Raw genomic sequence first — 57,671 nt, 5'->3', positions numbered from 1 at the left:
CGAATATGTTGTCGATCATTCCTTAGCTTCTGCGATGGGTATGATGAATCTCAATACTTTGAATTGGGATGAAGAAGCTTTAAACATCGCCGGCATATCACGGGATCAATTATCTTCAATCGTGCCGACAACGTCGATTTTTAAAAACTGTCAGCTAGAATTGGCGAAGCAGATGGGTATCGATTCTCAAACGCCGTTCGTTATTGGGGCTAGTGATGGCGTGTTATCTAACTTAGGTGTCAATGCGATTCAAAAAGGTGAAATCGCCGTTACGATTGGTACAAGTGGTGCGATTCGAACGATTATCGATAAGCCGCAAACGGACAAAAAGGGCAGAATTTTTTGCTACGCTTTAACCGAAAATCATTGGGTCATTGGCGGTCCTGTCAATAACGGCGGTGTTGTACTTCGCTGGATCCGAGATGAATTTGCAGCATCCGAGCTCGAAACGGCAAAACGATTAGGGATCGATCCTTATGAAATCCTGACGAAAATTGCTGAACGAGTGAGACCAGGCGCTGATGGTTTGTTATTCCACCCATTTCTTGCCGGTGAACGTGCACCATTATGGAACTCGGATGTCAGAGGTTCATTCTTCGGATTAACGCTTTCGCATAAGAAAGAGCATATGATCAGAGCGGCTTTGGAAGGGGTGATTTATAATCTATACACCGTGTTTTTGGCTTTAGTAGAATGCATGGATGAACCTGTGACCCGTATTCAAGCAACTGGAGGCTTCGCAAGATCGGAAATTTGGCGTCAAATGATGTCTGATATTTTCGATGCAAATGTAGTTGTTCCTGAGGTTTACGAAAGTTCATGTCTAGGTGCTTGTATTCTCGGTCTGTATGCTATTGGGAAAATCGATTCTTTTGATGCCGCTTCTCAAATGATCGGCAACACCTATACACATACACCAAATGAAGACGCGGTAAAAGAATATAGAGAATTATTGCCGATTTTCATCAGCCTATCGAGAAAATTAGAAGAAGATTATTCACGAATTGCTGCTTATCAACGAAACTTAAGCAAAAAATAGTACATTTAGGGGGATTATTATCATGCCATTATTTATAGTTGCTTGCGGAATTTTAGCGTTACTTTTATTAATCATGTATTTCAAATTAAATACATTTATTTCTTTAATCATCGTTTCATTTGGTGTTGCATTAGCACTTGGAATGCCGCTTGATAACATTGTAAAATCGATTGAAGCTGGATTAGGAGGTACCCTTGGTCATTTAGCTCTCATTTTTGGACTTGGTGCAATGCTAGGTAAGCTGATTGCTGACGCAGGCGGCGCACAGCGTATAGCCATAACTTTGATTGAAAAATTTGGCGAAAAGAAAATTCAGTGGGCGATTGTTGTCGCTTCATTCATTATCGGTATTGCTCTATTCTTTGAAGTAGGTCTAGTATTATTGATTCCAATCGTATTTGCCATTTCAAAACAATTACGAGTTTCTATTCTTTATCTCGGCATTCCAATGGTAGCAGCTCTATCCGTAACACACGGTTTCTTGCCTCCTCACCCGGGACCAACAGTAATCGCAGGAGAATTTGGCGCTAACATTGGTGAAGTTTTACTTTATGGTTTTATCATTGCTATCCCAACCGTTATTTTAGCAGGTCCCGTATTTACGAAGATTGCTAAAAAAATTGTTCCTGATTCATTTAACAAAACAGGTAATATCGCCTCTTTAGGTGAACAAAAAGAATTCAAACTAGAAGACACACCTTCGTTTGGTATCTCAGTATTTACAGCAATGCTTCCTGTTATCTTAATGTCGATTGCGACGATCATTACTTTAATTCAAGAGACAATGGGAATTGATGATAGTAAAGGATTTGAAATCATCCGTTTTATCGGTAATGCATCGACTGCAATGTTAATTTCTTTACTTGTAGCCGTTTATACAATGGGATTAGCAAGAAAGATTCCGATGAAAAACGTAATGGACTCTTGTACAACTGCTATTACACAAATCGGTATGATGCTTCTTATCATTGGGGGCGGCGGTGCTTTTAAACAAGTACTGATCGATGGCGGCGTAGGTAACTTCGTAGCAGAATTGTTTAAAGGAACTTCTTTCTCACCGATCTTGCTCGCATGGATTATCGCAGCCATTTTAAGAATCTCTCTAGGTTCTGCCACTGTTGCTGCCTTAACAACGTCAGGTCTAGTCATACCGTTGCTTGGTCAAACTGACGCAAACTTAGCTTTAGTCGTTCTTGCAACAGGTGCTGGAAGTTTAATAGCTTCACACGTTAATGATGCAGGTTTCTGGATGTTTAAAGAATACTTCGGTTTAAGCATGAAAGAAACATTCGCAACATGGACATTGCTTGAGACTATAATTTCCGTTGCTGGATTAGGATTTATCTTATTATTAAGTTTGTTCGTATAAAGGCTAAAAGCCCTGTAAGAATCTTCTTACAGGGCTTTATTATGTAATTTGATTCTCTTTTCTCTTTACAAAAAAACGATGCTGACGACGAGATTCGCCGCTTATCAGCCCTCAAAGTCAATTAAGAAGCAAGAAGGTCGAGAAAGAGAAGGTTCGAGGACACGGATCGTATTACACATACGTGAGTACCGCAGAACCGAATCTGACGACGAGATTCGCCGCTTATCAATTGACGTCATTGACGTAAAGGTAAAGCTTAGCATTCTCCGGTCTCCCCAACCGCGGTCCATTAAACCCTCGTCTAATCAACTCTTTCCTCATAAACATCATCAGCGCACCATGACTGACGATGAGTGCACTTTCACCACTTTCCTCTATCACTCGGTCAATAATCCTTGATACTCTCTTTTCTACATCTATTCTGCGTTCCAATTGCGATTTATGGTTAAAAAACCAGGCAGCTCTTACAAATAGGGGATAGAAAAGTACCGGCAGTTTTATATTGCGTTTGAAGAACGGATATACAGGAATCTCCCTGAGGTCATCTGTTTTGATGAGTTCTCCCGTAAAGATTTTTTCAGCCGTATATTCCGCTCTGCGAATCGTGCTCACATAACACTTTTGCCACTCAATATCTCCTAAATCTACTATTGATTCTTCAACATCGGATTCTTCATATTCTTTTAGCCATTGATCAAATTCTGAAGGGGTAATCCATTTTTGAGTCGGATAACCTCTTGTCACTTTAAAGTGACGCACTAAACCTATTTTCATTTTTTGACACTGCCATTTCATCTATTATTTTGTATAATTAACTTCATTTTCAGCTATTTCTTTTAGAGCTTTGGCTCGTTTTACAAGAAAACGGGTCATGTACTTCTTTAAAAACAACCAATCTGCTAAATTACCGAGAATGCCAAGAGGAGACTTGTAATCAAAATGATCCACCATTACTGTACCATCATTGCTCTCTTCAAATGTATGGGTATGTGTGAAAGAATGAAATGCTCCTTTCACCATCACATCCACAAAATGAAAGGGTCTTTCCATCTCAATTATTTTGGCGGTAAGCCGCTGTTTTATGCCAATGTGAACTGCTTCCCATGTAACCGAATCTCCCTTTTCCATCAATCCAGAAGTAATACCGGAAACCGCTCTTTCCTTTGTATGAGAAGTTGTTTGTGTATGTACTTCTACATTCCTTGCTAGATCAAAACACATTTCAATAGGTGCTTGTATACATTCTCGATGCTCAATCACTGGCATTGCATGAACCTCTTACTTTCTTTTAATTATGGTTGGTTTCGTAAACTTTGCTGCTAATGGAGGGTATGGCACTAAATCGTGCGTAATTCTTTACACTAAAGACTTTTTAAAATGTTCATCTTATCAACCGCTAAAAGGTATTCCATTCAAAACCGCTTCGTTGTTTCCAAAAATAAAAACATCCAAATGAATGGATGCTTTTTCCTTATATGACTATTCTACGTATAAAATGAAATCCCTTCACGCACCCGTTCTTCAAAAAAGCTATGAAAGTCCGACTGCGTTAAGTAATGACGAAGCTCTTCACTCGTGTTAAAAACATCTTTTACCTGCACAACTCCGAGTTGATTCTTCTCCTCAAACATGATGAGGCCGTAACCGATCGTTTTTTTGAAAATAATCGGTGTACCCGATGTCAGTACAGCTGAAAATTGTTCTTTATTTTCAATTGGAATGAGTGATTCTTCTTTATGAACTGGTCCTATAAACCACTGCTTTACTTTATCTTTGATGCTCATTTATTATCCACCCCACATAATGCATACTATGCGGGCAGCCTAAAATGTTACAGGTTTTTCTCTAGAATGATTTTAGGTTCACCTTTGCTGTCTGTGTAGGTACCGATAATATCAAAACCATGTTTTAGATTTAGTATCAGCATGCTTTTCCATTTATTTTTTGTCTTCGTTTGAATGATGTTAAAACCATTCGAACTGCACCATTTGTGCTGCATCTCCATCAGTTTACCTGCTATTCCGTTATTTCTGAAATCTGGATGGACACCGCCCAGCCAACTGTAATACTTACTAGGCTTTAGTTCGTACCCGGCTTTAAAACCAATCACTTGATCATCTGAAATAGCGATCCAAGCTCGAAAGTTTTTCATAACTGGAGGCTCAGTCATGCGATCTGAACCTTCAAATATACGCTTATACAACTCTAAAAGACCCTCATGCTCTAACACTTCTGTTCCTTCAAGCTGTTTAAATGTCAGCTGCATCCCATTCACCTATCCTTTAATAATAAAGCTCTGTTATTTGATAGTGTTGATTCCTTGAAAGTCAGAAAATCGACTCCCTTTCCACTTACGAACCGCCATGCCTCCTTGTCGTACCTCCTGAGGGGTCTCGTCAGCCCGTTTTTCTAGCCTGAGTGTCGCAGATTTTCTTTGTCATTTTAACTGCGATGTTTAACAGGGCCAATAATAAAAAAATGACACCCAGTTCGATAGGCGATTGGGCGCCAATTTAAAATAAGTTTATAGTTTTTTCCTTCTTAGACGTTTTACTTTTACGAATTGATTGGTGAACTGATCAAGTTCTTCATCCCGATAAATATAAAAAAAGCGATGATGGTGCCCGTCTTTCTTGTTGGAAAGGTCGCAATTCATATGTTCATCAAGTTCACTGCGCGTCAGCTCAACCGTATAAAGCTTGCCGTGATTCGGTATGTCTAGTTGGATTTCGTTTAAAAAATGGAGTTCTTTAAATAAATAAATAGAAGTATCAAGGAGAAATTCACAAATTAAATCTTCTGAACCAAAATAATGCTGAAAATGCTCGCGTGTAAACGCAGGATGGGGTACATAACGCTTGTAGGTAGAATAATCGCCGAAAAAAACCAGTTTTGCACGAGTGCTTTGAAGTTCATAATGCTTAACGAGGCCGCTGCCTTTCATTTTAGAAACCGCTGTCCGGAAACGGTAAGTATCCCGGGCGGCAAGCTGTTCGACCTTATTCTGTGGATGAGCTATCGGTGCATGTTGAGACTGGCAGTTGTCTTCTACTAGGTGTCCAATTCTAAATGTATTCTTCAAAAAAACAATCGAGAATGATTTCCTTCTCATAGTATGCGCCTCCAGCTTTCGCTTTTTTGCCTGATTTAAGTATACGATGAAACAATGGAAAAATCCAAGAGGGGAACATCCGACAAATTTCTAGCTGTTTGTCGTTTCCCTCTTAGACCGTTCTTCTTTTGTATAAATCACTTGCATCGGATTCCCTCCGACGAATGAACCCTCTGGTACATTTTTATGAACGAGTGTCCCCGCAGAGACAATCGCACCATCTCCAATGGTTACACCAGGCAGAATCGTAGAATTTGCGCCAATCATAACCTCATCACCAACGATTACGTCGCCTAGGCGGTATTCCTTGATCAAATATTCATGAGCAAGAATGGTAGTGTTGTAGCCAATCACGCAGTTCTTACCTACAGAAATACGCTCGGGGTACATAATATCCGGCATTACCATTAGAGCAAAAGCCGTGCCTTCCCCCACTTTCATATTTAAAATAGTGCGGTAAAGCCAGTTTTTCATCGGTAAAAAAGGGGTGTAGCGAGCAACTTGGATCGTTATAAAATTTTTCACGACTTTCCAAAAAGGGACCGTATCGTAAACTTGATATAACGAGTTCCTGCCTTTTACAGGATAACGCTCTGTATCACGCACTTATCTCTCTCCTAAAACATCCAGCAAATCCGTCATATGGTTTAGCATATAATCCGGATTAAACTGCTGCAGATAATCATTTCCCCGAATCGTCCAAGATACACCAGCCGTTTGTGTTCCTGCGTTCTGGCCGCCAAGAATATCATATTTACTGTCACCGACCATAATCGCTTCATCTGGTTTCGATTGCAGTAAAGCTAAAGCTTTTAAAATCGGTTCTGGATCTGGTTTTGCCTTTTCGACATCATCGAGCGTAACAACTGTTTTGAAGAACTTATCTAGACCAACGAGCTTTAATCCCATTTCAACAGTATTTCTCATTTTCGTTGTTACAATGCCCAATTTATAGCCTTTTTTATACAATTCTTCTACCGTTTCGAAAACTCCTTCAAACTCAGTAACAAGGTTATCGTGGTTAGAAATATTATGTTCACGGTAAGTCTGTATGAGTTCAGGTACACGATTGATGTCGATCTGTTCCATCGTTTCAACGAGCGGCATGCCCATAAACGGAAGGATTTGTTCTCGATTGTACTGCTCTGGAAAGTATTTATTTAAAGTGTGAAGAAAAGAGGCAATGATTAGTTCGTTTGTATTAATCAAAGTCCCATCTAAATCAAAGAGTATGGTGTTACGCTTCATGTTGTGCTTCCTCTCTTATTAAACTATTTTTCCGTTCCAACTGGTTCCAGACAAAGGCCACAAGCATCGTAAGAAAAATGGCTGTTACGAGCCGTATAACCAATAGCGGCAATACAGGTATACCGAGTGGAACGAAGATTAGTGTATCTTCAACGACAGCATGACAGCTGACAAGGAAAATAAAAGCTAAGTACAAATCCCTTTTTGAAACGCCATCTTCCTTCGCAGCCTGCAGCATCACACCCGCTCCGTATGCAAGGCCGATTGTCAGCCCAGCAGCCATCGTCATCGACGTATTGGGTTTCATACCTAACAGTTTCATTGCCGGTGCCATCCAATTTGAAAAGCGGTTCAGCCAGCCTGTATCTTTTAAGTATTGCATGATGATCATCAAAGGTATAACAATCAGTGCAATCTGTAAGATACCAAGTGCCGCTTTTTCAAGGGCAGCGAGTGTAATTTCACCCCAGCCGTTCGGTAATGCATCAGGCTTTGATATGAATCCATATTGCGCTTTTTCCGCTCCGCCATCCCACAATACATTGATCAAAAACGCAGCGATGAGCGCCAATCCAACACGGACAAGCAAAATCACCCATAATTTGATGCCGACACTTGCGGCCACACTGGATTCAATAAAAAGATTGTGTGAAAAAGACAGCATAACAGCAAGGATAAAAACGTCTTGAACCGAAAGTGAATCGAGGGTTAAAATACCCCCGATCCCCGCATAAAGATTAAGAAAATTACCGAGCACAAGCGGAATCGCTGCCTCACCAGGCAAGCCGATCCACTTCATCGCGGGTGAAATTGCAGTAATAATCCAATCCATAACAGGTGTATGACTAAGAATCGTAATGATCAGTGTCACTGGAAAGATGATTTTCCCGAGCGTCCAAGTGGTTTTCAATCCTGCTAGTGTTCCATTTTTTAACGTCTCCACTTTTCACGCGCCCCCTTTAGCTTTCTAAATATCGTTTTTCCGCTAACCCTGTCTTTCTTCTGTAGATCCAGATAATGATCGCACCTGCAATCCATACTAAGCTCATTACTTGAGCGATTCGGAGCGATGTATCCCAGACGATCAAGCTGTCTGTACGCATTCCTTCTACAAAGAAACGTCCGATCGAATACCAGATCAAATAACTTAAGAACAGTTCCCCTCTGTGCAGGTTGACTCTTCGTAAATACAATAAAATGCAAACACCTAGCAAACTCCAAAGAGATTCGTATAAAAACGTAGGATGATAGTAAGTACCATCGATATACATTTGGTTAATAATAAAATCCGGCAGATGCAGCGATTCAAGAAATCCTCTCGTTACAGCTCTGCCATGTGCTTCCTGATTCATAAAATTTCCCCAGCGGCCGATCGCCTGACCAAGCAAAATACTTGGAGCCGCTATATCAACGAGCTTCCAAAAAGAAATGCCTCTCTTTTTCGAAAAAATAAGAGCTGTTAAAAAGGATCCGATTAAAGCACCGTGAATCGCGATGCCGCCTTCCCAAACCGCTAAGATCTTACTCGGATGATCTTTATAAAAATCCCATTCAAACGCAACATAATAAAGTCTTGCACAAAGAATCGCGACAGGTACCGCAATCATGACTACATCCACAAAAGTATCTTTTTCCAAGCCTCTGCGTTCTGATTCTCGAATAGCAAGAAATAACCCCAGCAGGGCTCCTAAACCAATAATAATTCCATACCAGTAAATCGTCAGCGGTCCTAATTCCAACGCAACCCGATTTAAAGGCTGAATCGTTTGTTCCATGTTCTCCACTTCCTTTTATCTCTTAAAAGTCGTCTTCATCCCCAGCTTCAATTACGTTTGTCAGTCTTTCCGAGAAATCCTGTGCTGCGTTCATGCCCATTCGCTTCAAACGGAAGTTCATTGATGCCACTTCAATAATGACAGCTAAGTTTCGTCCAGGGCGGACTGGAATCGTAAGGATCGGAATTTCGGTATCGATGATCTTCGTCGTCTCTTCTTCCAAACCTAATCTGTCGTACACTTTTTTAGAATCCCAAATTTCCAGGTTCATAACGATTGAGATTTTTTTATAATTACGAATTGCTCCAGCTCCAAATAAGGTCATTACGTTGATGATACCTAAGCCTCTTATTTCAAGCAGATGCTGAATGAGTTCCGGTGCACTTCCGATTAATGTTTGTTCATCTTCCTGACGGATTTCTACAGAATCATCGGCTACAAGTCTGTGACCGCGCTTCACAAGCTCGAGTGCTGTTTCACTTTTACCAACACCTGAGTTACCGGTAATCAGAACGCCGATCCCATATATATCTACAAGCACACCATGCTTTGCGGTTGTGGGTGCTAGCCTGCTTTCCAAAAAGTTTGTTATACGGCTGGAAAGACGAGTCGTCGTTACTTTCGATCGCATGATTGGAACGCCTGATTTATGAGAAGCTTTTAACAGCTCTTTTGGCACTTCAATATCCCGCGAAATAATAATGCCGGGCGTTTCATCCGTACATAGCTGTTCAAATCTCTCCATGCGCGTTTCTTCGTCCATTTCTGATGTAAAGGTTAGTTCTGTTTTTCCCAGTAGCTGAAGACGTTCAGCGGGATAGTAAGTAAAATAGCCTGCCATTTCTAAGCCTGGACGTGAAATATCACTTGTCCGAATCGTGCGGTGAATTCCTTCTTCTCCGCTTACGAGCTCAAGTTGAAATTTATCGATTAATTCATAAATATGTACCTTCGCCATAGGGTCCTCCTTGCCATTTTCCAATGCTTATATTGTATCACTTCACCTCCTTATTCTCCAAAAGTGTGAAATATTTTTTAATAATCATACTCCGATACAAACACTTGGACAGGAATGGCATTAAATGAAGTTGTTTTTTCAAACTTCATTCCTAACTTTTCTGCTACTTTTATCGATCTCGTATTACGTTCTTGGATGAGGCAAATCACTCTATGAAAACCAAGTGTATTTATCGCATATTGGTGAAAATAGGCTGCCGCCTCTGACGCATAGCCTTTGCCCCAGTGATTCTTTGAAAGCCAATACCCAATCTCATATTCTTTCTTGCCATCTATTATTTGGGTTACGATCCCCGCGTGGCCGATCGGCTGATTCGTTTCTTTTAAGGTAATCAGGAACAACCCGCGACCATCCTTATAACCTGGAAGAAGCCAGTCGTTAAAGCTTTTGCGAGCTTCTTCAATCGTACGAGTGGTTCCTTTTCCAATATATTGAACCACATCTTTGTCCGCCCATAGTGAGGCAAAGAAAGGAAAATCATCATTCGTATACGGATTAAATACTAATCTTGTCGTTTCCAAATCCCCTTACCCCTTTCTTTAAAAAAACTTGCCTTTCGCCAAACCTTCATTATGGGTACAAGTTATACTTCTTTTAAGTGCTAAAAAAGACCGTTCATAAAAATATCAAACGGTCTTTCTCTATGTTGAATTATTTTGCTTTTATTAAAATTTTATCATGAAGCGAGAGTCTTTGGCTTGGTTTCGTTAAACAATTGTTTAGTAGAATTGTACCTTCTTTAATTTTTTGTGAGATGGCTGAACGGCTAACACCTTCAATTTGTTCGGAAAGTGCCCGGTCTAAACGAAAATGGCCATCCACTTCTGAGATTGTAATTTCTATCAAACCATGAATAATGTGGCCCAATACTATCTTTTTATTTTCCGGTACTGTCTCAAATTCAGTTGGGACAATTGATGCTGGGTCGACATGTTCTGAAAATGATTTATAAATACCCCGTTTTTTATTCCAGGAATGGTTCTTCGGACATTTATAGATAGCAAATTGGTAAATATTTTTACCGTTCGCATTATGTCTTCTGTTTGTTGTATCTGTAAAAGTGACTACTTTCCCGCACATCTTACATTGTTTATCTACCGTATTTGCTTCTTCTTTATGACGAAGCACTAATGAATATTGTTGAGTTTGCATAGTTTCTTCACCTCGAAATTTGATAAGTGAAGAAATACAACTTCTATTTGAATGTCTTGCAGTCCCCAAATTTGTTAATTTAAAAGCGAGTAGATTAAGGTAGCAAAGTTTCTAGGAACGACGAGCATAGCTTGCACGAAAACTGCGAGTTACAACGAGTAATCGAAGGAGCAAGCATATTTCGATTAGTACCACAGAAACAAAGCTGACGACGAGATCGACGCTTATCAATATACAAAACAAAAAAAGCTCCCCCGCTAATAAGGAGAGCTTTGAACGCGCATCGTTATAAAACTAACGGACTGCAGTTCGCTGTATTTCCTCTGTAATGGGATGTAGACAGACTTCTCCCGTGGTCAAAAACATTGTGTTTTTTAACGGTTAAGAAGCGATCCAGTTGTTTTCCATTACAGATTATATGTTGGCATACAGGTCACGAAGTTCCTTTCTTTCAAACAGATGCTTTTATTTTATCAAATCATTCGATTTATTACCATAATTTTCTGAAAAAAATTGTATTTTTTTAGGTCATTTTCGTATGAACCTTAATCAACCACTTCTAAGAGCAAAAACGGTTTCGAACACAGCAAAAAAATAGGATGACTCTTTTCGAGACATCCTACTTTTTCATTGTTTATTTGTAGATCACGATTGCTCCGACAGAATTGTCTTTTGCTTGTCCGTTAACACGAACTTTTAATCCGTAATTCCCAGTATTACGTCCAGCATCAGGCATGAACGGATTTGCGAATGACTTACTGTCATCAAACAGAGGTACCCCTGGCTGACTAGCAAGGTTAAGCGTTTGAACACCTGGATAATCAAGGCTCAAAGCTGAAGTTGGATTTAGACCAAACGCAGCATCTGCAATGTGGTAGCGAGAGCTTGCTTCTACACCAGTACTCCATTTCAGGTCATTAATGTGAGCATCAACTACACCAACGAATCCTTCACCAGGGTGAACACCAGTCCAGTTATCTGTATATGTTGGATCAACATACCAAATTACTAATCCACTATCATAGCTCATTAATGAAGCGCCACGACGGATGTTCTTTAGACCCATATCTACGCCAGCATGGTTTCTCCATTCAAGAAGGTAGTAATGGTCACTGTATTTGTTCCCATCAGATTTTGAAAACCCATCTAATGTGAAAGTACCGTTATCTGCTTCTCCTCCATCTTCAAGAAGAGTTGAGCCGTCAGCAGTTACTTTAACATTGTCTACATAAAATCCTTGTTCACTTGTGCCCCAGTCAGTAATGTAACGGAACTTCAGTTGAACTTTTTGTCCAGCGTATTCAGTAAGATCAAACTCTTGTGCAGTCCATCCCTTTGAATCACCAGTAAAACCAGGAAGGTTAGGAGCAATTGTAGGATACGCACCTGAAACAGGATTAGAGTTAGTGTTTGCATTACCTAGAGACTTCCAAGCTGCACCATTATCTGTTGATACTTGGACAAACGCATAATCCCAATCTTTTTCAATCTTATACCAAGAATCAAAATTTAACTTAGCTGAAGTTTTTCCAGTAAGGTCTACTGTAGTTACCATATTTGTATCAATTTCATCCTGTTGTCCGCCCCAGTATTCATAAGAACCAGTAGCCGGAGTATTAACAGGTGTAGCCTTTTGTGGAAGATTTACTTGAATGGCTTGGTTGTTTTGGCCATTTGGTGAGTTAGCCTGATCAAGTAAGAATTGCGTTCCTTTTGTAGACACATCTTTCCATTCTACAGCAGTTGGAGTTGTCCAGTTTCCGCCGATCGTAGACTGATAGAACGATTTTGCCAAAGGAGAGAATCCAGTTGGTTCCGTTCCCGGGATTTTCCCAGCCCATGAACCACCTGACATAATAGACCAGTACCCTACTGGCTCTCCAGTTCCAGAGTAAATCGTGTCATATTCATCCGGATAGCCAAGATCATGTCCGTACTCGTGAGCGAAAACTCCTGTTGCTCCATCTTCAGGCATCATTGTGTAATCATAGAAACCAGGCTTGCCAATTGGGTTTTGGATTGAATTGTCATAACCATCAAGGTCAACAAATTTTGCAGAACGATGAGACCAAACAGCTTTGTCTCCAAGCGAACCACCGCCAGCTTCTTGACCCATACCTGAGTGAATAATCATCAAGTGATCTACTAGACCATCTGGCTCGAGTACATTTCCATCACCATCAAAATCATGCGGATCCTCTGAATCATAGTTTTCAACTGGTACGCCAGCTGCTAAAGCTGCTTTGTAAGTATCTACAACTAGCTGCTTAGACCCGCCTGGTGTTACATTGTCATGACCGCCTGAGGCATTATCTGATCCATAGTAAGCTGCTGTTCCAGGAACTTTCAACCATCCGTATGCTTTTCCTTGAACAGAATATGTACCGCCTGATTGCTGTTCATAGAATTGCTTCATCGAAACGAAGTTTTCACCGTTCGGTCCTTTTACTCCGTTCTCTCCAAAAATCATATCTTCATAGTGTGATAGCGGATAATCCTTATAGTAGTTATCTGTTTCATTAGGCTTGAGGTTGTTATGAGCAAAATCAGAATACTCAACAGCAAGAACTAGAACATTATCTTTTCTAACTTTACCTGTATATTTCGTTTCATCTACAGGGTCTGGTTGTTTTTTATAATGACCGTTCTTTTTACCATTACCATTTAATAGACCATTATTAAACTCTTTAAATTCACGCTGTTTTTCGGCATTTGAAGCCTTTACTTTCGCAGCGAGAGGATCGTTCTCCCTTACTCCGCTTTCTTTTCCCTTAAGCTCTAAATACTGTTGGAGTGCTGCTTCTTTTTGCTTTGCGGAAGCATCCTTCGAAATCACTCCTTGTCTAATGAGTGATTCTATTAATTTATCCTCATTAACAATTGCCGCGTCTAATGCTGAATGTGTGTGACTAGGTTTTCCTTTAACAACCTCATCCATTGCATTTTGTGCCTTAACATTCATTGTTCCTGCGAACAAAGATGATGAGGCTAGTCCAATCGTTAAACCTGTAGCAAGCAAACTCTTTCCCCAAACCTTTTTCTTCTTCCCCAAAACAATCCCTCCTAGTTGTAAAACTATGAATATTCAGAATTTATCGCTTTTAAAATGTACCATATTAGGAAAAAACTGAAACTAGCCTTAAGTACTATACGGGAACAGTTTCTACTAGGTATTTATACTTATTTTTAATATAAAAACGGTTCTTTTCACATAAAAAAGCACCTCATCATTTTGAGGTGCCCCTAAATACTATTTTCTTTTTCTTCGTTTCTTAAGTGGTTCATATATAAAGTTAGTCAGAAACATGTTCAATAATGAAATAATGATGGACGCGAGTAAAGCCATGCCGAAACTGTCTATATTGAACGAGTTTCCCATCAGTTCTGCAGTCAAAGATAAGAGGGCTGCGTTTATGACGATCAGGAATAGCCCTAAAGAAACAATTGTAACGGGCAATGTAAGGATAATCAGCAGCGGTTTTAGGAATACATTAAACAGGGACAAAAGGACACTCGCTAATAATGCAGCTCCGATGTTTTCAATATGAAAACTGTCAAAATATCCGGCCACGACCATTAATGCAATTGTATTGATGAGCAAAGATATGATCCAGTTTCTCATTAAAATTCGCATTCCTCAGGCATGACTGCCATAGCGATAAAATAGACGAGAACTACCGGGAATACGACAGTAAAAATGGCGATTGCCACCGTTGCAAGCCGTATTAATGTTGGATCAACATTCATGTATTCAGCAATACCGCCACATACTCCAGCTATTTTTGCGTCACTTGACCGTTTTAGTTTTTTCATGATGACATTTCACCTCTATTTCGCTTTTAACACCGTGACCGATCCTGTTTTTGCCTCAGCTTCAAGTTTAAATAATGGACAATTTGAGCCTTTATTCGTTGTAAAGGAGAGGTACTTTCTTGTTACTTCCTTCTTTTCCTCTCTTACTTCCACTTTATCCAAGTCACAAACAAACCCGCCGACGATCGTTTTCAATACAGCTTCCAACTCAAGCGTTTCAGGAAATTCTGTTTCTATTTTCCCCGTCACTGTCTTAAATGATGCATACCCCTCAACGGCTGAAGCAAAACGGCAATAGATTGAGCCATTGATCGTTTCAGACCTGACTTGAGCAGCGTCTACTGTTAATCGTACAGGTCCATTCATTGTTTCAGCTTCCACGTCTTTGAACTTACAATCCTGCAGTGTCAGTGAACCATTTGCTGCACTGGCTTTTATCGTTTCACCCGAGCAGTGATTCGCAGCGATCGCACCTACAGTTGTCTTCAACGCGAGATTTTTCGCATGACAATTACTGATTTTCACTGGACCATTAAATGTTGTTACTTTTATATCTTCATACGATTCTTTTGGTATTGAAATAACCGCATTCACCTTTTGATGCTTGTTTCTTGAATAAAAGCGCATCTTTGTTGCATCACAATCGTAAAACGTTTCATTCCTGAATTTCGTTTTCGCAGATGACCCTTCTGCAACTTTATAAACAAGTGCATCACATTCCACCTGAACATCTTTTCGATCCCATGGAATGATGGTTACTGATCCGTTATAAACCTCAATGTCCATTTCCTGAAACATAACATGGCTATCTTGAAATACATAGTGTACAGGTTCGGACGGCCCAAAATTCAAATCAAAATCAACCGTTTTTATCCGTTTAACAACACGATCAAAAAACTTGGCTACTTTATATCCCGAAGACGGTAACTTTACTGCTGTTGCACCATGCACTGCTTTCTTTTTTAAACTTAATGAGTTCATCGCAAGTTTTTTCTTATCGTTTAGTGCATATAGCAATTTTTCGGCTTCTTCCGCAGAAATTTTCCCTTCATTCAGCATGTTTAAAATCATCTTTCGTTCTTCCATGCATTGACGCCTCCTTTTAGATTCCCTAACCGGCGCCGGCTGATTCTAAGATGACTGAGTTTCTTCTCCGGTATTACTTGTACAAAGTTTTTATGAGATTACTACTTTTATTCCTTTAACAATATTCCAGATCGTCACAATTAATGTCAATAACCCAAAAGTCAATCCGCAAATAATAATCGCTGTTAAATTGTATTGTGATTCAAAAACAATAATAATTCCCAGTGGTACAGCTATTACGGGCATTAAATGGGATATAAAAGATTTTTGTGCGTGTTCCGTCACATCATCCTCATCAACAACAAAATAAATAATGATAGGAAAGAGAAACGGAGCAAAAAATAAACTGAAATAACAAAGTGCTGATAATACTTTTTTTGTACTTTGGTTCATAAAACAAACCTCCTGCTGATGGGTACACCAAATAATTTATAGCAAAAGGCATGTGCCTTTTTACTTCGACTTTTTATACAAACTTCCTTTTCCTCTATATCGATTCGACATAACTTCTAAAATTCCGTATGATAATGACAAAATCACCCTAAGGAGCTTACCATTTTGAAAAATGCAAAGACTTTAAAAATATTATTCATATTCATTACTGTTCTCATGACTGCTAGTATTATATTTGGCGTGATTACGGAAAATGCCAAGGATTATAATATAACAGACCGCTTGCTGGCTGGTTTATTTACAACAGGCATGGTGATTTTGTTTAATTACCTGATCTATAAGATCATTTCTAAGATATGGAAATGAATTCCCTCATTTATTTTAAACGAATTTTGAAGATTTGAGGAGAATTTGTTTGAATTTCGTACTTTAAAGGAAAAGATAGATATATACAATAAACAGATTGAGGTGAATCTAAATGACCGATAAAAACAAGAAACAAAAAGGGAAAATGGACAATCCTGAACAGTATGATACAGATAAAGAAAGTCTGTTTGATAAATTTGAAAGTGAACGTAATGTAGATCCCATACCAATGGAGGATTTAAAACAAGAAAAACGAGAAGAAAAAGATAAAAAAGGAACGAAGGATTCTTCATCCAGTGAAAAAAAGTATAAAAAATAGGAAAAACAGTGCTTCTCATAGAGGGGCACTGTTTTATTGTGTGTAGTTATCTTTCTAATATTTCAGATAGGTAAAGGTAAATCGGATATCAGCTAATCCTCTCATTGGATAATTCGCAACAAAGTATAGAAAATTCCCAAAAGAAGAGATCAAACCATTCATCATGATTTGACCTTTTTTATCAGATTAAGTTATTTTGCGAGTTTTTCTTTTTCTTTCACTTTACCGGTCATCCGTTTTTTATCACGTTTTAAAATCGGTGCCAGATAACGGCCTGTATGAGATTCTTCGACTTCTGCCAGCTCTTCTGGTGTGCCTGTCCCAACGATTGTACCACCTTTGTTTCCGCCTTCAGGTCCGAGATCAATAAGATGATCACACTGCTTGATAACATCCAGATTGTGCTCAATAACGAGAACTGAATCTCCGTTGTCTACAAGACGCTGCAGCACGACGAGCAACCGTGAAATGTCATCCACATGAAGTCCTGTTGTTGGTTCGTCGAGGATATAAATCGTCTTACCGGTAGAACGCTTATGAAGCTGCGAAGCCAATTTCACACGCTGCGCTTCACCGCCGGATAATGTCGTGGCTGACTGTCCCAGTTTAATGTAGCCTAACCCAACGTCTAAAATGGTTTGCAGTTTGCGATTAATCTTAGGAATATTCGCGAAAAATTCTACTGAATCTTCGACTGTCATGTTCAAAATGTCGGCAATGTTCATTCCTTTGTACTTCACTTCCAGCGTTTCACGGTTATACCTTTTACCATGACAAATTTCACACGGTACATAAACATCCGGTAAAAAGTGCATTTCGATTTTAATAATCCCGTCACCACGGCAAGCTTCACATCTTCCGCCTTTTACGTTGAACGAGAAACGTCCTTTTTTATAACCGCGAACCTTTGCCTCATTTGTGGCAGCAAAAACATCACGAATATCATCAAAAACGCCTGTATACGTAGCTGGATTGGATCTCGGTGTACGTCCGATCGGTGATTGGTCAATATCGATAACTTTGTCGATGTGCTCAAGACCCTTTATTTCTTTATGAGTTCCTGGCTTATCTTTCGCGCGATGGAGTTTCTGTGCAAGTGCTTTATGCAAGATCTCGTTTACAAGCGTACTTTTTCCGGATCCTGAAACCCCTGTTACTCCCGTAAATAATCCGAGCGGAATCTTCACAGAAACATTTTTCAGATTGTTTTCTGTGGCACCTTTCACTTCTATAAAACGGCCATCAGGTTTACGGCGCTTTTTAGGAAGAGGAATGAATTTCTTGCCTGACAAATACTGGCCTGTAAGAGATTCAGGATCTTCCATAATTTCCTGAGGTGTACCTTTTGAGGTAATCACACCGCCATGTGCACCTGCTCCTGGCCCAATATCAATAATATAATCTGCCGCTAGCATCGTGTCTTCGTCATGTTCAACGACGATCAGCGTGTTCCCAAGGGAACGCATTTCTTCGAGCGTGCGGATCAAACGGTCATTGTCACGCTGGTGAAGCCCGATTGAAGGCTCATCCAGAATATATAGGACTCCCATCAATCTTGAACCGACTTGAGTGGCTAATCGTATACGCTGGGCTTCCCCGCCGGATAGTGTTCCTGCCGCCCTGCTCAATGTAAGATAATCTAATCCAACATTAATCAAGAATCCAGATCGGTCCACGATTTCACGGAGGATCAGCTTAGCGATTGCACGTTCTTTGTTCGTTAAATCAAGATTGTCGAAAAATTCTTTCGCCTCAGTAATAGACATAGCCGTTGTTTGCCCGATATGTTTTCCATTAATGAGTACAGCAAGAGCTTCTTTCTTTAAACGGTGACCCTTACATGTCGGACATGGCTTTTGTGCCATATATCCTTCCATCTGTTCACGGATGTAATCAGAACTCGTCTCGCGGTAACGGCGCTGAATGTTAGCAAGTACGCCTTCAAACTGAATTTCGTTTTTGCGCACTTGACCAAAATCGTTTTTGTAGCGGAAAGTTATAAATTCTTTTCCACTGCCGTTTAAAATCTTATCCATCTGATCTTTTGGCAAGTCTTTTACAGGTGTGTCCATATCGATGCCAAAGTGATTACAAATGCTTTTTAGAAGCTGAGGATAATACTGAGAACTGATTGGTTCCCAAGGTGCAATTGCATTTTCATTAAGTGATAGGCTCCAATCAGGAATGACAAGTTCCGGATCGACTTCCAGTTTCACTCCTAAGCCATCACACGACTGACAGGCACCAAATGGGCTGTTAAACGAAAACAAACGCGGTTCGAGTTCTCCGATCGAAAAACCGCAATAAGGACAAGCATGATTTTGAGAGAATAAGAGTTCTTCTTCCCCCATAACATCAACGATAACACTACCGCTTCCTAGACTGAGAGCAGCCTCCAGGGAATCTGCTAAACGTGTTGCGATCCCTTCTTTTACAACAATCCGGTCGATGACGATTTCAATTGAATGCTTTTTATTTTTTTCAAGCTTAATTTCTTCGGAAACCTCTTGCATTTCCCCATTAATCCGCACGCGAACATAACCCTGTTTTTTAATATCCTCCAGGGTTTTAACATGTTCCCCTTTGCGTCCTGAAACAACAGGTGCCAAAATTTGAAGCTTTGTTCGCTCCGGATATTCCAAAATACGATCTACCATTTGTTCAATCGTCTGGGACGTAATTTCTACGTTATGAACCGGACAAACTGGTCGTCCGACACGCGCAAATAAAAGACGAAGATAATCATAGATTTCTGTAACCGTTCCTACTGTTGAACGAGGGTTACGGCTCGTTGTTTTCTGATCGATTGAAATCGCCGGTGAAAGTCCCTCTATGGAATCAACATCCGGCTTATCCATCTGTCCTAAAAATTGGCGCGCATAAGCAGAAAGTGATTCTACGTAACGGCGCTGGCCTTCAGCATAAATCGTGTCAAAAGCCAATGAAGATTTTCCAGAACCTGATAAGCCAGTTAAAACAACCAGCTTATCTCGTGGAATCGTAATATCTATATTTTTTAAATTATGGGCTCTTGCACCCTTAACAACTATGTTTTGATTGGTAGCCAACTACAATCATCCTTCCGCTTTTAACTCAAGTATGAGGTCACGAAGCTCAGCTGCACGCTCGAACTGAAGGTTCTTTGCGGCATCTTTCATTTCCTTTTCCATTCTTTCGATAAAGGCTTCGCGATCCTTTTTGCTCATCTTTTGCTTAGGAGCTTTTGTGCCGGTGTATGATTCTGTATCTTCAGCTGCTTGAGTGGCACGAATGAGATCACGAACCTCTTTCTTAATTGTTTGAGGTGTAATGCCGTGTTCTTCATTATGTTTCATCTGTTTTTCTCTTCTTCGCTGCGTTTCATCTATTGCAATCTGCATGGATTTCGTAATTTTATCTCCATACATAATAACGTGCCCGTTTGAGTTACGTGCTGCCCGGCCGATCGTCTGAATCAATGACCGTTCAGAGCGAAGGAATCCTTCTTTATCAGCATCTAAAATTGCTACGAGAGAAACTTCCGGAATATCTAAACCTTCTCTTAGAAGGTTGATTCCGACTAGGACATCAAACACTCCCAGACGTAAATCCCTGATGATCTGGATCCGCTCCAGTGTTTTAATCTCTGAGTGCAGGTAACGGACTTTTATACCAAGTTCTACAAAATAATCGGTAAGATCTTCAGACATCTTTTTCGTTAATGTTGTAACGAGCACTCTTTCATTTTTTGCGACTCTCTCATTGATCTCACCAAGCAGGTCATCGATTTGCCCTTTAATCGGACGCACTTCTAGTGTAGGGTCCAGCAGGCCTGTTGGACGAATAATCTGCTCAACAGGATCAGGCGCATGCTCCAGCTCATAAGGACCCGGCGTTGCAGAAACATAGATGTGCTGAAACTTGTATTTTTCAAATTCTTCAAACGTTAATGGACGGTTATCCTTTGCAGAAGGCAGACGGAAGCCGTGCTCCACAAGAACGCTCTTTCTCGCCTGATCTCCGTTATACATCCCTCTGATCTGAGGTAACGTTACGTGAGACTCATCTATTACAATCAGCGAGTCCTCAGGAAAATAATCGAGCAGTGTATAAGGTGTTGATCCTGGCGGTCTAAGTGTCAGATGAACGGAGTAGTTTTCAATGCCTGAACAAAATCCCATTTCAGCCATCATTTCAAGATCATAGCGTGTTCTCTGTTCCAATCGTTGTGCTTCTAACAGCTTACCTGCGTCGTTTAATTCTTTAAGTCGTTCTACGAGTTCCGCTTCGATTCGTTTGATTGCAAGCTTCATTTTCTCTTCACGGGTTACGAAGTGGGAAGCAGGGAAAATAGCAACGTGACTTCGCTCGCCGATTATTTCACCTGTGAGTGCATCTACTTCTGTAATCCGGTCAATTTCATCACCAAAAAACTCTACCCTTAAACAGCGTTCATCGCGTGAAGCCGGGAAGATTTCCACCACATCACCGCGAACACGAAACGTACCCCGCGTAAAATTAATATCATTCCGGTTGTACTGTATGTCTACTAAATCGCGAAGAAGCTGATCACGGTCTTTTTCCATTCCTTCTCGCAAAGAAATTACCATGTCACGATATTCCTCAGGAGAACCTAGACCATAAATGCATGACACACTGGCAACGATAATAACGTCTTTCCGTTCAAAAAGTGACGACGTAGCAGAGTGGCGAAGTTTATCAATTTCGTCATTGATGCTTGCGTCTTTCTCGATGTAAGTATCAGAATGTGCAATGTATGCTTCCGGCTGGTAGTAATCATAATAAGAAACAAAATATTCAACAGCGTTGTTAGGAAAAAATTCTTTAAGTTCACTATAAAGCTGTCCGGCTAGTGTCTTGTTATGAGCAATAACGAGTGTAGGTTTATTTACTTCCTGTATAACGTTAGATACGGTAAACGTCTTCCCTGTCCCTGTTGCACCAAGCAAGGTCATACTTCGTTTACCTTCATTAATATTGTTTACTAGATGGGTTATCGCAGCTGGCTGGTCGCCCTGCGGCTGATAATCCGATTTGATTTGAAACGAATGACTTTCACTCACAAAACCGAACCTCCGTTCCTAATTTCTGGCTACTCAAATTATAGCACAGCACCTTATCAAAAACCTAATAATTACGAACAAATATTCGCAGAAGTTTCTGGAAAGATTTTAAAGTGGTATACTTGAATTTAGGCGCTCTCGGGAAATAAATTGTATGGGGTCTGACCCCATTTCCCGCTTGCATACCAACGGTTGGGGATAAATTGTAGCAGGTGTGTCCCCAAAAAGGAGTAACTTTTAAATGGATTTTATTTATATATTACTAGGGTTGTGCATCGGTATTTTCTCCGGATTCTTCGGGATTGGGGGAGGCTTTATTTTAACTCCTGTACTCATCTTATTTGGAGTCCCTCCATTGTCTGCAATCGGAACAAGCTTAATGTATTCAATTGGAACGAGTGTATCTGGAGTAGCAGCCCATTTGCGTTTTAAAAATATAATTTGGAAAATCGCAATGATCTTAGGATTTTCAGGGGTTGTTGCCACACAGGTAGCACATCCTCTTGTTGTCTGGCTCGATAAAAACGGATATGACGATACGGTCATCCCTGTCTTTTATATATTGCTTCTTGGATACTTTGCTCTTTCCCTGCTTTATAAACAATCAAAACAAAAAACGAATATTAAAAGGGATGGTTATTTGTTTTCCTGGCCAAACGCGATATTTATCGGGTTCACTGGAGGATTCATATCAACTACACTAGGTGTTGGCGGAGGGTTCGTTATGGTACCTCTTCTTATTTCTATGATGAACTTACATTCACGAAAAGCTGTAGGTACAAGCTTGGTAAGCGTGTTTCTAATCGTAACAGCAGGATTCATCACTTATGCATCATCTACACAGTTAGAGTACAAGCTTGGGATTCTTTTAATATTAGGCGCTTTAGTAGGTACACAGCTAGGGGCAAAACTGACAACGATTTATTCAAACGAACACATTCAAAAATATTTAGGAGCCCTTTATATTACAATTTTGAGCTCAGTCATCCTAAAGCTTTTTAACTTCGATAAGACAGGACTTATCGTGATCGGTGTTTATGTATTTTCGATGTTAATTATTTTCTTAAAAGAAATGATCACACATACAAAAAGAAAGACGTCGACCTCTTAAGGACGGCGTCTTTCTTATCTTGATCTTACTTTCTTCTTTTGTTTATCTTACTTTTTTCTTTTGCATATTGTGGATCTTCAAACCTATAAAAAAACCAGCCGCTGTTGATAAACATGCAATGATCTGCAGAGTCACTGGTTGATGCAATCCATCAAATCCAAATAATAAAATCAGTATCGTAATCCCTAAAGGCAAGTATTTTGTAAATAAAACGCGATTAAAAAACAACATAAAAAAAAGTGGCAGCAGTGCCGCAAGAACATATTCCATCATGAAACAAATTGACCCCTCTCATCAAACCATGAAAAAAACAAAATCGTAAACGATCATATATACCTTTATAAATTTAACAAAACTACCTATATTAAAACAAGGAAATTGTGACGGGAAATAAATTGTTTGGGGTCAGACCCCATTTCCCGCTGAAACTTTATGTTTCGAAGAACGTACAGTAGGATATTGGGTACTAACTGCGAATATCCTATCCATAAATGTATAAAGGAGATGGTTTATATGTTGAAGAAATTAATTAAATCTTTATTAGGTCATAGCAGCCATAAAAAATACAGCAGTTCAGGCTACAAACATAAAAAAAGCTATCACAAGTACAGCAGCAGTGATTATGGCAAAAAACACTATGGTGGTCACGGTCATAAACATTATAAGAAAAAACACAAAAGCAGTTTTTTTAGCAGCTGACACCATTGATGTTCACAGAATTTCGAAAGACTCTTCAACGTTTATGGTATGACCGACCATTAAAGCCTGGTCATACCCTAGAGCATCGCTATACTATACTGGAAGTTCTCGGTATGGGGAGTTACGGTATCACGTATTTGGCTTCAGATCAGAAAACAAACACAAAAGTTGTTTTAAAACAGCTCCGAACGACGAAAGCCAGAACAGCCAGTGGTCTGAGATCTTTTAAACGGGAATCTATCATTTTAGAAACCTTGCAGCATCCCCGGGTCCCTCGACTATTGGATGTTTTCGAAAATGAGAACAATCATTTTATTGTGATGGAGTGGATTCAGGGGAAAACATTTGAGGATCTTATTTTTCGCAAAGATCATAAGTACTCAGAAAAAGACACCATCCGGATCTTGGTGGAGCTCTTAACAATTGTAGAAACTTTTCATGAGAAAGGGATTATTCATCGTGATCTGAGGATTCCCAATATTATTGAACGAAACGGTAAACTCCACATTATCGATTTCGGTCTTGCTTGTTTTTTAACCGATCAAGAAGATCTGGAACCTAATGAACATCCTGAAAAACTTCGTATGCGAGCAGTCGCAATGAAAAGCGACCTTTTTGCACTCGGGCATTTCGCCTTGTTCCTGCTCTATTCTACCTATGAACCTTTATCTAGAAAGGAAAGAGGCTGGCAAGAAGAATTGGACATCTCACTGTCATTTAAAACTATACTTCGCAAAATGCTGCAACTCGACGAACCATTTCAGTCTGCATGCGAAGCGCGGATCGCATTAGAAAAAATATAAAAAAGCCCGTAAACAACAGGGCTTTTTTATATTAATTTGCTTTGTTTTTCCCCCAAAACTCTTCATACTCTTTTTCATGTTTTGTAGTAACGGATAGATTATGTAATGCATTATGAAATTGCTGATAATCTAAGGTGAAAAGAAAAAGATCTTCAAATCCGCTGGCCGTAAAAACGCCAAATTCCCAAACTGCTTTGTAATCCCGCTCATTAAGAGATTTTGCCATTAAATCGAGAACCTTCAGTATTTCTGTACACACAATAACGTTATCTTTTGCATAATGACGAATATAACCAAAAGAATGATAAAGATAATGGCTGAATTCCCTTTCTTGCAAAACCACTCGAAGGTTATTGTTATGATCCACTAAATACTTCGAAAAGGTCGAACTGCGTGATATGGAGGAAAGTACTTCTCCAAGCTGATAGATGGCATTTGTTGCTGTTTTCGGATCATAATTTCCTAATGAGCGGATTGACACTTCAACTAACTTGTTGATACTGAACTCTATATCCTGAACTTCAGTTTGTTTTCTTCCAATACTAATAAAAGCCATATATTTTTGTTCATTAACTTTATTATCGTCTTTTTTCCAATACGTAATGATTGGTGTTGAAGCAAACACATAGCTTCCAATCGAATATTCCAGCTGTACTACAATATCGTCTTTTTCGGCTTCCTCAATAATAGAGTGAAAATCAATCAGTTTAATATAGCCAGACTTTCCAGCATTGATTGAGTAGCCTCTCTCCTCACATATATCACTGTTAACTGTACTCAGATCATTTACTTTAAATGGATCTACTTCATTTTCTAACGTATTTTTCACGATAGATAAGGCTTCTTTTTTCATATCGTGTGTCATCTGATTAACCTGCAGCCATGCGACAGCGTGATTAATAAAAAAGATAAATGTTCCCATGGAGAGAGCAGCAATAATTGCTGCGACAACAGGTACAGCAAAATAAAATTCCGCGAGCCTTTTATTCAAAAATAGAAAAGAAATTAACATATAGGCAAAACTGGCAGTAAATATTCCAAGCACTCGCTGTGTTGATTTACTAGCAATAAAATTTTTCAGCGTGCGTGGTGAAAACTGTCCCGAGAATGTAGTAAAAACAACCAGTATTAAGTTAAACGTAAAGGTAGTCAGCGTTAAAATGGCAGCCGTAAGTGTTCCGACCAATTGAAGAGTAAGATCATAGTCCACTGCAAAAAATGGATGCATTTGATTTCCGAGATGATATTTAAGATCGGACGTCAAGGTAGCTATGACTAACAAAGAAGATAATAAAACGTAGAGAACGGGCGTAAACCACATATTCGATTGAACGGAATGAGATAGTTCCCTTTCAGACATCCTCGTATATTTCTTTAAATAATTATCCATGAATTTCATTCTAAACATATATGCATCCCCTTTTATGTAAAACACGATTTTCATAACACAAGACCTACTTATTTTGCCCTAAATAAAAAAACTAAAACTAAAACTAAAAACCAACTTACTGTTTATAGCAATATGATAAAAAGAAGACACAAATTAAATAAATGTGAGGTAACGTGGAATTATCGAAATTAACGTGGATATATTGGATATTACCGTGGAATTAAAAAAAGATGATAGCTTCATATAATTAGAAACCACATAGATTTGAGGATAACACGACCTATTTAACGGTGTTGTCCTGGATTTTCTATAAAAATCGCGAGCAAAAGGGGAAAAAGGGCTTCAAAATAACAAAAAAACGACTCAAAGAGGTAATTTCTTTTTGAGTCGCCCTGTCAGAACATCAGGTTTTATCTATTTTTCATTATCAGGATATTTATATGAAGATGGCTCAGGGTGGTAACGGTATTTTTCTAAATTCACTGTGCTTTTTCCTTTAAATCGTATTCCTTCACGTTCCAGCAATGCTTTTTGTGTAAAAGCTCCTTCGTCATCTTGTATGCCGATCTCGCCTTTTATATTGATTACCCGGTGCCAAGGTAGATCGTATTTCCGGCTCATCGAATGGAGGATGCGTACAACTTGCCGTGCGCCTCTCGGACTTCCTGCAAGATTGGCAATCTGTCCAAAAGTCATCACGTACCCTGATGGTATGTTTTTTATAATCTGGATAACCCTCTCCGTAAATCCTTCCACCTTTCCATCACCCCGTATATATAATTCATAAAGAATACTTGGCTGGCGCCAAATCTTAAAGTAAAAAAAGAGTGTTAAATCATTTAAGACTCAACACTCTCTCATTATTATTGATACATCAACTGACGCTGTTTTTTCAACTCATCGTTTTCCAAGTATTCGTCATATGACATTTGCTTATCGATAATTCCTTTAGGTGTAATTTCGATAATACGGTTCGCAATTGTATGAACGAACTGATGGTCATGCGAAGTGAAGAGCAATGAACCTTTGTAATTGATTAAACCGTTGTTTAACGCTGTGATTGATTCTAGATCCAAGTGGTTTGTTGGGTCATCCATCAACAATACATTACTTCCGCTCAGCATCATCTTAGAAAGCATACAGCGCACTTTCTCTCCTCCAGACAATACAGAAGGTTTCTTGTTTACTTCTTCACCAGAGAATAACATACGGCCAAGGAATCCACGAAGGAAGCTTTCTGTTTGATCTTCTGGAGAATACTGACGAAGCCATTCAACAAGAGTCGGCTCACTACCGTCAAAGTACTTCGTGTTATCACGAGGGAAGTACGCTTGCGAAGTCGTAACACCCCACTTATAAGTTCCGCTGTCCGCTTCCATTTCACCCATCAAGATCTTGAATAAAGTTGTGATCGCGATTTCTTCTTTACCAACAAATGCGATTTTATCTTCTTTATTGACTACAAAGCTCACGTTATTTAGAACTTTTACACCATCAACTGTTTTTGTTAATCCTTCTACACGAAGAAGATCATTTCCGATTTCACGGTTGATTCCAAATTGTACATATGGGTATTTACGTGAAGATGGTCTGATGTCATCTAATGAGATTTTATCTAAAAGCTTTTTACGAGAAGTTGCTTGCTTTGATTTAGATGCATTGGCACTAAATCGAGCAACGAACGCTTGAAGTTCTTTAATCTTCTCTTCTTTTTTCTTGTTTTGGTCTTGTGCCATTCTTAAAGCTAATTGAGAGGATTCATACCAAAAATCGTAGTTCCCCACATAGATTTGAATTTTACCAAAATCAAGGTCAGCCATGTGTGTACACACTTTGTTTAAGAAGTGGCGGTCATGGGATACGACGATTACGGTATTCTCAAAATTAATTAGGAAGTCTTCCAACCATTGAATTGCTTGAAGATCCAAGCCGTTCGTAGGCTCATCCAGCAATAGGACATCTGGCTTTCCAAAAAGTGTTTGTGCAAGTAAAACTTTTACTTTTTCAGAACCAGTTAGTTCAGCCATCTTTTTCGTATGAAGGTTTTCACTAATTCCTAGTCCTTTTAGAAGGATTGCAGCTTCAGATTCAGCTTCCCAACCGTTAAGCTCAGCAAATTCTCCTTCAAGCTCAGCTGCACGCATTCCATCTTCATCAGAGAAATCAGCTTTCATATAAATCGCATCTTTTTCTTTCATTACTTCATATAGACGAGCGTGACCCATAATAACCGTCTGCATAACTTCTTGCTCTTCGTATTCGAAATGGTTCTGTTTCAAAACCGCTAAACGCTCGCCTGGCGTCATGTGAACGTCACCTGTTTGAGCCTCGATCTCACCAGATAAGATTTTCAAAAATGTAGATTTCCCCGCACCATTCGCACCGATCAAACCATAGCAGTTGCCTGGTGTGAACTTTATATTAACGTCTTCAAACAGCTTACGGTCGCCATAACGAAGACCCACGTTAGTTACTGTAATCATGTAGACTTCTCTCCTTTTATATAAAACATAGCCTTAACAGCTTACTGTCAGGCATCGTTAAATGCATAAGTTCCAATTCAGCATCATACAAAAATGCATACTTATTGATTGTATCATAAATAATCATTCTCAACTTTACAATCTTGCTCACTGAACCAATTATTTAATCAAAAAATTAGAAAACCAGCAAAATGCTGTTTTGATTTTCTCGGGTCAAGCACACTGAACATGTGAAGCCTGACCATATAGATTGTTGACCGTGGATATATCGTTGGTAGAGCCTTATTAAGGCAGAAAAAGTTCTTATTCTTATGTTTTGAAGATGGAATGATCCATCTTCTTCCGTATTGGTCTTATTTCCGGTCAGTTTTTCACCTTTTTTGACTGGAATCAGGGATTTTAATTCACGTTCTCGAAAAAATAATACGATCATTTTGACGAACAACTATTCATATGTCTAGTCTTTTATCATTTCTTAATCATCGGCTATTTTGAACATCGGTGTTAAAATGGCAAAGAAAATCTCGACACTCCTACGGAAAAACGGGCTACCGAGACCCCGCAGGAGGTATGACGAGGAGGCTTGGCGGTTCGTCCGAGGAAAGGGAGTGTATTTTCTGACTTCAAAGAATTATCAACACTTTTAATTAACAGAGCCTAATCAATAATAAAAGCCCAAAAGGTCAACGCCTTTTGAGCTCTCATGCACTTTATAAAGCTGGAGTTGTTGGAGCTTGTGTTTTGTCTTTTTTCATTAACACATATTGACTGCCAAGCATAAGTACGAATGCGACAACACCGATGACACTGGCAATGCCTTCTGGATAGATGAGCAAAAATCCAATAACAACGGCCGCTGCTCTTTCCAGCCAGTTCAGTGCTCTCATCCAATAACCAATCATCCCTGCCCCGATCGCAATCATTCCTACAAATGCGGTCGACACTACCCAAACCGCTTCCATCCAGTTCGTATCGATCAGCATCAGCTGAGGCGAGATAACAAAAATGTACGGAATGATGAAAGCGGCAATGGCGAGCTTCGATGATATGATACCGGTTCGTATCGGTTCCCCACCTGAAATTCCTGCTGCCGCAAAAGCAGCAAGCGCAACGGGTGGTGTGATATCCGCAATAATACCAAAATAGAAAACGAACATGTGAGCAGATAATGCCGGAACGCCAAACAAAAGAATCGCTGGTGCTGCAATCGTTGATGTAATAACGTAGTTTGCTGTTGTCGGAGATCCCATCCCTAATATTAAAGAAGCGATCATTGTTAAAATCAGCGTTGGAATTAAATATCCGCCTGAAAGGTCCAGCAATCCATTTGCAAGCTTAAGACCAACACCTGTTACAGTTACAACACCAACGATCATTCCAGCTGCAGCTGTTGCGGCAGCGACACCTAGAGCTGTCCGAGCTCCATCAGCTAATGCTTCAATAAAAAGTTTCGGTCCCATTCTTGTTTGTTTATTAAACAACCCAACGATAATAGCACTCACGATCGACCAAAGAGCAGCTCTCGTGACACTCATACCATCCATTAACAAGTAAACCACAACAAAAATCGGAATCAAAAGGTAGAGCTGTTTTAATACTCTCTTTGTTTCCGGCATTTCTTCTTTCGTTAATCCTCTTAATCCGATTCGTTTTGCTTCGAAATGGGTCATGATCCAAATACCCGCAAAATAGAGAATGGCAGGAATAGCTGCTGCTTTCGCGATGTCCCAGTATGTAATGCCTCCCCCTATAAATTCAACCATCAAGAAAGCTGCTGCCCCCATGACTGGCGGCATGATCTGTCCGCCGGTAGATGAAGCTGCTTCAACAGCTCCAGCAAATTCTTTTTTATAACCTAGCCTTTTCATCATCGGAATCGTAAACGCCCCGGAAGTTACAACGTTTGCAACCGAGCTTCCGCTGATGGTTCCTTGCAAAGCACTAGAGAAAATGGCTACTTTTGCAGGACCGCCGATTCTACGACCGGCAATTACAATTGACAAGTCATTAAAATATTCTCCGACACCTGTTTTGACGAGAAATGCGCCAAACAGTAAAAATAAGAAAATATAAGTAGAAGAAACCGCTAACGGTGTTCCTAAAATACCTTCCGTTGTAAAAAACATCGTTCTAACGATCCGCTCGATTGTCAGCCCTTTATGTTCTAAAAACCCTGGCATGTAAGGTCCGAAATAGGCGTACATCAAAAACAGGGCAGCGATAATCGTGATTGGAAGTCCGACTACACGCCTTGTTGCTTCTAATACAAGAATAATAGCGAGTAAACCAATGATAAAGTCCGGTGTTGTCAGCCTTCCCACACGCATAACTAAATCATCCATAAATAAATACCAATAAGATCCTACGGCAATCGATAGGATTGCGAGCAGCATATCATACCAGGCAACCTGAAACCGCGCTGGTTTTTGACGTTTCTTTTTTGTTGCCGGAAATAACAAAAAGATTAGTGTTAAGGCAAATCCTAGATGAATCGTCCGTTGGAGCTGTGCAGCTAACACACCAAAAATGGCAGTGTACAGCTGAAATAAAGAAAATGCTACAAGTCCGATTAAGGTGATCCAATAAAGAGCGCCTTTCAGCTTTCGAAAGCCGGCTTCAGGATCGTATTTTTCCATTAATTCCTGTACAGCTTCATCAGAAATCGTTTGTTCTGGTGTATGTTTATTGTTCTCCAAGAACTTTACCTCCCATCATCCATTGCCAAAAGTTCAAGTGATCCGTTTTGATCCTCACCCAAGAACCTGGTTTACTAAACTCTGAAAACGGATATTTTTTTCCTTTAATAATAAATGTATGATTCGATATAATTTGCCCTACCCGGACATTCAATTCAGTAAAATGACGGTTCATATGCGACAAAATATACTTTCCGTCTTTTTCAATAAACTTTTCACGACCTGTTGCACCTGAAGGCATACCAATCCCAAATTCCTCGAACTGCATCTCGGTTTGAATAATCTCACCTTTTTTGTTCGTATGATACGTTTCGAGAACAGGTGTTTTGTGAATCGAGTGAATATACTTCACACTAAACGGGTTATTCGGTTTCATTTTAAAATAAGCCAGACGTTCTCCAGAATTTCCGTCTTCCACAACAACAGATGAAATAAACGGATATGTAAGAGCAGCGGTAATGCTCGCAAGAAGGAGAATGATTATAATAAGTCTTTTCATAAGAAGACATGGACTAAAGAAAACTCTTCAGTCCATGATTACACTTTCTTATTTAAGAATTCCTTTTTCTTTGAAATACTTCTTAGCTCCTGGATGGAAATCGATGCCCATACCTTCTACCGCTTTTTCAGCCTTAATCAGCTTCCCTTTTGCATGACTGATCTTGTCAGTATTATCAAAGATTGCCTTCGTAATTTGATACACGTCATCTTCCTTCATATCTTTACGAACAGCTAACATCGAAAGTACAGCAACTGTTTTCACATCTTGATCCAGTTTATACGTACCGCTTTTTACAACATCCTCAATGTAATAAGGATATTCTTTCATTAATTCTTTGACCTTATCTTCCGCAATCGGAATAATCGTTACAGGATTAGTTGCTGATAGTGCTTCAACAGCACCTGTTGGTGTTCCTGCAGTAATGAATGCTGCTTGAATATTTCCATCTTGAATTCCTTCAGCTGATTCATCGAAAGATAAATGCTGTGCTTTAAGGTCATCCATTTTCATTCCGTGAACTTTAAGGATTTGCTCAGCATTAGCGAATGTACCGCTTCCAGGCGCCCCAACCGAAACTTTTTTCCCTTTTAAATCTTCAACACTTTTAATGCCGCTGTCTTTCAGTGTTACAATTTGAATCGTTTCTGGATATAACGTTCCGATCCCGGCAATTTGATCGACTTTCTCTTTAAACATTTCTTTACCTTCTGCCGCATAACTTGCAATATCAGTCTGTGTAAAAGCAATGTCAGCATCTCCGTCTTGCAGCAGCTGCATATTTTCTACAGATGCTCCTGATGCTTGAGAGTTCGCTTCAACTCCCAGTTCCTTTTTCACAATTTTAGCCATTTCTCCGCCTAGCGGATAATATGTACCACCTGTACCACCTGTAACAATACTGATTCTGTCTACACTAAGACCTTTGTCTCCAGACTTTTCTTTCTCAGAACTTGTTTCAATTTTTTGATTACAAGCTGCCAATGAAATCACTACCAACAACGCCATTAAAAATGAAATCCCCTTTTTCATCATTAGTGATAATTTCCTCCTTTTGGAATTTAAGTTTTTTTTAGTTTAGCATAAATCATCAAAAAATGCAGAATAATCGAACTTTTTAAACGACTTTTTTTCACTACATTATTTTGTAGAATAATAACAGTCTGCTGAACCAATCATGCGGAGCCGTTATTTTACATTTCTCAATGTAGAGAATAAAATGAAAGTTATCATCAACTGATGTAATTGTGAGGTGAATGAATGCTAGGTTTATTAATAGGTTTTGGAGGTATTATTGGAGCGCTGCTTCGTTACTATTTAGGGATTTGGTCTTTGGGTTGGACAAACACCATTTTCCCGATTGGAACGTTTACAGCCAATATGATTGGCTCGTTCATCTTAGGCTGGTTAACAACAAGAATTATTCATCATCAAGTCGTTCATCCCTATCTTGCGACGGCAGTTGGCACAGGTATCATCGGTTCTTTTACAACCTTTTCCACTTTTAGTGTAGAATCAGTGCAGCTCATCCAAACAGGGCATTGGCAGATCGCAATTCTATATGTTTTTTTAAGTTTAGTCGGAGGATTATTCATGTCATGGTTCGGCTTTAGAATTGGAAAAATCTTTTCACAAAATAAAAATGGGGAGAGTAAGGAAGCATTATGATTGCAGCAAGTGCGTTCGTAGCAGCTGGCGGTTTTTTGGGAGCTATATGCCGCTTTTCGACAACTAAGTGGATTTCTAAAAATTGGCCATCAGAACTTCCAATTGCTACTCTACTGATAAATATTGCCGGATCTTTTTTGTTAGGAATCATTATAGGCTCAGGAATCAATCATTCTGCTGTCCTGTTTTTGGGAACGGGTTTCATGGGAGCTTTTACGACATTTTCAACCTTCAAGCTGGAAAATATCCAGCTGCACGCAAATCGTAAACGAAACGTGATGATTCAATACCTTGTTTTTAGTTACATGGGTGGCATCCTGTTTGCTTTTTTAGGATTAACAATCGGTATCAAACTATTATAAAAATGAAGAGCTGTTTCATAAACTTTTTGGCTAATAGAATGTGGAGTGAGTGATTTCCGTTCCTTGATGCTCGCTTTCCACGGGAGAGCCTTTAGAAAAGTTCCAAATAAAAAAGGCGACCGAAGTCACCCCGCATAAACTAGCTAATAAATGCTCGCAGCATCCAGTTATGTTTAGCTAGACTCTCACGAACTGAGAGCAGCATATCATGTGTGACCTCATCGCCTTCACGATCCGTCACTTCCATACCTTCTTTTATTTCTGCAATAAGGAGTTCGAAGTCTTGAATCAAGTTTTGAACCATCTCTTCAGCGGACTCTCCGCCATTTGCTTCTTTTATCGTAGCTACTTCTAAATACTCTTTCATCGTTGCAACAGGTGTTCCTTTTAAAACGAGTAATCGTTCAGCAAGCTCATCAATGTTCGCGGCCGCCTCATTATAGAGCTCTTCAAACTTTTCATGAAGCGTAAAAAAATGCGGTCCTTTTACATACCAATGATAGTTATGCAGTTTAACAAAAAGTACATTCCAGTTGGCAACTTGCTTATTTAATACGTTTTGTGTCAAATTCATCAGTTTAGACCTCCTGTTTCTTTTCTTCGTTCAGTACACGGTTTAAACGTTTGCGAAGCATGTCCATTCCGCTTCCTCCTGCTTGGAAGTGGCGCAGTTTTCCTTCTTTATCAAACACATAATACGCAGGTACATATTTGTTCTCAAAGAGATCGGTCAACGTATGTTCACTGTCAACATAAATCGGCTGTGTAATATCATGTCCGATTGCCATCTGCTCGATTACGCTCATCTCCAGGTCGCCTTCCGAACGAGGCATGTGAACCGCAATGACATTTAAGTCGTCTTCGTATTCATCACGAAGTTCGTTAACATCCGGCATCGCTTCTTTACAAAGATGACAGCTTACAGACCAGAAGTGAATCAGGGTTGCTTTCTCTCCAACAAGGTCTTCTTTCTTCACTTCGTCATTCAACCAAGCAGTTGCACCATTTAATTCTGGCATTTGTTCACGTAATTTCATATCGATTACCTCCTATAAGTTAAACAGCAGTTTAATATTTTTTGTGATTATAACGTTTTTTGACCTGGTTTCCAGTTCGCTGGACAAAGACCGCCTGTTTGCAAAGCTTGTAAAACACGTAATGTTTCGTCAGCGTCCCGGCCAATGTTGTTATGGAAAACCACTTGGTACATCATTTCGCCCTCCGGACTGATAATGAACAACCCTCTTAAAGCGACACCTTCTTCTTCTATTAAAACACCATAATCTCGCGCTACTTTATGGTTGGTATCAGCAGCAAGTGGATAATTTAATTCACCGAGCCCATTATCTTCTCTCCTTGTGTTAATCCAAGCAAGATGCGTGTGGACCGTATCCGTCGATACCCCGACCACTTCGGCATCAAGATCTTCAAATTCCTCATAACGATCAGACAGCGCAGTGATTTCTGTTGGACATACAAACGTAAAGTCCATCGGATAAAAGAAGAGAACAGTCCATTTATCGTTCTTCATGTTTTCTTCTAAGCTTACTTTCTTTGTTTCTTTATTTGGCATGACCGCTTCCATTTCAAAGCGCGGTGCCTGTTTGCCTACCATACGTTCTGCCATATATATTCCACTCCTTTTTATCGCTAATGATAATGAAATTCATTATCATGTATTATCAACAGTTTTAATTATACTTGTTTCTTTTTTGAAGTCAATACTAATTTATAATAATTATAATTAAAGAACAAGTATTGTGCTTATAGGTGCGCACAAAAAAACCTCACTCTTGTTAGAGCAAGGTTTTACGCGTTATCTTCTTTTTGAAAGGTTTCAGGCGATATATTTTTATTCTTCAAGTACAGTACTAGTATTACTGCCAATAAAAGCAAAACAGCTATCGCAGCAATCATGATCCCGTTTCCTTCTGTAAGGCTGTTTCCTAATAAGTTTGCTGCTAGTGTCCCTGGTAGAACACCCAATAACGTAGCAAAGATGTAAGGCTTCAGCTTTAACCTCGATATTCCCGAAACATAGCTTACAAGGTCAAAATTGATAATGGGGATCACTCTGAGAATAAAAATATAATAAAATCCTTTTTTCTTTATTTCATTTTGCCATTTTTCGATTCGATCAGTTGAACTGATTTTCTTTTTTAACCAGCGTGCACCTAGATATTTTGAAAGATAAAATGAAATGACAGCACCAGCTGTGGCACTGAAAACCGTATATACAGTTCCCCAAAACGTACCAAATGCCAGCCCTCCGGCAAGTGACAATACAGAAATGGGGAAAAGCGTGAGCGGTCTGACGATGTTTAATAAAAGATAAATAATGGGTGCCATAATGCCAAATGAGAGCATCCAATTACGTAAAGTCATCGGGGTCATTTTAAAAACAAAGTGGTTGACCGCTAACAATGCAAGAACAATTCCAAATACGATTGATAACTTCAGCAAAGTCATTTTCTTCATGAAGACCCCTCCTTTACTGACACAATTTCCTATCAGAAATATTACTAATATCTATTCCCTATAATTAACTTGTAGTAAACAAACCAGCTCTTTATTGATGTTTAATGATAATTCCGTTCCCTGCCGGATCTGTTACTGAAATTTGTTCAGCCTGCTCAGTAAATGAAATGTCATTCTTTTGCAGAGTTTGTTTCATTTTCCTAACCTCATCTGCGCTGGGCAATACGATTTCAAAATTAAGGAGGCCGGTAGCTTCTTTTGGCGCGGGAATCGCGTTTGGACCATTCCAGATGTTCATTGCTATGTGATGGTGATAACCACCTGCCGAAATGAACAACGCATGATGTGCCATTCTTGTTTGTTCTTCAAATCCTAGCACTTTTACATAAAAATGTTCAGCTTCCGGGATATTAACAACATTCAAATGGACATGACCCATTACCGTTTTTTCTGGGAGTCCATTCCAGGTTTGAGATTCTGCTTCTGCTAATAGTCCGTGTACATCTAAAGGTTCGCTCGCGGCAGGCAGTTTTCCTTCTTCATCCCGAATCCAATCTTCCCTGTTTACATCTCTATAAATTTCTATGCCATTGTTCTCAGGATCTTGTAAATATAGAGCTTCGCTGAACAAATGGTTTGAAGCACCTGCCATTCTCGTTTCTGATTCGATAAAATGCTGCAGCACATTTGCGAGATCCTTTCGTGTAGGTACAAGCAAAGCTAAATGATACAAACCTGCACTTCTTACAGGTCGTTGTTCTAAAGCAGTGTCTCCTTCTAATATCAGAAGCGGTGTGAAACCATCTGCTGTTAGTACAGCTTTCTCACTCGATTTTGTGAGTATTTTCAAACCGATCGTTTCCGTATAATAACGAACAAGCTTATCTAAATCTCTTACTTTTAAAGTAACGCTGCCTATATGAGTATCTTTATGAATCGTTGTCATTTGTTAACCTTCTTTCTTATATTTAACTTAATTACTTTATGTAAGTAATTATAAAATAGTTATTAACAAACTTCAATTGAAAAATTTTCTAAACTTGAGTAGTTGTAAGTTACGTGGAATTATTTAAATTAACGTGGATATATTGTGAATTATCGTGGAATTATTGAAAATAACGTGGAAATATCGGACTTTACCGTGGAATTAAATAAAAACGATAGCTTCATAACAACAGAAATCACTTGGATTTTAAGTTATTATGACCTACTAGCGGTCCTATCCTGTTTTTTCAAAAAAATCGCGTGCAAAAGTGAAAAAACGGCTTCAAAATAACAAAAAACGACTCAAAGAAGTTCGTTTCTCATTTGAGTCGCATCGTTTTTGGATTAAGATTAAGATGAAAAAGTTAGCCCCCGATATAAGACATTTCTATTTTTTTGCGCGCTGGATCTGTTTGTTCTCTTCTTTCGTCTGAGTATCGATCTTTGCGGTTGTTCCATACGTTAACGATACGTTCATACACATCTTCTGCGGTTGCTCCTTCTCGAATGAAGTGCTTAAAATCTGTACCTTTTGAAGCAAAAAGACACGTATAAACTTTGCCATCCGCTGATAACCTTGCTCTCGTACATGTTGAGCAAAAAGTATCTGTTATGGAAGAAATGATGCCAATTTCACCTTTACCATCTTTAAATTGATATCTTTTGGCGACTTCACCGAAATAATGACCAGAAACAGGTTCTATTGGCAGCTCATTATGAATCATATCTAAAATTTGTTTTTTCGTAACGACCTCTTCTAAATTCCAGCCGTTTGAAGTTCCGACATCCATGTATTCGATAAAGCGGAGCACATACGGTGTATTTTTAAAATAACGGGCCATCGGTAAAACCTCTTGATCATTGACCCCTTTTTTAACCATCATATTGATTTTTACTTTTAAACCTGCACGATGAGCAGCCTCAATCCCTTTCAGAATGGGTTGAACACCAACTCCTCGGCCGTTAATTTTACCGAAAAGGCTGTCATCTAACGTATCGAGGCTGACGGTTACTCGATCCATGCCAGCCGCTTTCAATTCTTCAGCAAGCTTCGGCAATAATATTCCGTTCGTTGTAAGGGCAATATCTTGAATACCATCAATGTTTCGAAGTCTTTTCAGCAGCTTTGGCAGCCCTTTGCGCAATAATGGTTCTCCGCCCGTAATTCGGATCTTTTCTACACCGGCACGGGCAAACTGAGAAGCTACCGTTTCAATCTCGTCAAAAGATAACAGCTCATGTTCCGATAAGAAAGGATAATCCGGTCCAAATATTTCTTTTGGCATACAATACGTACACCGAAAGTTGCATTGATCGATTACTGATATTCTTAAATCACGCAGTGGACGGCTCCACGTATCAACGACTCGATTCTTTGTACTCATTTCATCACGCCATTACATTAGTATTTCTTTAAATGTACCACGAATAAAGGGATGTTAAAACTAGAACGATTTGTAACCTGTTTTTAACAAAACATTTCTGTCAATTCCACTTGTTTATTATTGTTGATAATGTTACGATAAGGAAGAATTATTTTTGTTCGATTGTTCAGGTAAACCTTTTATCTTGATCATTTTTGAGCAAGGATAGTAAAATTTTGTGTGTTAAAGCACGACAGGAGGCAACAAAAATGGAACAAGGTAAAGTTAAATGGTTTAACTCTGAAAAAGGTTTTGGATTCATCGAGCGTGAAGGTGGAGACGACGTATTCGTACACTTCTCAGCTATCCAAAGCGAAGGTTTCAAAACTCTTGACGAAGGTCAAGAAGTAACTTTCGAAGTAGAACAAGGACAACGCGGACCTCAAGCTACTAACGTACGTAAGGCATAATTGCCACTTATATAAACAGGGCTCTTTTATAAGAGTCCTGTTTTTTTGTAAGGAAAATTAAAAAAAGCTGCATTTCACTCCAATGAGTGAAATAACAGCTTACGATTTGTCTTTTTTTAATTCTTCTAATTCTTGAAGAAGACTTTCTACCATTTCATCACTTTTTTTCAATTCATTATTAAGCATCGTAATGGTTTCTTCTTCCCACAAAAATGGATTTCCGTGTTCAGGGGTAATGGGGAGATCTTGATAAACGATTCCCTCTTCTCTCTCATCCGGCTGAAAGTAAATAGCGATTTCGCACCTAGAATCTCCTAGTGCTATTCTTTTACGCAAAACCACTTTCCCATAACCGAATTTCCGAGCTGCTATGCCGCCAAATACACTGGAAGTCATGCCACACAAATGCGGAGTATCCTTAACAAACTCCCCAAATGGACACTCTTTTGCACGAACTACTACACAATCAGGATCCACACTGACTATCTCAAAATGCCCACCGATTGAATTCTTTAAATCAACAATAACATGTACATATTGATCAACAGTCCAATGAGGGAGGTCATCATAAAAACGCTCGATCCATTCTCCTGTTCGAAGCCCTAATTGTTGAATATAAACTTCAGCAGCTGAGCCTATTGTTTTTTGATGAATGTAGGCATATTGAGTAATTAGCTTTGCTAAAAAAGTGTGTCCATTCAATTCACTCTTTGAAAGATGCATGATACATCTACCCTTTCTTAGAATTAACATATAGCTATAAAAAACTTGAGCAAGATATGGACAACACTTTATGGATACCCTTTTTCTAGATAACAAAACGTTAAAAACCATTTTTTTACTTAATTTTTTCCTTGTTGATGCATCCAATAAAAAAAGAGACCTTTTACAGTCTCTTTTCCCTCTAGATATTAGTCTTTTCCCTGTTGAGCTGAGAATGTCTCTTGGAGTAGCCAAAATAGATCAGTACACCAATTCCTAACCAAATGATGAATCGAATCCACGTTGCGCCATCCAATTGTGCCATTAAAAATCCGCAGAACACGATAGCGAGTATCGGAATTAACGGTACAGCCGGACATCTGAATGCACGCGGCAGATCAGGCTGAGTTTTACGAAGAACCATAACTGCTACAGACACTAAAACGAAAGCAGACAATGTTCCGATGTTAACTAATTTTGCAAGTTCATTTAGCGGAATTAATGCTCCCATCAATCCAGCGACGATACCGAAGAACCAAGTAGATCCGTATGGTGTACGGTATTTTTGATGAACAGATTTAAAGAAGTTTGGCAATAAACCATCACGAGCCATCGCATAAGACACTCGCGTCTGTCCGTAAAGCATAACTAGCATTACAGTTGTCATCCCAAGAATGGCACCAACATCAACAATCCCTGCCACCCAGTCTTGACCAGCTACTTGAAGAACTAGAGAAATTGGATGATCTTCATTTCCTTTAAACTGACCAAATGGTACAACCCCAGTCATAATTCCTGTAACGACTACATATAGAATCGTACAGATTAAGAGAGATAACATGATTCCCTTTGGAAGATCCCGGTTTGGATTCTTAGTTTCTTCTGCAGCAGAAGCAATAGCATCAAAACCGATAAAAGCAAAGAAAACAAGTGCTGCCGCTTCAAAGATTCCATTAAATCCAAATGGTGTAAATGGCGTCCAGTTTGCAGGCTTTACATAGCCAACTGCAACGACGATGAACAAAATTACAACAATTACTTTTAAAACCACCATGATGTTGTTTACACGTTTTGATTGTTTAACACCAACTGACAGCAAAAACGTAATGAGCATAACGATTAAAAATGCTGGAAGATTAAAATAAGTTGTTGTGCCAGGCACTGCTCCAGGAGCGGCTGTGAAAACAGTCGGGAGATGAATTCCCATACCTTTTAAAAGAGACTGAAAATAACCAGACCATCCGACAGATACAGCGCTTACAGCGAGTAAATATTCAAGAATCAAATCCCAGCCGATAATCCAAGCTATAAATTCACCCATTGTTGCATAGGTATACGTGTAAACTGAACCTGATACCGGAACAGTAGACGCAAATTCTGCATATGAAAGTGCAGCAAATAGACATGCCAGTCCTGCAATTATAAACGAAATAATTAGTGCAGGTCCTGCCGTAAGAGCACCCGTACCTGTCAGGACAAAAATACCAGTCCCGATAATAGCACCAATTCCAAGCAGCGTTAAATCCAAAGTACCTAACTCTTTGTGGAGTGTTGTACCTGATTTTGAAGCCGCCACTAAATCAGGGATACTCTTTTTCCTAAAAATACTTTTCTTCATAAAAAACCTCCATGTTTGCAATGATTAGTATTAAGTTTTTGACATTCCCCTATATATTTTATTATATTCTATAATTCGTAATTTTTCGACACTTTTCGGGGTTCTGTTAAAAACTACTTTGTATTCATGATATTTACAAATATTACCCTTTTATCATTCAAACGAATCACCTAAAATAGTTTGTGCTTTTTCCCATTTAATTACACGAGAAAAAGCTTACCCTAAATCTCTGGGATAAGCTTTTATATCAAATCAAATTATAATGCTTTTTGATTTTGTGAAACGCAACTATTTTTTAGGTTATCAGCTATCTTTAAATGCTTGTCATTTCCACCGCTTAATTTAAAAACAAAAATCCCTGCGGCGATAACAATTACGCCTATTAGCTGCTGAAAGGTAAAAGGAACCCTTTCCAGACCGAGCCAGCCAAGTGAATCCCATAATAAAGCAAATGCCAGCTGTGAAGTAAGCACAATCGAGATCGCAACAGTCGGACCAAGCAGTTTCATTCCGTTTGTCAGGCAGACGACTACTCCTACACCGATCAAACCGCTGAACCAGTACCAAGTCTTCATATTTTCTAAGACAAATAGCTCCTTCCCTTCAAAAATCAAACCGAATGTTAGAGAAGCAAAGAATCCTAGAAATAATACTAATGTAGTAGTGGCCCATGATCCAGCCCGTTCATTCACTTTGCTGTTAAAAATATTTTGCAGGCTTACCAGAGAACCCGCAATGACCGCCAATAACAGACCTATAATCATAATCCTTTACTCTCCTATATGGTGACTTATTTTTTTCCTAGACACGCAATTGGGGTTATTCATAAATACTTTGCCCTGCCAGCGTGCTTAATCCTTCCCTGTTCTTAACGAGGATGAAGCCTTTGCTTCGCTCGATCAGTCCTTTTATACAAAACTGCTGAATAACACGGTTTAAATGCCTGTAGCTAGTTCCGATCAAGTTTGCAGCATCCTTAATGCTGATGTGGATCTGTCCTTTATAAAGGGAATCCGTCTCGTCGAACGACACTGACAACAAATAACTAGCAAGCCTCACTTCCACGGGGTAGAGCAGGTTGAAACTTAAAGAACTTGATTTAATGTAGAACTTGTTCGTGATGATTTTCAATAAAAATTGCAGAAGAGGCGCATGGTCATTGCCGTACATTTTCAGCCAGCGATGATAAATTCCGATCATATGGACGGAGGAAACAGCTTCAACCGTATTGATAATGTCAGACCCATGAACGTATTCAATATCGCCGATCGCATCAAGCGGCGTCTTAAAAGAAAGGATAAGCGTCTTGCCTTCTGGTGAAGTGGTAAAAATCTTCACTTTGCCTTTAACCAATATAAATAAATAGTGTGAAGGATCTCCTTGGGAACAGATCAGTTCACCAGGATCGAAACTATAAAGTGCTAAGTATGGGATTAATGGTTCGTTAAATATCGCTTCAATTTGATGTGAATGTATATAGGAATGGAGCAGTTCACGATTTTTTAGTTCTTTCATCAACACTATTCACCTCATAGCCTATCCCCGTTATTTTTACAGATTAAAAACTTAGAATGATGACTCCTGTAATCATCATACCCATACCGATGAACTGAGGCATCCTCATTTTTTGTTTAGATACACCGAACCATCCTTTGCTATCTATTAAAAAGGTCAAACATAGCTGTGCAATCAATAGACCAGAAATCGTCAGCGTAACGCCAATATGATAAATAGCGGTAATATTGCTGTAAACCACGATCGCTCCAAAGCTGCCTCCGATTAAATATAATGGCTTAACTTGCTTAAAATTGCGCCACTTTTTATCTCGAAGAATCATTAGAATAGTAAATGCCATAATAAATCCTGTTAATTGAGTGATCATCGCCGCCTGCCAAGATCCAATGTCTTGGCTAATTCGTGAGTTCGCCACCCCTTGCAGTGTAATAAAGGCTCCTCCGAAAAAAGCAAATAAACTTCCCTTCATATTATCTCTCCCCCTACTCGTTTCTCTGTACTCTTATTAAAAGGTACATTGCATCATGCAGGGAAGGACATATGTCCTAAATTGAAATAAAAAAAATAAAACTGCATTTAGCATGAATTCTTTACTTAGGAGTTGCAGGTGGATTGGTAGGAGGATAGCGAATTTGCCGTTTTTTGTCGGTTCGAGGTAATTTGAGATATAAGGATCCCTTTTTGTTGAAGAACTATACTATTTTATGTCACTGCAAATTCATAAACCTTTATATTGTTAAAAGGATTTTAGACTCTCGGTACTTTCTTTTTATAAAAGCTTTTACTTGAAAATCGTTTTGCTGCAGCAACACAAAACACCACACCGACATTTACTAGAACGAGTAAAAGGCCAACTTCCTCTTGAAGAATCACAGCTGCAAGTAAGAGTCCAAAGAATGGTTGCAACAGTTGTAACTGCCCCACTGATGCTATGCCCCCTTGAGAAAGACCCCTATACCAGAAAACAAATCCTATATACATGCTAAACAAGGAAACATAAGCTAAACTCACGTATGTTCTAAAACTAATCTCTTCCCAAGAACTTGGAAAAAGATAAATTGAGAGTATGGCCATAAAGGGAAGGGACAATACAAGCGCCCAAGAAATCACCTGCCAATTACCTAATTTACGAGACAATTTAGCACCTTCAGCATAGCCCAAGCCACAAACTATTATAGCAATCAACATATACAAATCGCCAAGTAGTAAAGACTCGCCTCCTTTAAATAAAGCAAATCCTGCAACCAAAAAGCTTCCTATTAGTGAGAAGACCCAAAAAACAATGCTGGGTCGTTCGCCACCTCTTATTACCCCAAATATTGCTGTTAATAATGGTAGAAGACCTAAAAAGACTATAGCATGAGCAGAAGTATTATGCTCAAGTGCCAAAGCTGTGAGAAGTGGGAAACCAATAACAACTCCAAGTGCTACAATAATTAGTGATAATATATCAGATTTTTCAGGTCGTTTTGCTCTTAAAATCATTATGACTAACATGGATAAAAGTCCAGCAATTGCGGCCCGAAATACCGTAACAAAGTATGGATCAAGCTCACCGACAGCAACACGAGTTGCAGGAAGGGAACCGCTAAATATAAGTACTCCTATAAAACCATAAATCCAACCTTTTGTAGTTACATTCACTATAATCACTCCCCAGTCCTATACTTTGAATTGACTTGTCAAAATAATAATATTAATTATAATAAACGTAAGCTCAAACTGACCTTTTGAAAAAGGCCAGTTTTATCATTTTTAACAAAGTCAGTTTGAAGGAGTACCATCCATTGGACTTAACACCGTTTTTAAACAGGAATTCCAAAATTCCATTGTATCAACAACTTATTAATTTCTTTAAAAGTAATATGCACGATGGGCGAATTAAAAATGGAATAAAACTTCCTTCAAAAAGACACCTTGCAAAAAAACTACTTATTAGTCAAACAACTGTTGAACGAGCATACGATCAACTCTTAGCAGAAGGCTATATTTTAAGTAAGCCAAGGAGCGGCCTTTTTGCAGATTATGATGAGTCATTTTTGATAAACCCTGATCCAAAGCCTGCTGAATTACCTGTGCAAGATTTTAATGTAATAACAAATAAAATCATTGATTTTCACTATGGTCACGTTGATTCTAGTTTTTTTCCCTTTTCTGCTTGGAGAAAGAATGTTGTTGCTAGCTTAGATAAATATTCAGAAAAGCTTTGTCGACCTGGGGACGTCTTAGGAGAGATTGAGCTTCGATCTCTTATAACCGAATACCTTTACCAATCCAGAGGCGTAAATTGCGATCCAAATCAAATCATTATTGGTGCAAGCACCTCTTACCTCCTGCAGATTTTATGTCACATTCTAAACACTAGTTTAAAAGTGGGCTTCGAGGAGCCTGGGTACCCAAGATCTAGAGAAATTTTTGAGTTAAATCGAAAAGAAATCATCCATTTACCACTAGATAGTGAAGGCTTAAAAATGTACGCAGTTAAGAAAAACAACCCTGACTTAATTTATATAACACCGTCGCATCAATATCCTTTAGGAAGAATGATGACAATTAATAGAAGGCTAGAATTATTAAAATGGGCAGCTGATAATCATTCCTTTATTATTGAGGATGATTATGATGGGGAATTTAGATACAGTGGTCAACCTATTCCTTCCTTGCAAGCACTTGATAAGGAGAATCGTGTTGTCTATTTAGGAACTTTTTCAAATTCTTTTCTTCCTACACTGCGTATTAGCTATATGATTCTTCCACAGTCATTATTAAAGAAAGCAACTCAGGTTACCTCGCTATTCAAACAAACGGTTTCTTCAATTAATCAATTTGCCCTTGCTGAGTTCATACAAAATGGTGAATGGCAAAAACATTTAAATAGAATGAGAAAGCTTTACCGTAAGAAAAGAAACATCATTTTAGAAGCAGTAATAAGAGAGTTAGGAGATAAAGTTAAAATTCACGGGGAAAATTCCGGTCCACGAATTCTCATTGATGTTTATTTAGAGTTAAGTGAAAAGGACCTCATTCAAAAAGCTGAAAGTCATGGTGTAAGAGTGTATCCTGTATCTGATTCATACAAAAAAGGTTATGCTTTTAATACAATTTCATTAGGATTTTCGGGAGTATCAGAAGAAGAAATAAAAAGAGGGATTTATCTACTGAGTGAATCTTGGGATTTAAAATAAGAGATTCTATAAATAAGTATTAAAAAAGAGCTCACTTTTTGTGGGCTCTTTTCATAAATATTTTGTAATTCAGCTAAATTATGAAAAACTACAATCAGTTCCCAACAGCCTTACTCTTTTCCACTACATCTTGTACCAAAAGAACTCCCAGCTGGTGATGCTCATTTTGATAAAGTGATCCTTGTACGAATCGAACCTCACCATTTAAGTTGAGCACTTCCAGTTTGCAATAGGCTGCATTCACTTGAAGAGCACGGTAGAGGCTTGTTTCGTGTGTCAGCGTTACACCATTCGCTTTTACGATAACTTCTCCTATTTTCAGTCCCATCTTAGCAGCCGGTGTTCCTGGGACGACCCCAAGGATAATCAGGCCTTGATCGCGCTGTACAAAATACGATGGCCTTGTATCATCTCGCTGGCTTGTGACGAGTGTGATCAGTTCCCGGCCGGCAATTCCAGCAGCTATCGAAATAGCAAGCAGCAAAGGCAATTCAAAAAAGTGACCTGCTGTTGCGATTGCCAGAACGATCACACCAAGCAATAACACTTGTTTACCTAGATGCTTGATCGCTTCAGCCGGCAAAGTGTGGGTAACGAGCTGGCGATAGCCAATTGCAAAAGGTACTAAAAAGAACGAGAATCCGATCGCTCCCATTGGGAACAGCGGCCACCAATCCATAACGGGGATTGAACCTGCCGGCAGTACGAGGAACTGAGGAGTAATCCAGAATCGTGTTGCTTCATGTCCACCCACATAATGTCCCCTTTTTCCTTTAAACAAACGCGGCGATGTTCGTTCCGAGCCTTTCCATATGATAAGAATCCCTTCCTGAATCAATAGGACTCCTAGAATGACAGCCAATGAATCTAGCGGTGTTTTTTCAATATCTTTGAACCATTGGTCTAAAAAGTTCACACCCGTATTAAAACGAGGGAGTAATAATCCGATAATCGCTGCTAAACTGACTGCATAAGCAGGTGCCATAAATCGTGTTTTAAATGTGAGCCCAAGCACGACATAAATGATTCCGATTAAAGCAATCATCCCGATTGGCAAGGTTACTCCTGCAGTTACAAATATAATAGAACCAATAAGGCCTATTAAGATACCAGGAAAAACAGATAATATAAGATTATCAATGACCGGGTGGACTTTCACCTTAAATTCTTTTCTTTCCCGCTTCACCCGTTTAAATCCGATCAAAAATGCGATAAGTAAGAATCCATAAAATAAAGGGTGCAAAAAAAGCAATCCCATGCCTTGAAGCAGTTCATTTACAAAGGTGTCTGTCATGGGCGTTCTCTCCTTTTTTCGTCTGTAATCTGATCGACTTTTTCTTCAATACTTTTAAGCCGACTGTTCGTCTTAAACGCTCGGTTGATAAGCATAACAATACCGCTAATAATAGCAAATAGCATCATAAAAGCGATAAGCTGATAAATAATATCTCCAGTATTCAATTTCAATTTTCATACCCCTTTTTTAAGACAAAAGAAATCCGCAGAGAATGTTTCCTCTACGGATAGTATTCGTGTTACAGTTGCTTTTTCCTTCTATAATCCCTTATTTTGCAAGCAATTCCATAGCTGTTTGAAGCTGAGCATCGTTTTTGTCGTTTCGAATGGAATCGATTACTTTCGCTTCCATTTTGCCTGCAGTTTTTTCATCGACTTTCCCTGTTGCCGGCAAGCTGTTCGCTCGCTGGAAAGCTGTCACAGCGGCTTGTGTTTTATCATCATAGTAGCCATCTTCACGGCCCGTTTGAAAACCAAGTCCGTTCAGCATAATCTGTGCATTTTTAACCTGTTCGTTGTTCATATCAAACACAAGCGGTTTTTTGATGGAGATCGGATTCGTATAGAAGTAATCAGGCTGTTTTACTTCATACGTCGGTTTGATCCCTTTCTTATGAATCCAGTTCCCATCTGGAGTAAGCCACTTAAACAATGTTAGTTTAATGTTGCTGCCGTCTCCAAGGTCGATGGATTGCTGAACCGTACCTTTACCGAAAGATTTTTCACCAACAAGATCATATTGACCGGCCTCTTTAAGTGCCCCTGCCAAGATTTCTGAAGCAGATGCACTTCCTTTATCGATCAATCCGACAATTGGGTAATCTTTCTTTTCTTTTAAAGTCGAAACATAGCGCTGCTTGTTTCCTTTGCGGTCTTCTATTTGAACAAACGGCTTATTCTCCGGAATGATCTGACGGAGAATGCTATCGACTGCCTCTAAATATCCTCCAGGATTTCCGCGAACATCGATCACCAGCCCATCAATGCCTTCTTTTTCAAGCTCGGTTAAGTGCTTTTTGAAATCCGTTCCTGTTTTTTCAGAGAATGATGTAATTTCCAATACTCCAATTTTCTTGCCATTTACTTTGTGTGTATCCGCATAAACGGTTTCGATCGGAATTTCATCACGTTTCACTTGAACATCCATTAAATTATTCACACCGGTGCGTTTCACACCCAATTTAACGATGGAACCTTTTTCACCGCGAATCTTCAGAACAGCCTTGTAAAGATCTAAACCTTCTACACTTTTACCGTCAATCGTAATAATCTGGTCGTTCGGTTTCAATCCGGCTTTTTCGGCAGGTGAATCTTTAAACGGGGCGACAATCGTCACTTTTCCATCAACCATGCTCACTTCAGCACCAATTCCTTCAAATGAAGAATCGAGCGATTGTGTAAATTGCGTAGCCGTATCCTCATCCATATAAACGGAATATGGATCTTTTAGCGTTTTGACCATCCCTTGGATAGCGCCTTCTAGCAATTTTTCACGATCGACATCTTCAACGTAACGAGAGGAAATAATCTCATACGTCTTTTGAAGCTTTGAAAATTCTTCATTGCTGTCTAACTTCGTTTTTGTTTTAGGCAGGTCACTCACACCGGTATTCTGTACATAACTGGAGTCTTTTCCAAAAAAGGCAGAATAGCCATACATGCCTCCAGCACCAACAAGCATAGATACCACAATCAGCAGGGCCAACATCTTCTTATTCACGTTCATTCTGCTCACCTCATTTTTGCAGGAAAAGGCATCACACCCTGCGAAGTGCGATGCCTACCATTGTAAGAGATTCGACAAAGAATAGCCTGTCTCCTACTTAACTATATGAATTGCTTGTTTACTTTATGAGTTTATTTTACCAGTAAGCTGCAGGATTTACAGCATTAGATTTCGCTTGATTCCATGGTCCTTTATGAAGCTCAAAATGCAGATGCTGACCATGAGAGCGTCCGGTATTACCCATGTTTCCAAGTACTGTTCCTTTAGTAACAGATTGACCGTTAGAAACGTTGCGGCCTGTCATGTGAGCATATACAGTCGTCCACTGCTGGCCATTGATGGAATGCGAAATGAATACGCAATTTCCGTAAGATGAAGAGTAGTATGAACGAATAACTGTTCCATCTGCTGCTGCGTGAACAGGAACCGTTCCAGCTTGAGCGATATCAATACCTTCATGGAATTCTCCAGGTCTTTGACCAAATGGAGAAGTGATCATACCTGCTGCCGGCTTAACGATCATTCCGTTGCCCACAGGCACTGAAGTTGATGCTCCACCACTCGAACGCTGTGCAGCTTCACGCTGTCTAGCTCGTTCTTGCTCTTTCTTGAAGGCTTCTTCTTGAGATTTTAGCAATTCGCCTTCGTTTTCAATCTTGTGCATTTCTGCTTCAATGTGACCTTGCTCTTCTTGAAGAGATTCCATTAGTCGGTCTTTTTCAGCCATTTGTGCTTTTAACTGCTGCTGAAGCTTTTGCAAATCTTGCATTGCATCTTGTAGACCGTTTAGTTTCTTCTCAACTTCGGCCATTTTAGAATCAAGAAGCTCTTTATCTTTCTTTTGCTCTTCTAGTAATTCACGATCTTGTTCAGCGATTAGATTCAATGCTAATACACGATCCAGGAAATCGCCAAAATCTTTGGAACCTAGAACAACTTCTAAGTAAGATACTGCTCCGCCAGATTCATACATAGAATTTACACGTTCTTTTAAAAGTTTATCACGTTCTGCTATACGTTTTTCAACAGCTGTGATTTCAACTCGGAGCTGTTTGATCTCGGCTTGTGTATCTGAAATGTCTTTTTGTTTTTGATTGATTTTCGCATCTGTTTCAGATGACAATTTATCGATTCTTGCAATTTCAGCTTCTACTGATGCTTGATCACTCTTGTTTGCGTCTAACTGCGATTTTGTACTGTCAGCTTTTTTCGCATTTTCTTGTTGTTTTTTCTTGATGCTGGATAAAGATTCCGCGTGAACCACGGATTCAGAGTGATACACAGAAAAAGCGCTCAGTGCCATACTTAAAGATAACACTGTACCAAACACCTTGCGTTTCATTCCTTTTCCTCCCCTTAACCCCTATTAATTTGTGAATCTTTACTTTGCCAGTTGCTATATTTTCAAGAACTTACGGACAGATGTTAAGCTTCCCCAAACACCGATCACTCCACCTACTAGCAGCATCAAAATGGACAACTGCGGAATAAGAGGTGTGACTGGCAATAGCTCGATAAACACAGTCCCTAACTTCTGATTGACTATATCAAAAATAGCATGATATCCTACTGCGATTACAATAATAGGAAGGAGGGCACCACATACACCTAATGCAAATCCTTCAATAAAGAACGGCCAGCGGATAAATCCATTGGTTGCACCAACGAGCTTCATAATCTCAATCTCACGGCGGCGAGATACAATCGTAAGCTTGATCGTGTTAGAGATTAGGAACATCGCAGTGAACACGAGTCCTAGCACAAGGAAAATACCAACATTACGAGCTGTATCTGTAACTTTAAACAGTTTTTCGACTGTTCCTTGTCCATACTCTACCTTGTTTACAAACTTCATTTTATCAACTTCTTTTGCAACCTCTGCTGTATCTTGAGGTTTGTCAGTCTGGATGATATAAGCATCACGCAAAGGATTTTCTTTCTTTAATGAAGAGAATACTTTTCCTTCGTCTCCTAGACTCTTAATCAATTCATCCAATCCTTGTTCTTTTGACTGGAATTCTACTGTTTTTACTTTATCAATTTGTTCAAGCTGTTTTTTGTAAGCTGTATAGTTTTCAGGTTTTTCTGTTCGTTCAATGTAAGCACGAATTTGTACATCATCTTCTATTTGAGTTGCAATGTAATTAATGTTCAATAAAATCGCCAGAAATACACTGACTAAAAGCAAAGTAACCGTTACGGCACTAATGGAAGCGAAAGACATCCAGCCGTTTCGTCCCATACTTTTAAATGCTTCTACAAAATGACGCTTCAATGTTCTAAACTTCATAGCCGTAATCCCCCTTCGCCTCATCACGTACAATTCGGCCGCCTTCGATGGCAATTACGCGCTTTGTGATTGTATTAACGATTTCTTTATTGTGGGTTGCCATAACAACAGTCGTTCCACGGTCATTAATTTCTTTGAAAATGTCCATGATTTCCCACGCTGTTTCTGGATCCAGGTTTCCTGTCGGCTCATCCGCAATAATAACCGGCGGGTGATTTACGATGGAACGAGCAATCGAAACACGCTGCTGTTCTCCTCCAGATAGTTCGTCCGGAAACATTCGGGCTTTATTTTTCAAACTTACGAGGTCAAGAACTTCCATAACCCGCTCGCGGATTACTTTTGGTGATTCTTCAATAACTTCAAGCGCAAACGCTACGTTTTCAAATACCGTCAATCGCGGTAAAAGCTTAAAGTCCTGGAACACAACACCAATCTTTCTTCTTACTTTTGGAATCTGTCTTTCTTTTATTTTTGTAAGGTTTGTCCCATTAATAATAATGGATCCTTGAGTTGGCTTTTCTTCACGGAACATACATTTGATAAAAGTGGACTTCCCTGCTCCACTGGGTCCTACCACATAAACAAATTCACCTTTTTCGATATGGACATCGATACCGTTAAGTGCCATTACACCGTTCGGATACGTTTTCCACACATCAATCATTTCTATCAAGCAAAATCACTTCCTTACTACCCCATAAATATTTCCCTTATCAATCAACAAGTACAATTTATTTTTTAAATTAATGATTATTCGACATAAGCTCGATTATTGTCAAAATTTAACCGCAATACCTATTATAACATCTCGTACTGACAATTTTATTACAGTTATGTTTCATATTCTTAGAACAAGGGACCATGGTCATGTTTTATTGTGGATGTACTTGAAAATTTACGACAAAATTCGCTCTAATCCTGCATTATCAGAAAAAACCTGCAGGTAAAGTTTTCGACATTACTCATGAAAAGGCGACCATTGAATGTGAAATTAAGATCTTTTTACTGTATATAAGGTTGTTTTTACCGGAAAAGTCAGCTGAAAATAGACTGTATACATCATTCGCAGGCAATAAGTACTATAACAAATTAAAAAAACCAGTCAACTTTTAATGTGCGACTGGTTCCTATTGTTCTTTTGGTGTAGAAGCTAACTACGTTTGAAACCCTCTCCTAATACTTCATTCGCGTTCACAACGATTACGAATGCGGAAGGATCAATACTTTCTACATATTGTTTAAGTTTTGTAACTTCATATTGCGCCACGACAACCATCAACATCGGACGCTCGTCTTGTGTATAGCCCCCAAACGCGTTAATTTTCGTCACACCGCGATAAATATGAGTCAGAATCCCTTGACGAAGTTCGTCCTCATGGTCAGATATGATCAGCGCCATTTTCGATGTTCCAAGACCGATCTGAACGACATCGATCGTTTTGGCCGTAATAAACATAGCGATTAGTGCGTAAAGTGCTTGTTCAATTCCAAAAATAAGTGCTGATGTCAGTACGATTGTACCGTCAATGAACATGATGATCGTTCCAAGTGACATCCCAATATATTTATGAGCGATCTGCGCGAGAAGGTCCACTCCGCCAGTCGATGCTTTACCACGGAATACGATCCCGAGACCTGTTCCTACTCCAAGACCGCCAAAGATAGCACCTAAAAGCGGGTCTTGTGTGGCAGCACCCCATGGTTCAAATATGAGAACAAAAAGTGGGATGACGAGCGTCCCCACAAGTGTTTTTGCACCGAACTGTCTTCCGAGGAAAAATAGTCCTGCAAAAAAGAGAGGTATGTTAAGGCTCCACTGCACGTAGGAAGGCTTCCAGTGGAAAAGTCCATATAAAATGGTCGAGATCCCGCTAACTCCGCCGGACGCAATCTGATTTGGAAGCAGGAATACGGAGAATGCCAGCGCCACAAGGCCTGAACCAATGATTACATATAAATACTCTAAAACGATTTGTACTGTCGGATGTAAAAACCCGCGTCTTTTTCTGATTGCCATCATCATAGCTGCAAGTAACCCTCAAACTTTCATAAGGAATATTTTTTCAAACGAAAAAAGTATAACAAGCATAGTATAACCTTGTAAACGAGAGCCTAGTGCCGCGGTGATGGAGTGAAGGGGCAGTGTGGATGAGAATAGGTGCGAACTGGCGGGCAGTTCGATCGTTTGAATGGTTTAATTGGACGAACTGGCGGCAGTTCGATCGTTTGAATGGATGTAGGGTTAGGTGCCACGGGTCGAAATTTGTCTATCGATGTCGGTTCGTGGTTATTTGAGAAAGAAGTGTGAGATTACTCAAATTTTTTGTGTCTATAGATATAATTTCTCTGAGTATCCAGTACATTTTTGTGGAATTAACACCTCATTTGGAGTTGCTTTTCTAATTTCGTCTTTTGAAGTTTGTTTAAAAGGTGTTCAAAATAAAGAAATAAACAATAAGGAGGTTTTTTCATAAAAAAACAATCGAATTCTCCCACCTATATTAAAAAATATGAAGCTCTAACTCGGAGACTTTTACCCTCTCATCCAAAGAGAGCACGAATCGTAGAACAATTAGGTATTTTTCAATCTGGAATAAGGGGAGAAACATCTCTAAACTATTTTTATCGATATTTACCTCAACATGAATTTATTATCCTACCTAATATCAGGATTTTTCATATGGATTACTTTTTTCAAATAGATACACTTCTGTTAAATCCACATTTTTGTCTAGTTTTAGAAGTAAAAAATTATTCCGGCCACCTTTATTTTGATGGGGATTATAAACAACTAATAAGAACTATAGATGGTAAAAAAGACATTTTTGATTGCCCTATCCAACAAGTCAAGCGCCAAGTTTTCCACCTTTCTAAAATCATGGAAATGAGTAAACTCCCCTCGATTCCCATCGAATCCCTAGTAGTGTTCACACACCCTAAAGCACATATTGAAAGTTCGCCAAATTATTATGATGCATTAGAAATGGTCATAAAAAGTCCTGTATTATCAGAGAAAATTAACGAATATTATCATAAATATTCAAAACAAAATTACTCTCCCAAAGAGATCAAAAAAATGGTAAGAACATTAAAAAAATACAATGAACCCTATGATCCTAACTTAATAAAAAAATATGGAATTGATCAAAAACAAATAATAAATGGAGTGCTATGCCCCATATGTGAAACGCAAACGATGGAATACATTAGGACCAATTGGAAGTGCGCCATTTGTAATACTTCTTTAAAAAAGGAACATATTGCAGCATTGTCGGACTATGCTCTATTAATTTCATCAACAATTTCAAACAACGAATGTAAAGAGTTTTTAAAATTAACATCCCGCAGTAAAACCTATCACTTACTTAAATCACTAAAATTTCCTTATACGGGTTCAACAAAATCTCGCATTTATCATTTAGATTCATTAATCAGCGATGAATAGCTAAATAAGGGTATTAGGATGGTTAATTCTTTTGCTAATCTCACAATTTTGAGTTGGAATGTCAGACTTTTTTTGGTTATATCCAGACTTTTCTCAAGAAATCCCACACTTTTTCCTGACATTCCCACACTTTCATCCTACATAAACACGAACCTACAAAACCCGACATCCCTTCCCCAATCACAATAAAAAACCCCCGAGCAGCCGCCCGGGGGTTCTCCGAATCTAATCTTATCTTATAGCTTTGATCTCAAGTATGAATCGATGAATGGTGTGATTTCGCCGTCCATGACGGATTGTACGTTACCGACTTCGGTGTTCGTACGGTGATCTTTTACGAGGCTGTATGGGTGGAAGACGTATGAACGAATCTGGCTTCCCCATCCGATTTCTTTTTGTTCACCGCGGATTTCATTCAGTTGAGCTTGCTGTTCTTCTAAACGGCGCTGTACGAGTTTTGCCATCATCATTTTCATGGCACGCTCGCGGTTTTTGATCTGTGAACGCTCGGTTTGGCAAGAAACAACCGTGTTTGTCGGAATGTGTGTCATCCGAACAGCTGAGTCAGTCGTGTTAACGTGCTGACCGCCAGCGCCTGACGCACGATACGTATCAATTTTTAAATCTTCAGTTCGAATCTCAATTTCAGAGTCATCATTAATCTCCGGCATTACTTCACATGAAACGAATGATGTGTGACGGCGGCCTGATGAATCAAACGGTGAAATACGCACAAGACGGTGAACACCTTTTTCAGCCTTCAAATAGCCGTAAGCGTTATGTCCTTTAATGCTCAGCGTTACCGATTTCACACCCGCTTCGTCACCAGGCAGATAATCGAGAGTTTCCACTTTATAGCCTTGGCGCTCTGCATAACGCGTGTACATACGAAGCAGCATGGATGCCCAGTCCTGGGATTCTGTACCGCCAGCACCAGGATGAAGTTCCAGGATCGCGTTGTTTTTATCGTAAGGTTCGTTCAGCAATAACTGAAGTTCGAAATCATTTAAGTTAGTGATAAGCTGTTTTAAGTCTTTTACAAGTTCTTTTTGCAGATCAGCGTCCGGCTCTTCCTTCACTAGCTCGTGAGCGACTTCCAAGTCATCATATGAAGAAGCGAGATCTTCAAATTCATTTACTTGTTCTTTCAATCCGTTTGCTTCATTAATGACAACTTGCGCAGCATTTTGGTCATCCCAAAATGTCGGGGCACTCATTTGCTCATCTAGTTCAGCAATGCGGGCTTTTTTTGTATCGAGGTCAAAGAGACCCCCTAAAGTCGTTGATTCGTTTTTCAATAATGTTCAGTTCCTGTTTCACTTCTACTAAATCCATAGTCTCTGCACCTCTATTATTATTGTCACCGCTTTTTAACATATGCGGCATTTGGACGGTTTATCATAAAGAAAACTCGGCTGACGCCTTTCTGTCAGCCTTAGTTGCACTTATACTATCGACTTTAACTTGTATCTACGTCGAATATCCCCTAGTTAACAAGTTATACTTTCTGATAGTGTAAAGAAAACTCGGCTGACACAAAGCCTTTCTGTCAGCCTTAGTTGCACTTATACTATCGACTTTAACTTGTATCTGCGTCGAATATCCCCCAGTTAACAAGTTATACTTTCTGATAGTGTAAAGAAAACTTGGCTGACGCCAACCCTTTTCTGTCAGCCTTAATTGCACTTATACTATTAACTTTAACTTGTATCTGCGTAGAATATTTCCCTGCCACAAGTTAATGCTATCGGATAGTATAAACGCAGTAAAGAGAGCCCCTGAAGAGACTCCCTTCACTTTTATTGTGATCACGAATTATTCGACATCTGCCCCGTGACATTGCTTGTATTTTTTACCGCTACCGCACGGACAAGGTGCATTACGCTTGATGTCCTGCTTCTTGCGTGCTGGCTTCTTTTTCGTTTCCTGCTTATCGCTAGGAACGACCGCTTTACCTTCAGCCACTTGTTCACGCTGCATATTTTGATTTTCCTCGACTTGCGCTTTTAAAATATACGTTGTGACTTCTTCTTCGATCGCTGCGATCATCGCTTCGAACATTTCAAAGCCTTCAAATTGATATTCACGCAACGGATCTACTTGGCCATATGCACGAAGGTGAATACCTTGGCGAAGCTGCTCCATTTGGTCGATATGATCCATCCACTTGCTGTCAACAGAACGAAGGATGACTGCTTTTTCAAACTCAGCCATTTGTTCAGCGGGCATCATCTTCTCTTTCTCAGCAAATGCTGCATGAACTTTCTCTTGAATCCTCTCTAAAATCTCTTCACGGTCAAGACCGAACAGATCTTTTTCAGTAAAGGCAGATTCGGTGAACATAACCGCGTTCACATAATCCACGATTTCTTTGATGTCCCACTCTTCCTGAACTTCTGCATCAGGCGTGTGAACCGTTACGATGCGTTCAATCGTTGAATCGATCATACGCAATACGATGCTGCTTAAATTTTCAGCATCTAATACTTCTTGACGCTGAGCATAGATGATTTCACGCTGCTGACGCATAACATCGTCATATTGAAGCAATTGTTTACGTGCATCGAAGTTCGAACCTTCCACTCGTTTCTGTGCAGATTCTACCGCTTTTGTTACGAGCTTTGACTCGATCGGAGTGTCTTCATCCATTCCGAGACGCTCCATCATCGTCATCAAGTTATCAGAACCGAAACGTCTCATTAGTTCATCTTCCATTGAGATGTAGAATTGAGATGAACCAGGGTCACCTTGACGTCCGGCACGACCTCGGAGCTGATTATCGATACGGCGGGACTCGTGACGCTCTGTACCTAAAATGTGAAGGCCGCCAACTTCACGAACACCTTCGCCAAGCTTGATGTCTGTACCACGGCCAGCCATGTTTGTCGCGATGGTTACCATGCCAAGCTGACCAGCGTTCTCGATGATCTCTGCTTCACGTTCATGGTTTTTCGCATTCAACACGTTATGCTGAATTTTACGTTTGCTCAATAATTGTGAAAGCAACTCAGACGTTTCAACGGCAACCGTACCCACAAGGATCGGCTGTCCCGTTTTATGGCGCTCTTCAATTTCAGCAGCGATCGCCTTGAACTTTCCTTGCATGGTTTTATAAATAAGATCTGATCTGT

59 protein-coding genes (2 of these 59 cut by a window edge) are annotated in these 57,671 nt (G+C 39.4%); 12 read left to right on the top strand and 47 right to left on the bottom strand.

All coding sequences use genetic code 11. The features are described 5' to 3' along the window. Positions 1–1,039: the 3' portion of a gluconokinase gene (gntK, locus tag RGB74_RS03780; protein ID WP_310761663.1), read on the top strand. 539 nt of this gene lie to the left of the window's left edge; 1,039 of the gene's 1,578 nt are visible here — the last part of the coding sequence; its start codon lies beyond the left edge, outside the window; it ends in the stop codon at positions 1,037–1,039. A gap of 22 nt (positions 1,040–1,061) precedes the next feature. After that, entirely contained in the window at positions 1,062–2,408 is a 1,347-nt protein-coding gene (locus RGB74_RS03775; RefSeq protein WP_310761662.1) for a GntP family permease, read from the top strand. Positions 2,409–2,633: 225 nt separating this feature from the next. On the opposite strand, the gene RGB74_RS03770 is transcribed toward RGB74_RS03775, so the two are convergent. The 17 genes from RGB74_RS03770 to RGB74_RS03690 all read right to left on the bottom strand — a co-directional run bounded on the left by RGB74_RS03770 (position 2,634) and on the right by RGB74_RS03690 (position 16,005). Further along, positions 2,634–3,182 (bottom strand): histidine phosphatase family protein, encoded by a 549-nt coding sequence (locus tag RGB74_RS03770; RefSeq protein WP_310761661.1) that lies wholly within the window; start codon positions 3,180–3,182, stop codon positions 2,634–2,636. A gap of 24 nt (positions 3,183–3,206) precedes the next feature. After that, on the bottom strand, positions 3,207–3,674 hold the full coding sequence (locus RGB74_RS03765) for an SRPBCC family protein (RefSeq protein ID WP_310761660.1): 468 nt from the start codon (positions 3,672–3,674) through the stop codon (positions 3,207–3,209). A gap of 218 nt (positions 3,675–3,892) precedes the next feature. Next, the gene (locus RGB74_RS03760; protein ID WP_310761659.1) at positions 3,893–4,192 is read right to left on the bottom strand and encodes a hypothetical protein; all 300 of its coding nucleotides are present in this window, start codon (positions 4,190–4,192) and stop codon (positions 3,893–3,895) included. A gap of 47 nt (positions 4,193–4,239) precedes the next feature. Further along, positions 4,240–4,674: a GNAT family N-acetyltransferase gene (locus tag RGB74_RS03755; RefSeq protein WP_310761658.1), complete on the bottom strand. Its 435-nt coding sequence runs from the start codon at positions 4,672–4,674 to the stop codon at positions 4,240–4,242. A 258-nt stretch (positions 4,675–4,932) separates the two neighbouring features. Further along, positions 4,933–5,520, bottom strand: a complete 588-nt coding sequence (locus tag RGB74_RS03750; RefSeq protein WP_310761657.1) for a hypothetical protein — start codon at positions 5,518–5,520, stop codon at positions 4,933–4,935. 90 nt (positions 5,521–5,610) lie between these two features. Further along, on the bottom strand, positions 5,611–6,126 hold the full coding sequence (locus tag RGB74_RS03745) for an acyltransferase (protein WP_310761656.1): 516 nt from the start codon (positions 6,124–6,126) through the stop codon (positions 5,611–5,613). After that, positions 6,127–6,768 carry a pyrophosphatase PpaX gene (ppaX, locus tag RGB74_RS03740; RefSeq protein ID WP_310761655.1) on the bottom strand — a complete coding sequence of 214 codons (642 nt, stop codon included), beginning with the start codon at positions 6,766–6,768 and terminating at the stop codon, positions 6,127–6,129. Then, positions 6,758–7,711, bottom strand: a complete 954-nt coding sequence (locus RGB74_RS03735) for a nucleoside recognition domain-containing protein (protein WP_310761654.1) — start codon at positions 7,709–7,711, stop codon at positions 6,758–6,760. The genes ppaX and RGB74_RS03735 overlap by 11 nt, the downstream gene beginning before the upstream one ends. Positions 7,712–7,727: 16 nt before the next feature. Next, on the bottom strand, positions 7,728–8,543 hold the full coding sequence (gene lgt / locus RGB74_RS03730; RefSeq protein WP_310761653.1) for a prolipoprotein diacylglyceryl transferase: 816 nt from the start codon (positions 8,541–8,543) through the stop codon (positions 7,728–7,730). Positions 8,544–8,565: 22 nt separating this feature from the next. Continuing rightward, positions 8,566–9,501, bottom strand: coding sequence for an HPr(Ser) kinase/phosphatase (gene hprK, locus RGB74_RS03725; RefSeq protein ID WP_310761652.1), 936 nt, complete (start codon positions 9,499–9,501; stop codon positions 8,566–8,568). Between the two features lie 77 nt (positions 9,502–9,578). Beyond that, positions 9,579–10,082 (bottom strand): GNAT family N-acetyltransferase, encoded by a 504-nt coding sequence (locus RGB74_RS03720; protein WP_310761651.1) that lies wholly within the window; start codon positions 10,080–10,082, stop codon positions 9,579–9,581. Between the two features lie 130 nt (positions 10,083–10,212). After that, a complete protein-coding gene (locus tag RGB74_RS03715) occupies positions 10,213–10,713 on the bottom strand; it encodes an Hsp15 family protein (RefSeq protein ID WP_310761650.1) in 501 nt (166 codons plus the stop codon). 634 nt (positions 10,714–11,347) lie between these two features. Further along, positions 11,348–13,765 carry an immune inhibitor A domain-containing protein gene (locus RGB74_RS03710; RefSeq protein WP_310761649.1) on the bottom strand — a complete coding sequence of 806 codons (2,418 nt, stop codon included), beginning with the start codon at positions 13,763–13,765 and terminating at the stop codon, positions 11,348–11,350. Between the two features lie 198 nt (positions 13,766–13,963). Continuing rightward, positions 13,964–14,335, bottom strand: a complete 372-nt coding sequence (locus tag RGB74_RS03705) for a phage holin family protein (RefSeq protein ID WP_310761648.1) — start codon at positions 14,333–14,335, stop codon at positions 13,964–13,966. Then, the gene (locus RGB74_RS03700; RefSeq protein ID WP_310761647.1) at positions 14,335–14,526 is read right to left on the bottom strand and encodes a PspC domain-containing protein; all 192 of its coding nucleotides are present in this window, start codon (positions 14,524–14,526) and stop codon (positions 14,335–14,337) included. The genes RGB74_RS03705 and RGB74_RS03700 overlap by 1 nt, the downstream gene beginning before the upstream one ends. A 15-nt stretch (positions 14,527–14,541) precedes the next feature. Next, a complete protein-coding gene (locus RGB74_RS03695; protein WP_310761646.1) occupies positions 14,542–15,612 on the bottom strand; it encodes a DUF4097 family beta strand repeat-containing protein in 1,071 nt (356 codons plus the stop codon). Between the two features lie 90 nt (positions 15,613–15,702). Then, positions 15,703–16,005, bottom strand: coding sequence for a magnetosome magnetite crystal formation protein family (locus RGB74_RS03690; protein WP_310761645.1), 303 nt, complete (start codon positions 16,003–16,005; stop codon positions 15,703–15,705). 165 nt (positions 16,006–16,170) lie between these two features. Between RGB74_RS03690 and RGB74_RS03685 the strand changes: the two genes are divergently transcribed. Beyond that, complete coding sequence (locus tag RGB74_RS03685; RefSeq protein ID WP_310761644.1) at positions 16,171–16,371, top strand: hypothetical protein; 201 nt, start codon at positions 16,171–16,173, stop codon at positions 16,369–16,371. A 112-nt stretch (positions 16,372–16,483) separates the two neighbouring features. Beyond that, positions 16,484–16,690: a hypothetical protein gene (locus RGB74_RS03680; RefSeq protein ID WP_310761643.1), complete on the top strand. Its 207-nt coding sequence runs from the start codon at positions 16,484–16,486 to the stop codon at positions 16,688–16,690. 191 nt (positions 16,691–16,881) lie between these two features. On the opposite strand, the gene uvrA is transcribed toward RGB74_RS03680, so the two are convergent. Both uvrA and uvrB read right to left on the bottom strand, forming a co-directional pair. Beyond that, a complete protein-coding gene (uvrA, locus tag RGB74_RS03675; protein ID WP_396136013.1) occupies positions 16,882–19,758 on the bottom strand; it encodes an excinuclease ABC subunit UvrA in 2,877 nt (958 codons plus the stop codon). Positions 19,759–19,764: 6 nt separating this feature from the next. Then, entirely contained in the window at positions 19,765–21,753 is a 1,989-nt protein-coding gene (gene uvrB, locus RGB74_RS03670; protein ID WP_310761642.1) for an excinuclease ABC subunit UvrB, read from the bottom strand. A 241-nt stretch (positions 21,754–21,994) separates the two neighbouring features. On the opposite strand from uvrB, the gene RGB74_RS03665 reads away from it, so the two are divergent. Further along, entirely contained in the window at positions 21,995–22,864 is an 870-nt protein-coding gene (locus RGB74_RS03665; protein ID WP_310761641.1) for a sulfite exporter TauE/SafE family protein, read from the top strand. A gap of 42 nt (positions 22,865–22,906) precedes the next feature. On the opposite strand, the gene RGB74_RS03660 is transcribed toward RGB74_RS03665, so the two are convergent. Further along, positions 22,907–23,137 carry a DUF2198 family protein gene (locus RGB74_RS03660; protein ID WP_310761640.1) on the bottom strand — a complete coding sequence of 77 codons (231 nt, stop codon included), beginning with the start codon at positions 23,135–23,137 and terminating at the stop codon, positions 22,907–22,909. A 240-nt stretch (positions 23,138–23,377) separates the two neighbouring features. Here RGB74_RS03660 and RGB74_RS03655 point away from each other — a divergent pair, with 240 nt between their 5' ends. Then, complete coding sequence (locus RGB74_RS03655; protein ID WP_310761639.1) at positions 23,378–23,563, top strand: hypothetical protein; 186 nt, start codon at positions 23,378–23,380, stop codon at positions 23,561–23,563. An 8-nt stretch (positions 23,564–23,571) separates the two neighbouring features. Continuing rightward, entirely contained in the window at positions 23,572–24,366 is a 795-nt protein-coding gene (locus RGB74_RS03650; protein WP_310761638.1) for a serine/threonine protein kinase, read from the top strand. Between the two features lie 31 nt (positions 24,367–24,397). On the opposite strand, the gene RGB74_RS03645 is transcribed toward RGB74_RS03650, so the two are convergent. From RGB74_RS03645 to RGB74_RS03620, 6 genes are all read right to left on the bottom strand, one after another. Beyond that, positions 24,398–25,774, bottom strand: coding sequence for a DUF2254 domain-containing protein (locus RGB74_RS03645; protein WP_310761637.1), 1,377 nt, complete (start codon positions 25,772–25,774; stop codon positions 24,398–24,400). Between the two features lie 396 nt (positions 25,775–26,170). Beyond that, on the bottom strand, positions 26,171–26,512 hold the full coding sequence (locus RGB74_RS03640; RefSeq protein ID WP_310761636.1) for an MGMT family protein: 342 nt from the start codon (positions 26,510–26,512) through the stop codon (positions 26,171–26,173). 107 nt (positions 26,513–26,619) lie between these two features. Beyond that, positions 26,620–28,239, bottom strand: coding sequence for an ABC-F family ATP-binding cassette domain-containing protein (locus RGB74_RS03635; protein WP_310761635.1), 1,620 nt, complete (start codon positions 28,237–28,239; stop codon positions 26,620–26,622). Positions 28,240–28,949: 710 nt separating this feature from the next. Further along, positions 28,950–30,875 (bottom strand): TRAP transporter permease, encoded by a 1,926-nt coding sequence (locus RGB74_RS03630; protein ID WP_310762784.1) that lies wholly within the window; start codon positions 30,873–30,875, stop codon positions 28,950–28,952. Between the two features lie 46 nt (positions 30,876–30,921). After that, entirely contained in the window at positions 30,922–31,434 is a 513-nt protein-coding gene (locus RGB74_RS03625) for a DUF1850 domain-containing protein (protein ID WP_310761634.1), read from the bottom strand. Between the two features lie 48 nt (positions 31,435–31,482). Continuing rightward, a complete protein-coding gene (locus tag RGB74_RS03620) occupies positions 31,483–32,469 on the bottom strand; it encodes a TAXI family TRAP transporter solute-binding subunit (RefSeq protein WP_310761633.1) in 987 nt (328 codons plus the stop codon). A 225-nt stretch (positions 32,470–32,694) separates the two neighbouring features. On the opposite strand from RGB74_RS03620, the gene crcB (RGB74_RS03615) reads away from it, so the two are divergent. After that, positions 32,695–33,102: a fluoride efflux transporter CrcB gene (gene crcB / locus RGB74_RS03615; RefSeq protein WP_310761632.1), complete on the top strand. Its 408-nt coding sequence runs from the start codon at positions 32,695–32,697 to the stop codon at positions 33,100–33,102. Next, positions 33,099–33,464: a fluoride efflux transporter CrcB gene (gene crcB / locus RGB74_RS03610; protein WP_310761631.1), complete on the top strand. Its 366-nt coding sequence runs from the start codon at positions 33,099–33,101 to the stop codon at positions 33,462–33,464. The genes crcB (RGB74_RS03615) and crcB (RGB74_RS03610) overlap by 4 nt, the downstream gene beginning before the upstream one ends. 139 nt (positions 33,465–33,603) lie before the next feature. Here crcB (RGB74_RS03610) and RGB74_RS03605 read toward each other — a convergent pair whose 3' ends face one another. The 6 genes from RGB74_RS03605 to moaA form a co-directional block, all read right to left on the bottom strand. Then, on the bottom strand, positions 33,604–34,038 hold the full coding sequence (locus RGB74_RS03605) for a Dps family protein (RefSeq protein ID WP_310761630.1): 435 nt from the start codon (positions 34,036–34,038) through the stop codon (positions 33,604–33,606). 4 nt (positions 34,039–34,042) lie between these two features. Continuing rightward, positions 34,043–34,501: a TlpA family protein disulfide reductase gene (locus RGB74_RS03600; RefSeq protein ID WP_310761629.1), complete on the bottom strand. Its 459-nt coding sequence runs from the start codon at positions 34,499–34,501 to the stop codon at positions 34,043–34,045. A gap of 47 nt (positions 34,502–34,548) precedes the next feature. Next, positions 34,549–35,091 (bottom strand): peroxiredoxin, encoded by a 543-nt coding sequence (locus tag RGB74_RS03595; RefSeq protein ID WP_310761628.1) that lies wholly within the window; start codon positions 35,089–35,091, stop codon positions 34,549–34,551. A 182-nt stretch (positions 35,092–35,273) separates the two neighbouring features. Further along, positions 35,274–35,942 carry a TVP38/TMEM64 family protein gene (locus tag RGB74_RS03590; RefSeq protein WP_310761627.1) on the bottom strand — a complete coding sequence of 223 codons (669 nt, stop codon included), beginning with the start codon at positions 35,940–35,942 and terminating at the stop codon, positions 35,274–35,276. A 91-nt stretch (positions 35,943–36,033) separates the two neighbouring features. After that, complete coding sequence (locus RGB74_RS03585) at positions 36,034–36,888, bottom strand: VOC family protein (RefSeq protein WP_310761625.1); 855 nt, start codon at positions 36,886–36,888, stop codon at positions 36,034–36,036. Positions 36,889–37,291: 403 nt separating this feature from the next. Then, on the bottom strand, positions 37,292–38,311 hold the full coding sequence (gene moaA, locus RGB74_RS03580) for a GTP 3',8-cyclase MoaA (RefSeq protein ID WP_310761624.1): 1,020 nt from the start codon (positions 38,309–38,311) through the stop codon (positions 37,292–37,294). Between the two features lie 248 nt (positions 38,312–38,559). On the opposite strand from moaA, the gene RGB74_RS03575 reads away from it, so the two are divergent. Further along, a complete protein-coding gene (locus RGB74_RS03575) occupies positions 38,560–38,760 on the top strand; it encodes a cold-shock protein (protein WP_310258577.1) in 201 nt (66 codons plus the stop codon). 99 nt (positions 38,761–38,859) lie between these two features. Here RGB74_RS03575 and RGB74_RS03570 read toward each other — a convergent pair whose 3' ends face one another. From RGB74_RS03570 to RGB74_RS03545, 6 genes are all read right to left on the bottom strand, one after another. Next, positions 38,860–39,483: a methanogen output domain 1-containing protein gene (locus RGB74_RS03570; RefSeq protein ID WP_310761623.1), complete on the bottom strand. Its 624-nt coding sequence runs from the start codon at positions 39,481–39,483 to the stop codon at positions 38,860–38,862. 181 nt (positions 39,484–39,664) lie between these two features. Then, positions 39,665–41,080 carry a branched-chain amino acid transporter BcaP gene (locus RGB74_RS03565; protein ID WP_310761622.1) on the bottom strand — a complete coding sequence of 472 codons (1,416 nt, stop codon included), beginning with the start codon at positions 41,078–41,080 and terminating at the stop codon, positions 39,665–39,667. Positions 41,081–41,337: 257 nt separating this feature from the next. Continuing rightward, positions 41,338–41,844, bottom strand: coding sequence for a DMT family transporter (locus RGB74_RS03560; protein ID WP_310761621.1), 507 nt, complete (start codon positions 41,842–41,844; stop codon positions 41,338–41,340). A gap of 55 nt (positions 41,845–41,899) precedes the next feature. Further along, positions 41,900–42,595 carry a Crp/Fnr family transcriptional regulator gene (locus RGB74_RS03555; RefSeq protein ID WP_310761620.1) on the bottom strand — a complete coding sequence of 232 codons (696 nt, stop codon included), beginning with the start codon at positions 42,593–42,595 and terminating at the stop codon, positions 41,900–41,902. A gap of 43 nt (positions 42,596–42,638) precedes the next feature. Then, positions 42,639–43,064 carry a DMT family transporter gene (locus RGB74_RS03550; RefSeq protein ID WP_310761619.1) on the bottom strand — a complete coding sequence of 142 codons (426 nt, stop codon included), beginning with the start codon at positions 43,062–43,064 and terminating at the stop codon, positions 42,639–42,641. A gap of 278 nt (positions 43,065–43,342) precedes the next feature. Next, entirely contained in the window at positions 43,343–44,239 is an 897-nt protein-coding gene (locus tag RGB74_RS03545; protein ID WP_310761618.1) for a DMT family transporter, read from the bottom strand. A 143-nt stretch (positions 44,240–44,382) separates the two neighbouring features. Here RGB74_RS03545 and RGB74_RS03540 point away from each other — a divergent pair, with 143 nt between their 5' ends. Continuing rightward, positions 44,383–45,780, top strand: coding sequence for a MocR-like pyridoxine biosynthesis transcription factor PdxR (locus RGB74_RS03540; RefSeq protein WP_310761617.1), 1,398 nt, complete (start codon positions 44,383–44,385; stop codon positions 45,778–45,780). A gap of 94 nt (positions 45,781–45,874) precedes the next feature. Here RGB74_RS03540 and RGB74_RS03535 read toward each other — a convergent pair whose 3' ends face one another. The 7 genes from RGB74_RS03535 to RGB74_RS03505 form a co-directional block, all read right to left on the bottom strand. Then, positions 45,875–47,074 (bottom strand): PDZ domain-containing protein, encoded by a 1,200-nt coding sequence (locus RGB74_RS03535; RefSeq protein WP_310761616.1) that lies wholly within the window; start codon positions 47,072–47,074, stop codon positions 45,875–45,877. Next, a complete protein-coding gene (locus RGB74_RS03530) occupies positions 47,071–47,247 on the bottom strand; it encodes a hypothetical protein (protein ID WP_310761615.1) in 177 nt (58 codons plus the stop codon). The genes RGB74_RS03535 and RGB74_RS03530 overlap by 4 nt, the downstream gene beginning before the upstream one ends. A 97-nt stretch (positions 47,248–47,344) precedes the next feature. Beyond that, complete coding sequence (locus RGB74_RS03525) at positions 47,345–48,796, bottom strand: S41 family peptidase (protein ID WP_310762783.1); 1,452 nt, start codon at positions 48,794–48,796, stop codon at positions 47,345–47,347. Positions 48,797–48,938: 142 nt separating this feature from the next. Continuing rightward, positions 48,939–50,144, bottom strand: a complete 1,206-nt coding sequence (locus RGB74_RS03520; protein ID WP_310761614.1) for a murein hydrolase activator EnvC family protein — start codon at positions 50,142–50,144, stop codon at positions 48,939–48,941. A 54-nt stretch (positions 50,145–50,198) separates the two neighbouring features. Continuing rightward, a complete protein-coding gene (gene ftsX, locus RGB74_RS03515) occupies positions 50,199–51,092 on the bottom strand; it encodes a permease-like cell division protein FtsX (RefSeq protein WP_310761613.1) in 894 nt (297 codons plus the stop codon). Next, a complete protein-coding gene (gene ftsE, locus RGB74_RS03510) occupies positions 51,082–51,768 on the bottom strand; it encodes a cell division ATP-binding protein FtsE (protein ID WP_310761612.1) in 687 nt (228 codons plus the stop codon). Before ftsE ends, ftsX begins: the two co-directional genes overlap by 11 nt. A gap of 477 nt (positions 51,769–52,245) precedes the next feature. Continuing rightward, entirely contained in the window at positions 52,246–53,106 is an 861-nt protein-coding gene (locus RGB74_RS03505) for a YitT family protein (RefSeq protein ID WP_310762782.1), read from the bottom strand. Between the two features lie 459 nt (positions 53,107–53,565). Here RGB74_RS03505 and RGB74_RS03500 point away from each other — a divergent pair, with 459 nt between their 5' ends. Then, positions 53,566–54,540, top strand: coding sequence for a nuclease-related domain-containing protein (locus tag RGB74_RS03500; protein WP_310762781.1), 975 nt, complete (start codon positions 53,566–53,568; stop codon positions 54,538–54,540). Between the two features lie 236 nt (positions 54,541–54,776). On the opposite strand, the gene prfB is transcribed toward RGB74_RS03500, so the two are convergent. Beyond that, positions 54,777–55,875, bottom strand: a protein-coding gene (gene prfB, locus RGB74_RS03495; RefSeq protein WP_310761611.1) for a peptide chain release factor 2 whose coding sequence is annotated in 2 segments (ribosomal slippage) — positions 54,777–55,811 and positions 55,813–55,875 — 1,098 coding nt in all. Because the reading frame shifts where the segments join, the coding sequence is not laid out codon by codon here. 480 nt (positions 55,876–56,355) lie between these two features. After that, positions 56,356–57,671: the 3' portion of a preprotein translocase subunit SecA gene (secA, locus tag RGB74_RS03490; RefSeq protein ID WP_310761610.1), read on the bottom strand. It continues 1,204 nt past the right edge of the window; 1,316 of the gene's 2,520 nt are visible here — the last part of the coding sequence; its start codon lies beyond the right edge, outside the window — the gene reads right to left on this strand; its stop codon occupies positions 56,356–56,358.

It is taken from the genome of Bacillus sp. NEB1478, from assembly GCF_031582965.1.
Classification (GTDB): Bacteria; Bacillota; Bacilli; order Bacillales; family Fictibacillaceae; genus Fictibacillus.
Note: the sequence above shows the minus strand (reverse complement) of the source record. Positions and strands in the feature narration are given on the sequence as shown.

What these genes read in the sequence shown, in the direction of transcription:
- ppaX (WP_310761655.1), bottom strand. Translation starts at nt 6,768, where the DNA reads ATGAAGCGTAACACCATACTCTTTGATTTAGATGGGACTTTGATTAAT.
- RGB74_RS03595 (WP_310761628.1), bottom strand. Translation starts at nt 35,091, where the DNA reads ATGGCAGAACGTATGGTAGGCAAACAGGCACCGCGCTTTGAAATGGAA.
- RGB74_RS03665 (WP_310761641.1), top strand. Translation starts at nt 21,995, where the DNA reads ATGGATTTTATTTATATATTACTAGGGTTGTGCATCGGTATTTTCTCC.
- RGB74_RS03585 (WP_310761625.1), bottom strand. Translation starts at nt 36,888, where the DNA reads ATGACAACGATTCATAAAGATACTCATATAGGCAGCGTTACTTTAAAA.
- crcB (WP_310761631.1), top strand. Translation starts at nt 33,099, where the DNA reads ATGATTGCAGCAAGTGCGTTCGTAGCAGCTGGCGGTTTTTTGGGAGCT.
- RGB74_RS03680 (WP_310761643.1), top strand. Translation starts at nt 16,484, where the DNA reads ATGACCGATAAAAACAAGAAACAAAAAGGGAAAATGGACAATCCTGAA.
- moaA (WP_310761624.1), bottom strand. Translation starts at nt 38,311, where the DNA reads ATGAGTACAAAGAATCGAGTCGTTGATACGTGGAGCCGTCCACTGCGT.
- RGB74_RS03590 (WP_310761627.1), bottom strand. Translation starts at nt 35,942, where the DNA reads ATGAAGAAAATGACTTTGCTGAAGTTATCAATCGTATTTGGAATTGTT.
- RGB74_RS03550 (WP_310761619.1), bottom strand. Translation starts at nt 43,064, where the DNA reads ATGAAGGGAAGTTTATTTGCTTTTTTCGGAGGAGCCTTTATTACACTG.
- lgt (WP_310761653.1), bottom strand. Translation starts at nt 8,543, where the DNA reads ATGGAACAAACGATTCAGCCTTTAAATCGGGTTGCGTTGGAATTAGGA.
- RGB74_RS03625 (WP_310761634.1), bottom strand. Translation starts at nt 31,434, where the DNA reads ATGAAAAGACTTATTATAATCATTCTCCTTCTTGCGAGCATTACCGCT.
- RGB74_RS03760 (WP_310761659.1), bottom strand. Translation starts at nt 4,192, where the DNA reads ATGAGCATCAAAGATAAAGTAAAGCAGTGGTTTATAGGACCAGTTCAT.
- RGB74_RS03635 (WP_310761635.1), bottom strand. Translation starts at nt 28,239, where the DNA reads ATGATTACAGTAACTAACGTGGGTCTTCGTTATGGCGACCGTAAGCTG.
- RGB74_RS03560 (WP_310761621.1), bottom strand. Translation starts at nt 41,844, where the DNA reads ATGATTATAGGTCTGTTATTGGCGGTCATTGCGGGTTCTCTGGTAAGC.
- hprK (WP_310761652.1), bottom strand. Translation starts at nt 9,501, where the DNA reads ATGGCGAAGGTACATATTTATGAATTAATCGATAAATTTCAACTTGAG.
- RGB74_RS03765 (WP_310761660.1), bottom strand. Translation starts at nt 3,674, where the DNA reads ATGCCAGTGATTGAGCATCGAGAATGTATACAAGCACCTATTGAAATG.
- RGB74_RS03650 (WP_310761638.1), top strand. Translation starts at nt 23,572, where the DNA reads ATGTTCACAGAATTTCGAAAGACTCTTCAACGTTTATGGTATGACCGA.
- RGB74_RS03770 (WP_310761661.1), bottom strand. Translation starts at nt 3,182, where the DNA reads ATGAAAATAGGTTTAGTGCGTCACTTTAAAGTGACAAGAGGTTATCCG.
- RGB74_RS03555 (WP_310761620.1), bottom strand. Translation starts at nt 42,595, where the DNA reads ATGAAAGAACTAAAAAATCGTGAACTGCTCCATTCCTATATACATTCA.
- RGB74_RS03755 (WP_310761658.1), bottom strand. Translation starts at nt 4,674, where the DNA reads ATGCAGCTGACATTTAAACAGCTTGAAGGAACAGAAGTGTTAGAGCAT.
- RGB74_RS03775 (WP_310761662.1), top strand. Translation starts at nt 1,062, where the DNA reads ATGCCATTATTTATAGTTGCTTGCGGAATTTTAGCGTTACTTTTATTA.
- RGB74_RS03715 (WP_310761650.1), bottom strand. Translation starts at nt 10,713, where the DNA reads ATGCAAACTCAACAATATTCATTAGTGCTTCGTCATAAAGAAGAAGCA.
- ftsX (WP_310761613.1), bottom strand. Translation starts at nt 51,092, where the DNA reads ATGAAGTTTAGAACATTGAAGCGTCATTTTGTAGAAGCATTTAAAAGT.
- RGB74_RS03570 (WP_310761623.1), bottom strand. Translation starts at nt 39,483, where the DNA reads ATGCATCTTTCAAAGAGTGAATTGAATGGACACACTTTTTTAGCAAAG.
- RGB74_RS03700 (WP_310761647.1), bottom strand. Translation starts at nt 14,526, where the DNA reads ATGAAAAAACTAAAACGGTCAAGTGACGCAAAAATAGCTGGAGTATGT.
- RGB74_RS03660 (WP_310761640.1), bottom strand. Translation starts at nt 23,137, where the DNA reads ATGATGGAATATGTTCTTGCGGCACTGCTGCCACTTTTTTTTATGTTG.
- RGB74_RS03605 (WP_310761630.1), bottom strand. Translation starts at nt 34,038, where the DNA reads ATGAATTTGACACAAAACGTATTAAATAAGCAAGTTGCCAACTGGAAT.
- RGB74_RS03690 (WP_310761645.1), bottom strand. Translation starts at nt 16,005, where the DNA reads ATGAACCAAAGTACAAAAAAAGTATTATCAGCACTTTGTTATTTCAGT.
- RGB74_RS03575 (WP_310258577.1), top strand. Translation starts at nt 38,560, where the DNA reads ATGGAACAAGGTAAAGTTAAATGGTTTAACTCTGAAAAAGGTTTTGGA.
- RGB74_RS03645 (WP_310761637.1), bottom strand. Translation starts at nt 25,774, where the DNA reads ATGTTTAGAATGAAATTCATGGATAATTATTTAAAGAAATATACGAGG.
- RGB74_RS03600 (WP_310761629.1), bottom strand. Translation starts at nt 34,501, where the DNA reads ATGAAATTACGTGAACAAATGCCAGAATTAAATGGTGCAACTGCTTGG.
- RGB74_RS03705 (WP_310761648.1), bottom strand. Translation starts at nt 14,335, where the DNA reads ATGAGAAACTGGATCATATCTTTGCTCATCAATACAATTGCATTAATG.
- RGB74_RS03535 (WP_310761616.1), bottom strand. Translation starts at nt 47,074, where the DNA reads ATGACAGACACCTTTGTAAATGAACTGCTTCAAGGCATGGGATTGCTT.
- RGB74_RS03565 (WP_310761622.1), bottom strand. Translation starts at nt 41,080, where the DNA reads ATGAAGAAAAGTATTTTTAGGAAAAAGAGTATCCCTGATTTAGTGGCG.
- RGB74_RS03520 (WP_310761614.1), bottom strand. Translation starts at nt 50,144, where the DNA reads ATGAAACGCAAGGTGTTTGGTACAGTGTTATCTTTAAGTATGGCACTG.
- RGB74_RS03655 (WP_310761639.1), top strand. Translation starts at nt 23,378, where the DNA reads ATGTTGAAGAAATTAATTAAATCTTTATTAGGTCATAGCAGCCATAAA.
- RGB74_RS03695 (WP_310761646.1), bottom strand. Translation starts at nt 15,612, where the DNA reads ATGGAAGAACGAAAGATGATTTTAAACATGCTGAATGAAGGGAAAATT.
- RGB74_RS03750 (WP_310761657.1), bottom strand. Translation starts at nt 5,520, where the DNA reads ATGAGAAGGAAATCATTCTCGATTGTTTTTTTGAAGAATACATTTAGA.
- RGB74_RS03630 (WP_310762784.1), bottom strand. Translation starts at nt 30,875, where the DNA reads ATGGAAAAATACGATCCTGAAGCCGGCTTTCGAAAGCTGAAAGGCGCT.
- crcB (WP_310761632.1), top strand. Translation starts at nt 32,695, where the DNA reads ATGCTAGGTTTATTAATAGGTTTTGGAGGTATTATTGGAGCGCTGCTT.
- RGB74_RS03620 (WP_310761633.1), bottom strand. Translation starts at nt 32,469, where the DNA reads ATGATGAAAAAGGGGATTTCATTTTTAATGGCGTTGTTGGTAGTGATT.